Here is a 56,171-nt window from a genome sequence, read left to right on the forward strand (position 1 = left end):
GCCGTCGTTGGCCGCCCATTTCTGTCCGATTCGCTTCACGCGCTCGAGCCGCGGCGGCAGAAAGTCTCCAGCGGTCAGCAGCAACGGCGGGAGTTCCTCGTCGGCGATCCCGACGCGGCTCCAAAAAGGCATGATTTCGACGCCGTCGACCGGTTCCCACCGTGCAATCAGCGCAGCCGTGCGAAATTCGGCCGCACCGCCGGTGTGATTGCGGTCGGACACCAGTCCATAGCCCGCGCCGATCGACAGCCGGTCGGTGACCGGCACTTGCGCGTCGAGTTCGAGAACCTTCGATCCGAACGGCCCGAGGCGCCCGCTGACGCTGAGCAGCCTTTTCGCGCTGGGTTGGCGCAGCTCATATTCGGCGATTCCGGTGGGCGCCGGAAAGGGATACCCTTGCGCCGACAGGCCGACGCGCATCTGCAAGCCTCCGATCAGCCGATCGGAAAAGGCCGCTTGCTGGTCAATGTAGAGCCCGTCGAGGCGGATGTTTCCCGCCTCCGCGGCCGAAAAGCCCCGGACATAGTTCGGGTTATAGATGCCGATCTGCTCGCCGCCGATCGAGGTACCGAAAGCATCCTCGGCGCTGGTCGTCGCATTGTCGTCGGTGCGCTGGGCCAAGGACGTGGCCGGTGCGGCGGCAAGCGCGAGCCCGAGCGTCGTCAGGATCAAGCGGCTCATCAATTTGTCTCCTTCATGCGGCGTTGCACATCTACCCAATCGGTCATGAACATCGCCGCGGCGAGACGAGCGGCGGGGCGCTCGGGGCTCAGCCGGTCGCTGCGCAGGTCGTCATTTTCGTGCGAATAGCTCGACATGTGGGCGAGCAGCGGATGGACGCCCGCAGCGCCCGGCTGATACCAGCTTCGGTCGTGCTGCAGTTGCAGCGCAAGCGGCCGCGGACCCCAGGCATATTCCGAATTGGGATCATACTCGGGGAGCCGGTCGGCGACATACACACCGAAGGCGGACCCGGTTCGCACCTGAAAGCTTTGGTGCTGCACGCCCTCGGCTTGCACCTGTCGGCGCGCCATCATGTCATAGGGATTGAGGAAGACGCTAAGCACCGCGCCCTCTTCCGATGGAGTGAGATAACGTCCGTCGCGCTGGATCGTGTCAGGGTCGCCATCGATCACGCTTTTGGCCCGGATAGTGAAGGTCGCGCCGACCAACCGGACGCCATCGAGTGTCGGCACGACCGAGATGTTGATGTCGGCGTGCAGGCTGGTGCCGCGCACGTCGCGGAGCGAGGGTTGCTGCATCAGCGCATTGAAGGCGACCATCGCGCGCCGGCGCAGCAGGTCGATCTCGGCGATCGGTATCTTCGCGAGATTCCGGGGCTGATGGACGTGGACGTCGGGCGTCTTCGAATACCAGCCGGGCAGACCAGCCCCGGGATGCGGCGTTGCAGCCGCCCAACGCTCCATCAGTTTCTTCGGTGCCCGGCTGTCGCCCGCCGCGGCATGCGCTGCGGGAATGGCGGGCGCTACGGCGAGCAGCCCGAGAAGGGCCAGTTTCAGGAAGGAAGATTTCATCGATCGAACTTTCTTGATGTTTCGAGGCTTAGCCGGGCAGGCCCAGCGCGCCGCCGATGACGCCGCGCAACAGACCGCGTTTCTTTTTGGGTTTCCCTTCGCTCGCCGGGGCGTCGCTTTCGCCGTCGCCTCCGCTCATCAGCGACGCGAGATCGACGCCGAGCATGCCCATATGCGTGGCCTTGGTGCGCAGCTTGACGCCCCAGCCTAGCGGCGCTTCGCGCGGCGATCCGTAATTGGCCTCGGGTCCATAGGCGGTCATCATCAGCATCGCCGATTCCGACGCTTTGCCCACCGCCGAAGGGACGATGCATTCACTGGTCGCGGGCGCGAGGAGGATGCGTTGCTGGACGAGCCGCGCGATGTCGGATTGTTCGAGATAGTCGGGCAGCGCCATGCCGGGCATGCGCACCGCGCTCGACGTCCACATCACGATCGTGCCATCCTCGCGCGCGCCCGTCACAGTCATGATGTAGCCGCGGGCATTGGCGAGCGCGGGCCAGCTGACCTTGACCGCGCCCGACGCGAGGTTGGCACTTTGCGGCGCGAGCGGCGCAAGGAAGTCGTTGCCGCCGGCGACGGCGAAGCGCATCTCGGGCGAGTAATTGCCCTGCACGACATGATCGCCGACGAGCGAGGCGTCGCGTGGGACGCGAGTGCCATTCTTGCCCCCTGGCCACTCGCCATAGGTCGCATGGCGCCCCGCCGACGGCGGTACCATTGCCTTCACATTGGGAATCGCGCCAAAGGGTGATGCGGCGCCGGGTCTCATCGTCGCAAGGTCGATGACCACCGGCTGTCCCGAGGGAGCGGTTTCGCCGCAGCCCCAATATAGCTCGATCCGTCCTTTGGGCTTGTCCGGCGTTCCGGGCCGGTAATCGGGGTTGGCGTCGGTTTTGGGCACGCCCTTGCCCGGCGAGACCAGCGGAAGGCGCTCGCCGGCGCGCAGCCCCTGCGGCGGCAGATGCTCGGCGTTGGGAGCCGTGTTGCTCCGCCCCGAGCCGAGCTGGAGCGAGAGATTCTTCGCGACGCCCGCGGGCTGACCAGTTGCCATGCCCGAAACGGTTTCGGCCGACAGCCAATAGACGGCCTCGATCTTCGGTTTGGGCGCCTGCTGCGCGAAGGCAGCGGTCGCGGCGATGGCGAGCGCGCCGAGCGCGGCGCCGCGGGTCAGTGTCTTTTTCATGATGGCCTTCTCCCGATCGTCAGGGCTGTTAGGATGTCGGCAGAATCGGCGGCGAGACGTGGAGCCGCAGTCCCGGGTGATCGATGACGAAGCGCCGGTCGGCGAACATATCGATCCCGAGGATCACCGCGGGCTGTTCGGGGGCGAACCCCAGCACCTTGAAGATCGAAAGGTCGGCGACGCGCACCTTGCGGCCCGCAACCATCGCATCGCCGATCATGAGCGCGTCGATCGGCGCTTCGACGCTCGGCATGGCATGGTTGGTCGCGCCCTTGATGTCCGACGCCTTGGCGAGACCGGGGCTGTCGGGGGTGAGCCCGATCGCCTTCGCCGCCGCCCAATTGATGATCGTCCCGCGCGCGCCGGTGTCGAGAATGGCGGGGACTTCGACGCCGTTGAGACGGATCGTCAGGCGCGGTGCGCGCATATCGTCGAGGACGAAGGGCACCGACGCGGAAAGTCCCTCGAGCATCCCGGCTTCAAGTTTCGGCGTCATCCGCCAAAGGCCACCGGGCATATCCAGCTCGACCGTAAAGTCGGCGATGATATCCGCGCCCAATATCCCGTCGACGCCGAGATGGTCGGTCGGCCCGGGGGGTAGAAGCATGAGCTCGGGAGAGTTGAACACGTGCCCGGCGACTGCAACCTGCCTGACGACTGTCGTTTCGACATCGCTTCTTCCTGCGGCTCCATTGAGCGGAGTGTCCGAAAGCTTGGCGACGAGGCCGGGCATCTCTGCCCGCAGCTTCGGCATGATCGTCGTGCTGCTTGCGGCCGTGTCGATGACGAAGCGTTTAGGTTCCGCGCCATCGATACTTACCCGTACGACCGGATGCCCCGAGGGTAGGACTTCAAGCGGCTGCCGTGTGTTCGACGCAGCGGCGGCAGGCGCCGCCGCTGCGCGCATGCTCGTCGGCAGCTCGGAGGGAGCCGCGCGCGCCTGCTCGGCGATGATCAGGGCGCCGAGCAGGCCGAAGGCAATCAGGCTGTGACGGTAACGGGTGAGTGCCATGAAGGAATCTCCTGGCGGCCAAGTGCCGCGAACAGGGTCCGGCTATGGCGAAGAGGGCGGGTGTTCCACGCCTGTGCGACGAAGGCCGATACTGATTCGCCGGAGTCGATTGCCGCGCGACGAAGGCCGACGCCAGTGCGACGAGGCAGGACGCCAACCGCGCACCCTTCCTTTATGCTCGGCGCGAACTACACATTGGAATTGCCATGCCGCTGAAGCCCGAACACCGCCAGACCATCTCTCTGGTTGCCGCGACCTGGATCCTGTCCGGGGTACTCTACATCATCCCCTATCACCTGTTCAGCGGTGCAGGCATCTATGTCACCGTCTCGGTCATCAACATCTGCGTGATGGGCGCGCTGCTGTCGGGCGGCGTCTATTGGGCGGTCCGGGCCACGCGCCGCCGCAATACCGTCGTCCGCCTCGCCGCGATGGGCGCGGCGGTGATCCTCGCGTCGGGGTCGCTGGCGCTGATCGACGCTTCGACCGGCGAATGGATCGGGCGGCTCGTCGTATCACCGCAACAATCCGCGCCGTTCGCGCTGCGCGCGACGAACAATTTCATCGCGCTCGTCTGGCAGTTCGCCTTGCTCGGCGCCGCCTTCACCGTGATCGAGGCGAACAAGCTGACGCGTGAGCGCGAACTGGAGCTTGCCGTGGCTCGCGAAGCAGCGAGCCGCGCCGAGGCCGCCGCAAGCGCTGCCAGCCTCGCGGCGCTGCGTTACCAGCTCAACCCGCATTTCCTGTTCAACACGCTCAATGCGATCTCGTCGCTGATTGTCACGAAGGAATATCGCACCGCCGATGCGATGCTTGCCAAGCTGTCCGAGTTCCTGCGCGCGACCTTGTCGTCGCAGCCCGATGCCTTGCTACCGCTCGAGGACGAGCTCGCGACGCTGCAACATTATCTCGAGATCGAGAGCGTACGCTTCGGCGAGCGGCTCGCGGTCGAATTTGTCTGCCCGCCCGCGCTTAACAGCGCGCTGGTGCCAGGTTTCCTCCTCCAGCCGTTGATCGAGAATGCGATCAAATATGCGCTCGCACCATCCGCGGTGCCGGTGACGATCAAGGTCGAAGCGTCGAGCGACGCCGACATGCTGCTCGTCTCGGTCGAGGACGATGGCGCCGGACAGGAAAAGGATGCACGGCCCGGCACCGGCGTCGGTATCGCCAACGTCCGCCAGCGGCTCGAAACGCTCTATGGTGCGAAGGGCAGCCTCGAAACGCTGAAACGCGAACGCGGCTTTCTTGCGATCGCGCGACTGCCGCTCGAACGGCGCAACGAGTTAGCGGCATGAGCACGCTGCACGTCCTGCTCGTCGACGACGAGCCGCTTGCGCTGCGGCGTCTTGAAACGCTGTTCGGAGACATCGACGATGTCGAGGTCGTCGGCACGGCTTCGACCGGCGAAGAGGCAGAAGACCGGATTGCCAAGCTCAGGCCCGACCTCGTGATGCTCGACATCTCGATGCCCCAGAAAAGCGGCATCCGCGTTGCCGCCGATCTCGTCGCCGATCCGCGCCCCGAAATCATCTTCGTCACCGCCTTCGAACAATATGCGCCCGATGCGTTCGAGGTCGATGCCGCCGACTATCTGCTTAAACCCGTGCGATTCGACCGGCTCCGCCAGGCAGTCGAACGGGCGCGGCGGCGGCGGGCGATGCGCGACGCGGCCGACCGTATAGCGAACGCTTCGCCAGCGGACGCGCGGGAAGAGGCCATCTGGGTCCAGGTCGCGAGCGGCAACCTCCGCCTCCCCGTGGCGCAGATCGAATGGGTCGAGGCCGCCCGCGACTATGTGCTGCTCCACACTGCTACGCGCAGCTACATCCACCGTATTTCGATGACGGCGCTGGAGCAGTTGCTTGACCCCGCGCAGATCATGCGTGTCCATCGATCAACCTTCATCCGGCCCGCGCTCGTGAAAGCGGTGCAGCGGCTCGGCAAGGGGCTCATCGCACTCGAAATGGAAGATGGAGCGGTCGTTCAGGTCGGGCCGAGCTATGTCCGCGCCGTGCTCGAGAGGCTCGGCCTCGCCTGACATTTTCGTCGCGTCGGCGTCCGCTTTGGTCGATGCCACGGCGGTCATGTCGCACGATCATCCGGTTTCGAAGCAAGCCCAGGGCGTCGATATCGACGCTCCCGTAGCGTGCCAGTTGCGGCATCGAGCCGCGAGCAGAGATGGCCGGTTCGTCCCACGCCACCCCGGCAAGGGCCGGCCTCTCTGCTCAGCCTCACGATGATGGAGTCCAAGATGAGCAAACTCCCCTTCCTCGCCGCTGCGATCGCGCTCGGCATGCCGATGCCCGTATTGGCGAAGGCTGAAGCCAAGCCCGAAGCCCATGCCAAGGCCGAAGCCAAGCCGGAGGCCCGCGCGAAAGCCGAAGCAAAGCCCGAGGCGCGCGCCAAGGCCGAGGCCAAGCCCGAAGCCCGCGCAAAAGCCGAGGCAAAACCGGAAGGCTGATCGCGTCGGCAGCGGAGCGCCGACGAGCCCCCTCCCGGCACTCCGCCACGCCTGCCGCCGCGCAACCCCAGAAGAAATTTGATGCGAGCAGCTTCGCAGCTCCCTGCGGCCCGAAACGCGCAGCAGCATCCAGAGGATTTTCCCATGACGATCATGCGCACCTTGCCGGCCCTTGCGATCGGATTGACGCTGTCGGGTGCGGCCGCCCCGGTGGCAGCCGCAGCGGCCGCCCAATGCACGGCTGGCTGGGCGGGAACGGTGGAATATTCGCGTCACCAGGCGAGCAGCGACTCCAAAACAGTCAAGCGGGTTTCGGGCAAGGGCACCGAGACGACCAACAGCTCGATCAACGACGACTATGTCGCGCATGTCGCGGTCCGGCCGGCGCCCGATGGCGAATACAGCCTCGGCACGGCGAATATAAATCTCAACGCGACGGCGACCGAAACCATAAACTCCAACGACCAGATGATCTGTCCGCACGAGCGTACGATGCGCCAGATGTCGGGGCAGTTTGTGAGCAAGAGCGAGCGACGCGGTAACGCAAGCGGCCTCGAGGCGGGCGTGGACATCACGACCGATAGCGACGGCACCTATAGCGTCAGCGTCCGGCTGCCCGAGTTCCAAGGCACCGCCTCGGGATCGAATTCGGCAAGCTTCAGTGGCCAGTGCAAATCGAAGGAGGCCACGAACCAGAAGATTGCAGACATGCCCACCACGATCGACGCGATGCGCTTCTCGAGCAGCGGCGAAGACCGGATGCAGCCATCCGATCCCAACCGCCTGACAGGCGCGCACTCGGTTACCTCCTATGGTGTGACCGAGTCGCTGCGCTGGAACCTGCGTCGCTGCGGTGGCGATCTGCGCCTCGTCGATGTGAAGTTCGAGGACATGCGCTTTCCCACCTGGGACGCCTGGAAAGAGATCGTCGAGCAGGTTGGCACGATCGATGGCAATATCGTGCGCCTGACAGCAGTCGTCGCAAACGACAGCCCCGACGAGAAATCGGCGACGGTGAAGTTCCGTGACACCTACAAGGGCGACAAATGGGACGGCGCCAAGCCCGACGGCCTGCTCGGCGAAGTCTCGGTCACCGTGCCGGCAGGCCAGCAGCGCGAAGTGCAGTTCAAGTGGGACAGCTCGGGCTATGCCTGGTTCGACGACGGCCGGCCGCGGCTCATGCAGCGTATCAAGGCCGAGGTCGAGGACAAGGGGAAGAAGGTCGACGACATGACGCGCAATCTGAAAGTTTCGCCGAAACCGCTCGTGCTCGTTCACGGCCTCTGGTCCAACTGGCGCGCGTGGGAGCCTTGGCAGAATATCCTGACCACCAGCCACAGCTTTGACTGGAAGGCCTTTCCCGTCGGCGAGAAACCGGAACATGGGCGGATGAACACCGGCGATGAGATGGGCAACTTCGGTCCCACCAACACGATCGCCCAAAATGCCGTCGAGCTCGGCAATTATGTCCGCTACGCGCAAAAGGACCGCAATGCGTGGCATGTCGACCTTGTCGCGCACTCGATGGGCGGCCTGATCAGCCGGCGCTATATCCACGCGACGATGCCAACCTATCCCGACGGCAAGCCCCAGATATCGCACCTGGTGATGCTCGGAACACCCAACAGGGGGAGCAGCTGCGCCGACCTGATGAGCATCCCGCTGGAGCTCGCCGGGAGACCGATGGAGGCCCTGCGCGAACTGCGGCCGATCAATGTGATGAAGTTCAACGCGGAGACCGTCGATCGCAAGGGCGTCCTCTTCTCGGTTCTTGCCGGCAACCCCCTGCCCCCCGTGTGCCGGATGCTCACACGGAGCGATGGCGTGGTCGCCGAGCCATCGGCGAAGTGGATGATCGCGGACAATGAAACGCAGGCCGTTCTGCACACGAGCATGACCGAGACCGGCCCCTTCTCTACGTTCGTGATGCCGCGCATTGCGCTCGGCCCCGGCGAACAGTCGGGGAGCGCGTCGAAATCCGCAGCGACCGCTGGAAGCGCTCGGGCACCGGCGCGCCTCATGCTGCTCGGCGTCGAGGGGCCGGAAGATGAGAGCGGATCAACCACGCCCGACTTTTCGAAGATTCTCCTCATCGCGCCCGGTCAGACGCTGACCATCACGATCCCTGTCGAAGAAGCGAGCAATTTCGGCATGACTTTCCTAGCCGCGAACAGCGTGTCCGCGACGCTGATCGATGACAAAGGCCAAGTCGTCGCCAGCAACAGGAGCGACACTCCGGAGGCGAACCAGATCTTCCGTTCAATCTTCATCGACCGCGCAACCACTAAGGGAAGCTGGAAACTGACACTCGAAAGCAAGGACCGCGCCGATCGCGAGATCATCCTCTCCACCTGGTCGAACGCCATCCGATAGAGGCTCTAATGGCCGCTTTCAGACCGGCGGCTTTCGGGCGTGGATCCAAGATAGCTGACGATCGCCAGGCTCTCGTACGGACGGCATGAAACGTCCGCTTGCTTTCATATCAGTTGATCTCATGTCTCGATGGATATCTGTCCAGGGTCAGTCGATACGGTGGATTTGGTGGATTGAAGCAGTGCCACTTGGTCCTGTTTGGCAGCCGGTGTCCTCAACGAGAGGAACACGACTACCGCCGTAGCTAGCGTGACGGTGGCGAGGCACAGCGTGAGCGTGCCGAACGCATCACTGTAGCCGGCGAGCAATGTCGACGGCGACAGCTGTGGAGCGAGCGCGGAGGCACCCGTCAGATCGCCCGCCGCAAGCCGCTGTGCGATGGCAGAAGAACTCGTGCTCTGCGGTACGAGCTCTGAGACGTGCGATTGCGCCAGGGCGTTGAGAAGAGCCGTGACCAGCGCCAGCGCAATGCCCTCGCCGGCGACGCGAACGGTCCCGAAGATGCCTGCAGCCATACCAACTCGTTCCTTTGGCACTACGCTGACCGCGAGCCCGTCCATCAGTCCCCACGGGAAGCTGATGCCAACGCCGATGACAAGGAGGGCCGGTGCGATTGCGGCGATCCCGGCACGAATCGGAATTTGACCAAGCCAAAAGAGGCCCACACTGGCGATCAAGAGGCCGAAGCCGCAGAGTATCGCTGGTGACAGCCAGCGGGCCAGCGATCCCGCGAGCAGCGGCAGGACGAGCAGCGGCGCCGACATGGCGAGCATGGTCCGGCCTGCTTCCGGGGCGGACATTCCATCAATTCCGACGAGGCGGATCGGCAGCAGGATCAGAAGCACTACGAAGCCGTAGGCGGGAGCTGCCGCGAGAAGTTGAACACCAACAAACTGCCGATAGCGAAACAGGCCGAGGTCCAGCATCGGCCGGGCAACACGGGTCTCGATCACAGCGAACGCGATAAACAGCGCGAGAGCCAACCCCATCGATAGTCTCCTGGATTGGATCAGGTAGTTGGCGCCGCGGCGCGCGCGGTTGAAAGCGCGATGGCCCACCAGTGCAGCTCGTCCAGCATCAGTTCGGCGTTCGGCCCGATGTAGGGAAGGCTCGCAATATCGCGGCCGTTCTGGAGCGCGTCGAAGAAATCGCCGCCTTGGATGTGCACGCCGTTGCGGGTTGGCGCCATCTGCAGTTCAACCATGACCAGCCGCAACTGCTCGCACGCGCGCGCGCCGCCAACGCTGCCATATCCGAGGCAGGCGCCCGGCTTGCGCGCCCATTCGGGATAGGCGTAGTCGAGCGCGTTCTTCAGGACCCCGGAGATACCGTGGTTATATTCGGCGGTGACAAAGATGTAGCCGTCGAACCCGCCGACCTTTTCCTGCCAGCGCTGCGCCACCTCGTTCGCCGAGGGGACATAGGCGTTCGATGCCGGCTCGTCGAAAAAGGGCATCGGATAGTCGCGCAGATCGACCAATTCGACATCCATGTCACCGCGCGCCACCGCAAGATCGTGGATCCATTGGGCCGGCTTGTCGGCAAAGCGCGTAGCGCGCGTCGTGCTCATAATGATTGCAATCCGGGGCTTCCCCATGTCGCTCACTCCTTCCAGAATGTTCAGCCGAAGCTAAAATCGCTTAGGTCGATGGAAACCATCAGCGGGTCGAAGCGCACGCTGAGGTCGTCATTGCGCTGATAGGCCCGACGACGGGTCGGCAGCTTGATCCCGTCGACATCGACATAATCGGACAAGAGATGGGCACCGGCGAAGCCACCCGCGATGTCGACATGATAGTCGTGGCGGCGCAACAGGCCGTCGGCGCCGAAATAGAAGTCCTGAGCAATGCTATGGGTCGCGATCCGATCGGGAAAGATGGCCCGCAAGCCGCGCCAGGTTTCACCCTCGGACTCGATCGCCGCGATTTCCTCAATCGCGAAATCGGGATCGGCGAGAATGAACGGCGCGTTGAAATAGGTCCACAGCGCATAACCGTTGAAATAGGCGCGGTGGAGCGGATCCCATGGCGTCGTCATGCCATGCCCCGCGAATGCCGCGCGCGGCTCGAGCCGCTCAGCGATGACCGCTCCGCTGCGATCCTCGATCGCAATGCGATCGGGGGTAAAGACCGACGTCCAGTCGGAATTGCCGTAAGGATTGAGCGTCGCCCATTCGCGGCGGAGATCGACGGTACTGCGGCGCGGATCGGAATCCTGAACGACATCCTTCATCGCCCAGAATTCACCGCCGGTGATGATCGTCGCCGACAGCGAGTCGAAGCGCCGCCAGCGATCGACACCGCCATGCGCGTCGAGCGCCTCGGCGAGCTGCGGATGCACCGTCATTGTCCCGCATTCCGCTGAACATTCGCCTCGCCGGTATATTTGGCGAGATTGGTTTCGACGTCGGCGTTCGTCTGAAGCCCCGCCTTCAGCAAGCCACCGATCAGTTCCTGCGCCGCCGGGCGCTGGACCGATTCAAGAAAGGCCGCCCATTCGGCGCCAATCGCTTCGTCGGGCGGCAGGCTCGCCTCGTTCACCAGCGCCTTGATCTGCCCGATCGACTGTTTGTCGAACGAAGCAATGCGGCGCGCGAGCGTGTCAACGAAGCCGTCGAGCTCGGCGTCGGGGAGCGCGCGGTTCACATAGCCATAGCGTTCGGCGAGTTCGCCGCCGATGTCGTTGCCGCTGAGCAGTATTTCGAGCGCGCGGCCGCGGCCGACGAGACGCGGAAGCCGCGCCATCGGACCCCCGCCCGGCGCGAAGCCGGCGCCGATCTCGAACTGCGAGAGGATCGCTTTTTCCCGGCTGGCAAAACGCATGTCGCTCGCCAACGACAATTCGCTGCCGACTCCGGTGGCGCGCCCGCGGATCGACACGATCGATACGACGGGCGCCTTGCTAAGCCGGACGAGCATGTCGGGGAGCTGGGGCAGGCCGGTCGGTCCGGGCGGCATGCTCGTCGTCTGGTCGAGCGGAACCGTGAAATCATAATGCGTCAGGAAGAAGCCGGGGATCGCGCTGTCGAATACGACGACCTTTAGCGCGGGATCGGTTTCGATCGCGGTGATGACGCGGTTCAGCGGCGCCATCGAATCCGGGCCGTAGATGTTGAAGGGCGGCTTGTCGATCGTGACCCGCCAATAGGCCGGTGTAACCTTGGTGATCCGAAACTGCTCGCTCTCGGCTGCCGGCGCCGCTGCGGCGACTTTGGGTTTCGCTTCGGCCGCGCCCGTGACCGCGAGCGACGCCAGCGCGAAAGCCGCGGAAATTTTCCCTGCAATCATCATAATCCATCCTTCCCGAAACTGGTGGGTTCGGATGGATAGATGGACGGCCGCCGGACGCGCCAAATTGGACCTTGGTATCAAGGACCGGCGCCGGACAGCGATCCGATACCAAGGTCTATGAATACCATCGGACAATGGCCGCCCACGCCCCCCACGCCACATCCAAGCCGATCGGAAAACCGATCGGTGGACAGAGGGCTCGTTCGTGACATTTTCCGCCAGACAGATGGTTGCACCGCTTCTGATAGCATCGTCGATCACTGCAGCCGCACAGGCGCAGGAAATCGACGACGAAACGGCGGTTGCGCCCGCGATGGCAGGCGACATGCTGGGCCTTCGCCCTCGCCTCGCCGATGCGGGGGTCGAGCTTACCGGCCATTATGTTGCCGAGACCGCCTGGAATTTTCGCGGCGGTCAACGGCCGGATGTGACCGAGACCGGCGAGTTCGGCGTCCGGCTCCGGTTCGACATGCAGCGGATTGCGGGTACGGACGGCAGCTTTCAGGCGACGATTACCTACCGCCACGGTCCGCAGCTCGATGCGAAGGCGGGGCTCGGCACGCTTCAGGAAGTACAGGAGATCTACGGCCGTGGCCGGACCTGGCGCCTGACGCAATTCTGGTACGAGCAGCGCTTTGCGAACGGCGCCATCGCAGTGAAGGCCGGCCGAACGGCACCGAGCGAAGACTTCTCCGCCTTTTCCTGCTCTTTCCAGAACCTCAGCTTCTGCGGCTCACAGCCGGGCAATATCGTCACCGACTATTGGTACAACTGGCCCGTCAGCCAATGGGGGCTACGGCTGCGGGCGGCGCATCGCGGTGCCTACGCACAGATCGGCATCTATGAGGAAAATCCTCGCAACCTCGACAAGAGCTTCACCATCGGGCGTTTCAAAGGCGCAACCGGCGCACTGATCCCGATCGAGCTCGGACTGACACGCGGCGGCGATGGCGGGCCGGTGGGCAGCTACAAGATCGGCGGCTGGATCAGCACCGCCGATGCGCCCGACCTGTACCTCGACGTCGACCGCGAACCCGCAATCCTGACCGGCCGCCCGCCGATGCAACGAGGATCGGCGCATGGCGTCTGGTTGGCGGTCGAGCAGCAGCTCAGCGGTCGCTCGGCGCGCGGCGCCAGCACCTCGGGCATCAGTATCTTCTTCAACGCCCTTGCCGCCGATCGCCGCACGTCGCGCATCGACAACCAGATCGTCGCCGGGCTGTTCGTGCACGACCCGCTGCCGGGCGTCGCGGGCGATATGATCGGTTTCGGTGTCGCCCGAACGCACGTCAACAATTGGATCGAGCGAGCCGAACGCCTCGCCGGAAAGCCGCCGCGCGGCGCCGAATATGTATTCGAGCTTTTCTACGGCTTCAGGCCGGTCGGCTGGCTCGACCTCCGCCCCAATGTCCAGTGGATCCACCATCCCGGCGGCCGCCGCGATGCGCGCGCGGTCGGCGTCGCGGGGCTCAAGGCGGTGCTGCGCCTCTGATTTTTCAACGAAGGAGAAAATAGCATGTCCATTTTCCATAATTTGCTCGGGAGGCGAAATTTCCTTGCCTCCGCAGCGGTCGGATCGAGCCTGATCATGCCCGTCTGGGCGCAGGCTAGCGATGCAGTGGGCGAAGCCCTGTCGGGCGCATCCGGATCGGGCGGCGCCGGCATCCGCCCGTTTAAATTCCGTGCGACCGAGGCCGCCCTTGCCGACCTCAAACGCCGTATCGCGGCATCCAAATGGCCGAGCGAGGAACTCGTCCCCGACGCGTCGCAAGGCGTGAAGCTCGCGACGATGCGCAAGCTCGCATCCTATTGGGAGAAGGAGCATGACTGGCGCAAGGGCGAGGCAAAGCTGAACGCCCATCCGCAATTCATCACCAATATCGACGGCGTCGACATCCATTTCATCCACGTCCGTTCCAAACATGCGAACGCCCTGCCCGTCATCATCACCCACGGCTGGCCGGGATCGATCATCGAACAGACGAAGGTCATCGAACCGCTGACCAACCCCACCGCGTTCGGCGGCACCGCGGCCGACGCCTTCGATGTCGTCATTCCCTCGCTTCCGGGGCACGGCTTTTCGGGCAAGCCCACCGAACTCGGCTGGGATCCGATCCGCATCGCCAAGGCATGGATCGTGCTGATGAAGCGGCTCGGCTACAACCACTATGTCGCGCAGGGCGGCGACTGGGGCAATGCGGTGACCGAACAGATGGCACTGATCGCGCCGCCCGAACTCGTCGGCGTCCACACCAACATGCCGGCGACGGTTCCCGACGATATCGCCAAGGCGCTGGCGGCGGGCGGTGCGGCCCCGGAAGGGCTGACCGCCGACGAGAAATATGCCTACGACCAGCTCGACTTCTTCTACAAGCATGGCCTCGGCTATGCGCAGGAGATGGCGGGGCGGCCGCAGACGCTCTACGCACTCGAAGATTCGCCGATCGGGCTCGCCGCGTGGATGCTCGATCACGACGCGCGGAGCCAGGACCTGATCGCGCGCATTTTCGACGGCGCCGCCGAAGGGCTGTCGCGCGACGATATCCTCGACAATGTCACCCTCTATTGGCTGACCGGCACCGCCGTCTCCTCGGCGCGGCTCTACTGGGAGAGCAAGCTGCCCTTCTTCGCGCCGAAGGGCGTCAAGATTCCGATGGGCGTCAGCGCTTTTCCGGACGAGATTTACACCGCGCCGCAAAGCTGGGCGGAGAAAGCCTATCCGAAGCTGATCCACTATAACCGCTTGCCCAAGGGCGGACATTTCGCGGCATGGGAACAGCCGGCGGCGTTCACGTCGGAACTGCGCGCGACCTTCAAGTCGCTGCGCTGACCGAATTGGGAGGGACCGGATCGCCGGCCCCTCCCCTCACCTGTCCTCAGGGACGGGGGTTAGGTTCCCCGAGGTGGCGATCGAGGAAATCGAGAGTCAGGCCGGCGACTTCGCCGGCCTTTTCGTCGAGCGCAAAATGTCCTGCGTCGAGCAGGTGGATTTCGGCACCCGGAACGTCGCGTCGATACGCCTCGGCGCCCGGGACGATGAACGAGGGATCATAACGCCCCCACATCACGAGCAGCGGCGGGCGAAGCTCGCGCAGCCACGCCTGCCAGACCGGATAGGAGGCGACGTTGGTTCGATAGTCGTAAAGCAGATCGGCCTGGATCTGACGCTGTCCCGGGCGCGACAGAAAGGCATATTCGTCGGTCCAGCTGTCGGGATCATAGCGTTCCGGGTTGGGGCTGAGCCCTAAGTGTCGCTGCTTCGCTCCTTCGAGCGACATGAACTTGTCGACCTGCTCGGCGTGGGCGGCACGATCGGCCCAATAATCCGCAATCGCCGCCCATTTTACGCCGAGCCCCTCGGAATAGGCATTGGCGTTCTGGACGATGATCGCCTGCACCTTGCCGGGAGCCTTCATCGCGACGCGAAAGCCGACCGGACCGCCATAATCCTGAAGAAACAAGGTGTAGCGGTCGATCCTGAGCGCTTTCAGAAACTCCTCGGTCGTCTCGGCGAGATGATCGAAGGTGTAGGAATATCGATCGGGCGGCGGCGCATCGCTGTGACCGAACCCCGGATAGTCCGGCGCGATCAACCGGTAGCGCCCCGACAGGCGGCGAAGCAGCGGCTCGTACATCCGCGACGAGGAAGGATAGCCATGAAGAAGGACGATGACCGGCGCATCCTTCGGTCCGGCCTCGCGATAGAAGATGCCCGTGCCGTCGACCTCGACGCGCTGATAGGTCACCGGTGACGATGCGAGTGCCGCCGCCGTGAGCAAGGCTGCCGCGCTCATCGATCCACCCCGGCGGCGGCGATCGCCTCAAGCAGCTCTGCGGTGGTCAGTATCGCATGCGCATAGGTCGGTCCGTTGAGTTCGTGCGCCGCGTGCATCATCTCCTTCGAATAGGCGGCGGTCGCATCGCGAACCAGCGTGACATGATAGCCGATTTCCATCGCATAGCGCCCTGTCGATTCGACGCAGGTATTGGCGAGAAGACCGATCAGGATGACGTGCGTGATTCCGCGCTGGCGCAGCTGCTGATCGAGGTCGGTATTGGCGAAGCCGCTTTGTCCCCAATGTTCCTTGGCAACGATATCGCCGGATTCCGGGACGAAGTCGGGATGCCATTCGCCGCCCCACTCGCCGCGCGCGAAGCTGTGCCGGCTCATGATCCCGATCTGCGTCGGATTGGGATGATCCCAATCCTCGTAATCTCCGGGCTCCCAGCGGCGGTGCGGCGCGATGACGACCTGGATGCCGGCATTGCGAACGGCCGCGACGATCGCGCGCAGATTGTCGAGCAGTCCGATCTCCTCGGCGATCGGCCCGACGCGCGGCCAGGCCTTTCCACCTTCGGACAGGAAGTCGTTGTAAGGATCGATGAAAAGCAGCGCGGTCGACGCCCGCTTGTAGGTCGGCAATGCCATGACTCGTCTCCTCAGCCGCGCAGCGCGAAGCGTTCGATGCTCTCGGCAAAGAGCGGCGTTTCGCCGGCGTTGTGCGCGAGCGACATCGGCTTGCGCTGTGCCGCAAAGGCTTCGAACGGGATGCCCTGCCGATCGAGATAGGTCAGGAATTCGTCGGTCGCATGCGTCTGCACATGATTGGTGAATTCACAGCGGCCGTCGCCCATATCCTTGACGCTGAGCTCCCATTTCACATGGATCGTCGTACGGCCCGCGGGCGGGAAGATATCGGACACCGATTCCAGAACCAGATGGTCCATTTCGGCGAGCGTCTCGATATAATGCTGCACCATCAAGGTTCCGCCGATGATCTCGACGTTGATCGACATGCGCCGGCCGTCGGGCGCGGTGGTGGCGCCCGCTGCAACATGCGCGGGCGAACAGCCCTGATATTCATGTTCGGGGAGCGAAAAGGCCCAAGCGGGCAGGTCGATCTTGTCGATCGGGGCGTTGATGATCGCGGTGAAGCTGGAATCGACGATTTCGGGATTGGCCATATCTCTATCCTTTGCCGAGGGGAGCGGCATCGTCGCGCGGGCTGCCGAAGTGGTCCGCGCCGAGCCTGCAGGGCGAGATAGGGGCCGAGGCCCGGGTGCAGTATTGGACTTTGGTGTCGGCGGGCCGTCATTGCCAAGGACCGGCACGGGCGATCGATACGATGGTGTCACCAAGACAAACGTATAATCGATTTCCCGTCCCGACCGCTCAATATGGCCGGCGTCGGGTAGCCGGTAACGAGGCGCCCCGATCAAGCGAATATATAGTGAAATCCCGGCACCGCTCCCGCTGGCCGTGCCGGGCCGAGGACGCGGACGGACTCCACTCCCTCCCCCGCCCAGTCCGTCCGCGTCCCACTTCCGGCCCGACAGGCCCATACAAAGGGGTATGACGACGTGCAGCTTTCCACTTTCGAACAGGGCCTGTCGGACCGCCGGCAGTTTCTCGGCATCACCGGCGTTGCCGTGGCCGCGCAGATCGGACTGAGCCTTGCCAGCGCCGGTGCAGCGCCCGACCCGGCAAGTGCCCAGACCGCACCTTCGACCGGCCGGGGCTTCCCGCCGCTCAAATCGGTCGAGGCGGGTCTTCTCAACGTTTCCTACATCGACATGGGCCCTGCCAAGGGGCCGGTCGCGATCCTGCTCCACGGCTGGCCCTATGATATCCAAAGCTTTGCCAATGTCGCGCCACTGCTGGTTGCGAAGGGCTATCGCGTCCTCATCCCCTATCTGCGCGGCTATGGCCCGACGCGTTTCCTCTCGGGCGACAGCCTTCGCAACGGTCAGCCGGCGGCGCTCGCACAGGACCTGATCGATTTCATGGACGCGCTGAAGATCAAGCGCGCCGTTCTCGCAGGCTTCGACTGGGGCGCGCGCACCGCCGATATCGTCGCCGCCATCTGGCCCGAACGCACCAGCGGTCTTGTTGCGGTAAGCGGTTATCTCGTCGCCGGACAGGAAGCGGGCAAGGCGCCGCTGCCGCCCGAGGCCGAACTGCAATGGTGGTATCAATTTTATTTCGCGACCGAGCGCGGCCGTCTCGGCTACGACAAGAACCGCAAGGATTTCAACCGGCTGATCTGGAAGCTCGCCTCGCCCCAATGGAATTTCGACGAAGCCACCTACGCCCGTAGCGCCGCGTCGTTCGACAATCCCGACCATGTCGACATCGTGATCCACAATTATCGCTGGCGGCTGGGCCTCGCCGACGGCGAAGCGCGCTATGCCGACCTCGACCGTCAGATCGCGGCCGCGCCGACGATTGGCGTTCCGACGATCACGATGGAAGGCGACGCGAATGGCGCGCCACACCCGCCGCCCGCCGCCTATCGCGCCAAGTTCACGGGCCGCTATGAGCATCGCGATATCGGCGGCGGCATCGGCCACAACCTGCCGCAGGAAGCCCCACAGGCGTTCGCGCAGGCAGTGCTGGACGTAGCGCGTGGCTGAGGTCGGCAGCGACCTGTTCGACCTGGCGCCGCCGACGCGGCAGCAACGGCACGACCTCGCCGCCGCGTTGACCGACGAGGAGCGCAGCCTCCTCCTCGAGCATGCGGAGGAGGCACCCTTTTGCGGCCTCTTCCTCTATGAAAAGCGCGAGGGCGTCTATTGCTGCCGCCTTTGCGGCCTGCCGCTGTTCCGCGCGGGCGCCAAGTTCGAAAGCGGCACCGGCTGGCCGAGCTTCACGACGCCGTTCCGCGCCGACCATCTGCAGACGATCGAAGACAGGCGCTATGGCATGGTTCGCGCCGAGATCGTCTGCGCGCGCTGCGGATCTCATCAGGGGCATGTCTTCCCCGACGGGCCGCCGCCGACGGGGCTGCGCTATTGCATCAACAGCGGCTCGCTCGAGTTCGTCGCCGTCGGCGAGACGCTTCCCGACCGGCTCGGCCGCGGCGCGCCCGAAGGGCTGGTCTGGCCGGGATAGCCGCCTCCTTCAAACAATCTCAAAGATGCTGTAGACCGGCCCCCCGGGCAGCCGGTGACCGATGCCGACCGCCATAATGCGGTTCAGCCATTCGTATCTCGGATCTGACGTCGAAAAGCGCGGGGCGATGCGAAAATAATAGTCGGCCGGATCGACCGGCTCGCCGCGCCCCAGCCGCGCGATGACGTCGGCCGGCCCGGTACGGATGCCCGTATATTCCATTGCGATCTCGGCGCCGTCTTCGGTGCGCAGCACCACCCGCGCGTCGAGCAGCACGGCCCCGTCGGCGCGCACAATCTGCCAGTCGGCACCGCCGGTCAGGACATCGCCCGACAGGCGTTCGCCCGCGAAGCGCCCTGCGACCATCTCGCCGACGCGCCGGTCGATTCCGGCTGGTCCACCGATCAGATGGATATGGTCGACGCCGACCTTGATCACGAACAGCGGGCGCCCGCGCAGATCGCCGAGCGCGGCAAAGGCTTCGTCGAAATCGTCCATATTGTCAGCTCCTGTCACGAATTTCGGGCCGCTGCCATCTCGGCGGCCAGCGTCGCGATGAGGTCCGCGGCGGGCATGGCGCGTGCCATCGGCGCCCCCTGCCCTGCCCATTGCGCACCAAAGCCATATTCGCCGCGCGACTTGGCCGCTGCGTGCAGCGCTTTGCCAAGGTCATAGGCGATCGGATAGGCCGGGATATGCGTCGCCGGAACATTGCCGTCGAGCGCAGCAAACCGGTTCGCCAATATGCGCGCCGGGCGCCCCGAAACGGCGCGCACCATCTTCGTATGCAGCGCGGCTTCGCTCGTCAGCGCGGCGCGATAGCCGGCATCGGCCAGACTTTCGTCGCAGGCGATAAAGGCGGTGCCGAGCTGCGCCGCCGCGGCACCCAAATCCAACGCGGCGGCGATGCCCGCGCCGTCCATGATACCGCCCGCCGCGATGACCGGAAGGTCGATCGCATCGACGAGCAGGCGCGTCAGTGCCATAGTGCCGAGCCGATCGTCGGGCGCGTCGGGATCGAAAACCCCGCGATGCCCGCCAGCCTCCCATCCCTGCGCCACGACGGCATCGACGCCCGCGGCCGATGCAATCCGCGCTTCGTCAAGGTTGGTCGCGGATGCAAGCAACAGGATGCCGGCGTCGCGCAGCGCCCGGATCGCGGATTCGGAAGGCAGGCCGAAATGAAAGCTGACGACGGCCGGCCGCTCGCCCAGAAGCATTTGGAGCATCGCCTCGTCGGCGACGAAGCTGCGATAGATTTCGCCCAGCGCGTCCGGTGCATCCACGCCAAACTCGGCGAACAGCGGTGCGAGACGGGCGATCCACGCGGCTTCGATCGCCGCATCGGCAACGGCGGGCGCGTGGCAGAAGAGATTGACGTTGAATGGCTTCGCGGCGCCCTCGCGTACCGCGGCAATCATCCCGCGCGCGCCATCGGCATCGGTCGCGCCGACCCCGATCGAGCCGAGCGCGCCCGCGTTGCTGACCGCCGCCGCCATGGCGGGCGAAGATACACCCGCCATCGGCGCCTGGATGATCGGCAATTCGATGCCGAGCATGCTGGTAAGATGGCGGGCGTTCATCATCGTCTCCAAGATTGAACGGTTCAGCCGGAGGTGGCCGCGAGCTTCTTGCGATACTCCTCGACGGGCATACCGCCCCAGCCCCAATCTTCCATCTCGACCTCCTGAAAGATAACCCATGTCCAGTCGAGCGGCTTTCCGAGCACGTCGAGCAGAACCTGGCTCATTCCCTTGTAGATTTCGGCTTTCTGTTCGGGGGTTACATGATCGACACCGGGCTCGGTGCCTTCACGGGTCAGTTGAACGGTCACGATAGGCATGGCTCGTCTCCTTGACAGACCGGATTAATGCCCGGCCGACTGGCCGCCATCGACGTGCAGGATCTCGCCCGTCACGAAGGCCGCATTTTCGAGGAAGAGAACGGCATCGACGATGTCCGACGTCTCGCCCATATGACCGACCGGGTGCAGCGCCGAGAGGAATTCATGCGTTTCCGGGGCGTGCATGGGGGTCTTGATGATGCCCGGCGATACTGCGTTCACGCGGATACCACGCTTCGCATATTCGATTGCGAGGCTCCGGGTCGCCGCATTGATGCCGCCCTTCGACAGCGAGGCGAGGACCGACGGGACGTTCGAATTGGCATGATCGACAAGGCTGGTCGTGATGCTGACGACATGCCCGCGCCCGACCGCTTCCATCGCCGCAACCGCGGCCTGCGTGATGTAGAAAAAGCCGTTGAGGTTGGTCGATACGACGCCGGCATATTGATCGGCGCTATAGCCGGTGAAGGGGCTCGCGACGAAGATGCCGGCGTTGTTGACCAGCGTGTCGACGCGGCCAAAATGTTCGAGCGCGGCGGCGATCACGCGCGGGCCGGTTTCGGGGTCTCCGATATCGCCCGCGATCGCCAGCATGTCGGGATTGCTCGATGGCTGGATCGAACGCGAGGTCGCTACGACGCGATACCCACGGTCGAGATAGGCGTCGACGAGTGCGGCGCCGATACCCTGCGATGCGCCGGTAACGACGGCGACTTTCTGTGCATTGCTCATGACATTGAACCTTTGCTTATGGGAGGACGGGACGGGAAAGCTCGCCCGTGTGGCGCGCCATGCGCCGACGGGAGCAACGTAGGTCAGGCGCAATGCCGAGATAATTGATCTTCAGCGGAAGACATTCTCCCGCGTATCGGGATAATGATGTAACTAGAGCTCGCGCGCGTCGATCGCGAGTCTTGCGAAGGCGGCACGAAGCCGCGGGGTCGCGAAGTCGACGAAGGCGCGGACCTTGGGCACGGCCATCCGTCCGCCGGGCGCGAGCAGATGTACTGGCTGCGGTTCCGGCTCGGCTTCGGCCAGAACGATCGTGAGCAGCCCCTCCTTCACCTCGCGCGCGACATGATAGGAGTAGACGCGTGTCAGCCCGCGCCCACCCACCGCCGAGCCGACAGCCGCGCGCACCGTGTTCACGACCAGCCGCGGCGTAAAATGGACGGTACGCGCCGCCGGTCCGCTGCCGAAGCCCCACGCCTCGATCCCGAAATGCGTCAGCGAGACGATCTGGTGCCCCGCGATATCGGCAGGCTCTTCGATCGGCGGATGCTCGCTCAGATATCGCGGCGACGCGACGATCACGCGTCGTACCCCCTCGCCGACGCGCGTCGCGACGAGTGAAGAGTCCGGAAGCTGCCCGACGCGCAGCGCGACATCGACGCCTTCGTCGACCAGATTTACCGACCGGTCCACGAGCATCAGGCGCGCCGAAACCAGCGGATAGGCTCCCAGAAATTCGTCGAGGATCGGACGCAGCACCTCTTCGCCGCTGATCGGTGGCGCCGACAGCGTCAGCATCCCACGCGGCGCCGAACGTTCGCCGCCCGCGAGCAGGTCGGCTTCCTCGAGTTCGGCGAGGATGCGCCGACACGAGGCGGCATAACGTTGCCCCGCTTCGCTCAGCCGGATGCTTCGCGTCGTCCGGTGAAGCAGTTCGACGCCCAGATGCCCCTCGAGCGACGCGATCGCACGGCTGATCGCGGTTGGCGAACGACGCAAACGCCGCGCGGCGCCGACAAGGCTGCCCTCGTCGACCGCGGTGATAAAGATATTCATCAAGTCGATGCGATCCATGATCCGTCCGAAAATATGGTCCTGCGCTCATCATGTTAATGCAACCATCGAGAGCGATCGAGAATGGGCAAACGCGCGCCACCGATCGTCAGCCTTGAGACACCAAGTAGTTCCCCGATGTCATGCGTTGATGCGGCAATCGCCATTGCACGATAGTATCATTTGGCATTTTGAGGGCGTGCTGATCGACCAGAAATTATCTATGCAAACAAAAGCCCGCAGTTCGCCTTGCCGACGCGACTATTGCCGTTGGGATCGGCATCATCTGCTGCACCGATGGCCAACATTCTAAAGGCGACGATCCGCTGAACTCACCTCGCCGGATTGCAGAGCTCGAGCTTTCGGGGCTTATACGAAAGTATCGGTCGTCGACGAAGCGCTAGGCGCACGGCGGTGCGCGGAGTAGAAACTTGTGTGCGCCTGTCGAGGGAGCAATCATGAGCGACAAATCGCAGCAAGGCCTACTGAACCACCCGCAAGACGAAGAACATCCGCTCCCTAGCGGGCTGACGCCAAGTGCATTGATCGATCATATGCCCGGCTTGGCTGGTGTCTTGGCACCAGACGGCAGCGTTCTCCATCTCAATCGGGAATTGAGGGAGTATTTCGGCCGAACGCAAGAGGAGCTGGCAAACTGGGATTCCAATGGAATCATCCATCCTGACGACCTGCCCCATCTGACGGCGGCATTCGGCGCAGCCATAGTGGCCGGCAAACCCTATGATATCGAACAAAGGATGCGTCGTTTCGACGGCGAATATCGCTGGCTCAGCAACCGCGGACTGCCACTTCATGACGAGGGCGGACGGCTCGTGGGGTGGCAAGTCCTATTGACCGACATCCACGACCGCCGGGAAGCCGAAGCCGCGCTGGCAGACAGAGCCAAGAATCTGCGGCTCATCATCGACACGATCCCGGTTCTCGTATGGTCGGCGCGACCCGACGGAGCGGCCGAGTTTTTTAATCAACATTATCTCGACTATGTTGGTCGATCCCCTGCGGACCTCATCGAATGGCAGTGGATCGACCATGTTCATCCGGATGATTTCGAAGCTGTCTTGGCGACGTGGGAGGCATGCCGATCCTCCGGCCGAAGCGGCCAGATCGAAGCGCGCCTGATGCGTCACGACGGAATCTTCCGGTGGTTCCACTTCCAAAGCAGTCCATTGCATGATGAGCAAGGCAACGTCGTGCAATGGTACGGCGTCAAAACCGACATCGAAGATCGCAAGCGCGCGGAACAGGATCTCGCGCTGCGCGAGCACAAACTGCGAGAAGCGCATGATCACCTCAGCCAGGCTCAACGCCTCAGCCGCACCGGGAGTTTTACGACTGATGTAAAGGCGGATATCCACCGCTGGTCGGATGAACTCTATAACATTCTTGATCATCCGAGAGACGAGCCGCCAACATTTATCGCGTTTCGCGACCGAATACATCCCGATGATCTGGGAGTTTTCAACGCCGGTTTCGCGCGCTCGATGGCGAATAACAGCGAGTTTGACGAAGTTTTCAGGATCGTGACACCAAGCGGGGCCATTAAGCATCTTCATGCGATTGCCCATTTCATTCCGGATAATCCCGACAGTCCCGTGGTCGTCGGATCTATCCAGGACATCACCGAAAGGAAGCTCGTGGAGGAAGAGCTACGACGTAGCGAATATCTTCTCACGACCTCGGAACGAATCAGCCAAACCGGCTCGTTCGTCTGGGACGTTGATGCCGACGAAGTAATTTTCTCGGAACAGATGCGTCAGATATATGAATTTCCCAGCGATTTTGGGCTGGTCCGTCCCGATCTCCGTTCTTACTGTCATCCCGATGACCTCCCAATGGTCGACGAGAAAATTGCGCGGGTGTTCCGAGGCGAGGGGTATCCGGAAAATGAAGAGCGGCTGCTGATGCCCGACGGCCGGATCAAATTTCTCAGCACATCTTATCGCGTTGTAACGCATGAGGATGGACGCCGCGAATGTTACGGGGTCGCCCAAGATGTGACCCGCCGGCGGCTTGCCGAGAATTCGGTCGAGAGCCTGCGATCCGAGCTTGCGCACATCACCCGCGTATCGAGCCTTGGTGAACTGGCGGCCTCGATTGCACATGAGGTCAATCAGCCCTTGTCCGGGATCATAACCAATGCGAGCGCCTGTCTGCGTTTGCTCGCAGCTGACCCGCCGGACGTCGAGGGCGCCGCGAATACGGCAAATCGCACGATCCGCGACGGCAACAGGGCCGCCGAGGTATTGAAACGACTGCGAGGCCTGTTCGCGAGAAAGGACTTTACGGCCGAACCATTTAATCTCAACGACGCGACCGAGGAGGTAGTAGCCATCTGCCATCACGATTTGCAGCGACGCAGGATCGCACTCAGGATCAATTTGGACAGAAGTTTGCCAGAGGTGCTTGGCGACCGAATCCAGTTGCAGCAGGTTATCCTGAACCTGATCCTGAATGCAGCAGACGCAATCGACGTCGCCGACAACCTTCAGCGTCAAATTGTCATCGAGACCGTAAACTCTGATCGCGGTAACGCACAGCTCGCAGTTCGCGACACGGGGTGCGGCATTGCTGCAGAAGATCGATCCCGCGTCTTCGCATCCTTTTACACGACAAAGCCGCATGGCATGGGGATCGGTCTCTCCGTCAGCAAGTCCATTCTCGAGCGTCACGGTGGGAAGCTATGGGTCGACTTAAATGAGGGCCCTGGTGCTAGTTTTTGTTTTTCGGTTCCTTGCGCGCGTCCTGATGATGCCCCCTCGACGTTGGTCGAAACCGGGACCGACAGCGGATCGGAAGGACAACGTCCCCGATTGCAAGGCTAGCAACTGGTCGTGCGGCCTTCAGCGGGGATGTTCGTGCCTGGGACGAGCGACGCCTCCCCTGCAGCGAGGAACATCGCGGCGCCCACAATGTCCAGAAACAAGGCGACGGGGGCACTTCCCCCACATGATGGAGGGTTGGCCGGATCTCCGGCGTTTGCGCTCCCTGAAAGACGAGCGGGATCTTGGATGTCGCCTACGACCATGTAAAACATACATTTTCCTCTTCACTGACACCAAAGTATCAATAGACGCGCGGCCGAGATTGGCGCACCCTGCGGGACGGGAAGCAAGAGGCGCAAATGGAGAGCGCCATGCGGGCGTATCGCATTCAGATGCTTACCGGCTCGGTGACGGAAGCCGCCGGTGGATGGGCGAGTATGCGGGGCAATAACAAGGAACGTTCATGTCCGACGAAAAGATAATCGCGCTCGTGGACGATGATGAATCCGTTAGAGAATCCTTACCCGATCTACTCAGATCCTTCGGCTTTCGAGTGCAGGCGTTCGCTTCGGCCAACGCATTTCTGAGGGATGCCGAGATCGACTTGCTGGGATGCTTGGTCCTCGATGTGGCGATGCCCGGCATGACGGGGCCACAGCTTCAGCAGGAGTTGATCCGGCAAAAAAGAGCGGTTCCGATCGTGTTTATCACGGCGCACTCGGACGATGGCGCGTGGTCCGACCTGTTGAACAGCGGCGCGGTTGCCTGCCTCGTGAAGCCGTTCAGCGAGAGCGCGATCGTAGGGGCCATCCGTTCAGCTTTGGGGCGGGAGTCTTGATTTTCTGATGTAAGAGGAAGACCGCGATGTTAGTTTACAGCACTGCGACCAGATCTGGATGGAATCCGATGCAGGACATGGCGCCGACGGTGATCGTTGTGGACGATGATGTGTCGACCCGCGAGGGGCTCGAGGCACTGCTGAAGTCAGCGGGCTGGGCCGTTGAAAGCTTTGAGACCGCGGCGGCATTCCTTGCCCGGGGGTTTCCTTCCACGCCTTCGTGCCTCATCCTTGACATCGGATTACCCGATCTCAACGGACTCGATCTTCAGGAGCAGATTGCCGATGGTCAGTCCCAAATGCCCATAATTTTCATTACCGGATGTGGCGACATTCCCACCACCGTGCGGGCCATGAAAGCGGGCGCTACGGAATTTCTCACCAAGCCGCTCGGCGAGGAGGCGCTTTTGCCAGCGGTCGAGCGAGCTCTCGCTCAAAGTCAGGTCGCCCTTGAGGAAAGCGCCGGCCTGACAGCTTTGCAGGCTAGATATGACACACTCAGCCCTCGCGAGCGACAGGTTCTCGCGCTGGTCGTATCCGGCCTTCTCAACAAGCAGGTTGGCTGGGAACTGGGAATCAGTGAGATTACGGTGAAGGCCCACCGCGGGCGAGTGATGGAGAAGATGCAGGCAAAATCCTTCGCTGCGCTTGTCAAGATGAGCGAGCGTCTGGGTCTCGCAGCCGCATCGCTTCACTGAGCGCAACACCCGACGCGACACTTTGGTATACGCCACACCTAGGTTCAATTGCGGTCGGCCTCACCATCCAGTCCAATCGCCTCCGACCAAAGGAGGACCGCGATATGTTGGCTCATAGCCTGACTTCTGACGCAGCCGCCCCACCCTGCTCGCTGCATCTCGTCGAAGAGATCAATCACCGGGTGATCAACGAATATTCCGAAGCCATTTCGATGCTGTCGTTCGCCGCGGCCCGCGCTGAGGATGAGAGCAGCCGGAAAAGTCTCACGTGCGTCGCCGAACGCCTGCGCGATCATGCTGCTTCGCACCGCGCGCTGCTGCCACCTTTCGCGCACGGCAGGGCCAATCTCGCAGAATATCTGCGCCACATCTGCCAAAGTTTCGCGAAGGCCTCGCTCAACGAAAGAGGGGTGGGCCTTGTTCTCAAGGCCGACGACATTTTCCTGGCGTCGGAGAGATGCTGGCGCATCGGCCTGATCATTGCTGAACTGGTCCGGAACGCCGCGCGTCACGGGCTGAAGGGCCGCAGCGGCATGATCCTCGTTCGCATCCGTGAGTGCGGCGATCACATCGATGCCATGGTTTGTGAAGACGGTGTCGCCGCGACTTGCAGGGTGCCGGGCCGCGGGCAGAAATTGGTTCGCGCGCTGATCGCCGATCTCGAGGGTAGCGTAGAATGGATGTTCACGCCCGGAGGAAGCCATGCCCGGGTGCAAATCCCTTGCGCCGAGGAATTGCGGATTGCGCGGTCGGCCACTCGCGACGCGGAGCAGTGATACGAACGTATAGGCGATACGTTCGTCCAGTTTCGCCGGAGGCGCCGCCTCCACAATCTATATGGCGGGCGCCGTTGCCCGATCATGGAGCGAGACTAGGACATGGCCCAGCAAATCCGTATCGATGAAATTACACCCGGCTATTGGCGCGCGGCGATCTCGAACCCGCCCATCAATCTTGTCGATCTCGACACGATCGAGGAATTGTCGAACATCGTCGGACGCCTCGAGGCCGACCCCACGATCAAGGTGATCGTCTTCGCCAGCGAGGACCCGGATTTCTTCCTCGCGCATTATGACGTGCTCGTCGACAAGGCGAGAACGGCGGCAATGCCCAAGGGCCCCACGGGCATGCACCCCTGGCTCGACGTTCTCGCGCGCCTCGCCCGTGCGCCGGTCGTCTCGATTGCTTCCTTGCGCGGACGCGCGCGCGGTGCGGGGAGCGAATTTGCACTCGCGTGCGACCTCCGTTTTGCCAGCGCTGAAAAGGCCATCCTTGGCCAGTTCGAGGTCGGTGTCGGGGCGGTTCCGGGCGCCAACCCGATGGCGCGGCTCGGTGGATTGGCCGGCCGAGGAAGAGCACTTGAGATCGTGCTGGGCGCCGACGATTTTACCGGCGATCTCGCCGAGCGTTACGGGTACGTCAATCGCGCGCTGCCCAACGACGAGCTCGACGATTTTGTGGATCGTTTCGCTCGCCGGATTGCCGGTTTCGAGAAATATGCGATCGCGCAGACCAAAGGGCTCGTCGATCAGGTAACCTTGCCGGACGATGCGCTGTTTCCGCCAGCGCTCGACCAGTTCTTCATATCGACCGCGCGGCCCGAAACGCGCGCGCGCATGGCCCGACTTCTTGATCGCGGGCTTCAGATGCGCTCCGAGATCGAGTTCGAACTCGGGCGTCACGTGGCCGACCCGGCCCATTGAAGCGAAGCGATGCGTAAAGGCACTTGCAAGGAATGCGGCCCACAGCGGCCGGCCACGCAGCGATGGAGCTAGAGGCAATACCTTCGTATCAATAGCGCCGGCACCGCGCGGCAGGCATAAGGATCGCACGCTGAGGCCATTTCAGGGTGGGCGGGAGAAACATGCGGCCTGTATCGGGTAACCCCCCGTTTTCGATGCGTACCGCAATTTGCGGCGCCATGCTCGCGACCGGAATGTTTGGACAAGCGCTCCCGGCGGTGGCCCAAATTGTCGATCCGGACGAAATCATCGTCACTGCCCGCAAGCGTGAGGAGGCCGCCCTGCGGGTACCTGTCGTAGCCGCAGTGCTGCCGGCGGACGAACTGAGCAGCAGCCAAGCCACCGACCTTTATGACATCGCCGCCTTCACGCCGGGACTGGTACTTGGCGCAGCACCGCTGGAGGTGGGTACCGAAGTATCGCTCCGCGGCATCGGCTCGAGCCCACTCGATCCCGGGGTCGACCAATCGGTCGCGCTCAATCTCGACGGACTGGCACTGGGACAGGGCGCCGCCTATTCGATCGGTATTTTCGACATGGAACGGGTCGAAATTCTCAAGGGTCCCCAGCCCCTCTTCTTCGGTAAGAACAGCCCGGGCGGCGTCATAGCCATCCGAACGGCCGATCCAGGCGATCGCACCGAGATCGTCGGAAGCGCGGCGTACGAAGCCGAGGCGCGCGAATGGCAGGCGCGCCTCATTCTCTCGGGGCCGGTCACCGAGACTTTGGGACTGCGGCTTTCTTCACAATACGCCTCGAGCGATGGCTATTTCCGCAACACCGCTACCGCGATCCCCGAAAGTGGCGCGATGCAGCCCGACAATCGCTTTGGCAAGAGCCACGCACTTTATCTGCGCCTGACCGCTCTATTTGACCCGAGCCCCGATTTCACCGCGCGGCTCAAGCTGAACACCACCCACGACCGTCGCCTCGGCGGCTTGCAGGAGCAGCTCGTCCGTTGCCCAGACGGGACAATCAACTATCTGCCTTCGATAGGCATCGACCTGCCGTCGCAATATAGCGCGAACGAGGATTGCAGGGCCGATCGCAACCTCAATATCGTCGATGTCGATCCGAATGCCTTCCGCGTGCCCAATGAAGGCGTAAACTTCACCGAAACCGACCAGCACTTCGGCACGCTGGAAATGAACTGGGCTCTCTCGCCGCGATTCATGCTGACCTCGCTGACCGGCTATTACCGGATCAGGGTCGATGCGCTTCAGAATGGCTCGTGGGCAGGAGGGGCGATGGCGCCGCTTGCGATCACGAAAGAATTTCGGCGGCGCGAAGCGACCCAGGAGCTGCGTCTCGTCACCGATCTTGGGGGTGATATTGATTTTTCCGGGGGCGTCTTTTTTCAGGACGCCAATATCACGAACGATATCGGATTCTTCGGCAACGCTCGTTATGGTCTCCCACGCGTTGCGCTGCAAGGCTCGCACGATGTCGACATTCGCTCGCTCGCGCTGTTCGCGCAAGCCCGGTTCCGCCCGGCACCCGAGGTCGAGATTGCGGGCGGCATGCGCTGGACAGACGAGAAGCGTAGTGACGCTCCGGTCACCTATGACGTTCTTGGTGTCGTGACTGGCGTTGAAGGCGAACCGATCAGGCCGCAGCTTCCCCGCCTGCACTCGCGCAACTGGTCGCCCGAGCTGACGATCAGCTGGTATCCGAACCCCGAACTGACATTCTTCGGTGCGTTCAAGCAGGGATATAAATCGGGTTCCTACAACATCAATCAGGCGCTCAACCCGGGTGACGACAATTCATTTGGTGACGAACGGGCACGCGGAGGTGAAGTCGGCATCAAGGGTTATGCCGGCGCCCGGCAACTCTATTTTGATATTGCCGGCTACTATTACCGATATGATGGGTTGCAAGCAGGCATTATCCGGATCACCGACGCCGGCGTACCCGGGCTCGCGACCGTCAATGCAGGCGCGGCGAAAGTCTATGGCATCGACCTCACGCTGCGCTATCGCCCGCGCGGCGTTCCCGGCCTAAGTTTCACCAGCGCGCTGAACTGGAACCGGGGCATCTTTACGCGCTTCACCAACGCAGACTGTAAGCCCGGTCAGACGGTTAGCCAGGGCTGCAACCTGCTGCCGACCCCCGTAATTGATCCGGCCGAACTTGCGGCCGGCTACTTCAGCATAGACCCTGTGCTGGGCACGCCCGTCCGTTACAATGGGCAGGATTTGTCAGGCACGCCCCTCCACCGCGCACCGCGTTGGCAGGCCACCGTTCGCGCCGATTTTGTGCGACCCGTCGGCGGCAACCTCGAACTGGGAATGGGCGCGCGGCTCCAATATTCATCGCGCTACGTCGTTGATCTCGGCAACCGCGATAATGGCTTTCAAAGCGCATTCGCCAAGATCGGCGCCGATATCAGACTCAAAGCGCGAGACGATCGATGGGAGCTTGCGCTTATCGGTAACAACCTGACCGATCGTCTCACCACCGGCGGCTGTCTCAATATCAACTACCCAGGCGGCGGCGGTGTTTTCCCCGGCATTGTCACAGGGGCGCCCATCAAAGGGCCTGCTGGATCGGGAGAGACAGTCTGCGGCTTTGAGCGCGGGCGCGAGTTCTGGTTGCGGTTCACCGTTCGACCTTTCGGCCGGTGAGCAAAGCCGCCCACCTGACTGCGGAGCCTTAGCGCTATTCCGATACTATCGTCCGATTTCCTGGTGCCCCGCGACGTGACAGATTGACGCCATGCACTGAAGCCGAAGGAGGCACGACATGAAAATTCTGATGGTGTTCACCTCGCACGACATTTTGGGCAACACGGGCCGTAAGACGGGATTCTGGCTCGAGGAGGGCGCGGCGCCTTATTACGTATTCCGCGACGCCGGCGTTGAACTCACGCTGGCCTCGCCCAAGGGCGGCCAGCCTCCGGTCGATCCGAAAAGCGACCTCCCCGAAAATCAGACCGAAGCAATGGCACGCTTCAAGCAGGATCTCAAGGCGCAGAAGGTTTTCGCCACCACGCAAAAGCTCTCGGATATGCGCGCGGAAGATTTCGACGCAATTTTCTATCCCGGTGGCCACGGCCCTATGTGGGACCTTGTCGACAACCCCGACTCGATCGCGCTCATCGAGGCATTTTACAACAGCGGAAAACCGGTTGCGGCGGTCTGTCATGCGCCTGCGGTTCTTCACCGAGCGACATACAAGGGCGACCCCATCGTGAAGGGAAAGCGCGTCACCGGCTTCACAAATGCCGAAGAGGAGGAAGTGCAGCTCACCGACGTCGTGCCCTTCCTTGTCGAGGACGAGCTCAAGCGGCTTGGCGGTCTCTTCGAGAAAGTTCCAAACTGGGGGAGCTTCGCAATTACCGACGGTCTTCTGATCACCGGGCAGAATCCCGCTTCATCGACTGCGGGAGCCGAAGCGCTTCTAGCGTTGCTGGCGGCACCGAAGCCGGCAGAGAAGCAGAGCGCTGCCTGAGTCCGATCCTTCCGCCCCTGCAGCATGCGGTGTCGCAGTGCCGCGGGTCACCCCTCACGAGCTTGAGACATGGCTCCGCCAAGTCTCGGGCCTGAAGCCCCGGAGTTTTCCTCATGGAAATGAAGCTCGAAGTCGTCGTGATTCCTGTTTCGGATGTCGATCGTGCGAAGCAATTCTATACCCGCATGGGATGGAGTCTCGACATCGACTATTCTTCAGACGAAGATTACCGCATCGTTCAGTTCACCCCGCCCGGATCGGGATGCTCGATCATCTTTGGCAAGGGAATTACAACGGCCGAGCCGGGTTCGGTGCAGGGGCTGCACCTAATCGTTTCGGATCTCGTCGCGGTCCGCGACCGATTGATTGCGGACGGAATCGGCGTCGGCGAACTTTTTCATGACGAGGGCGGCGTTTTCCATCATATCGATGCGGACAAGCTCGCCCGCGGCCCCAATCCCGAGCGCAAAAGCTATGCAAGCTACGCTTCCTTCAACGATCCTGATGGCAATCGCTGGGTATTTCAGGAAGTCACGGCGCGGCTATCGGCTGACTTGCAAGGGGGAGACACGAGGTTTACGAAGCCGCTTGTCGACTGGCTGACGGCCACCTGAAGTATTTCATGCTCTTAGCGAATGACAGCTTTTGGGTGCATGTTTCCGAGAGCTGAGCGGCGGGCATGAGGCGCATTGCCGCCGAGACACGGTACTGTCATTTTAGGTCCAAACCGCCACGCCGATGAGCGTCAAGAACGCACCAAACATCAATCCGCCCGTGCCCGCCCATGTCACCCACCAGTTCTGTTGGTCGTTCGAGCGCTTCTGCTTGATCATGCCCTCGACCCGGCCGAGCGAGCGCGCCAGCGCGTCGCACGCCTCCACGAGGATCTTGCGGTCATCAGCTCGGTAGGTGATCAATCCTTCGTGCATTTCCGTAGCAATCGTCAGCGGCGTGAGCAGCATCGCCGGGTGTTCGTTGATGCTTTCTACGTGCTTTTCCAACTGGCCGAGCCGCGTTTCCATGTCGCGCAGCGTTGGCGAGTAATCGGGGAGCTTGTCCTTGGCCGAGGTCAGGCCTTCGATCGCGGTGCGCTGAAGAGATATCTCGCGGCGCAGATCCTCGAAGGCGGTGGCGGCATCGGCGGGCTGCCGGGCTGTGCGAGCTGGTTTCTGGGTCATGGATGCAGCCTACATCCCTATGCCCATGCCGCGTCCACGGCCTAGACTTAGCTGGAGATCCTGAGACAGTGTTTTCGTGCTCATAACGTCCAGCCCGAGCTGCGCACGCCGGTTCTGAAGCAGCGACTCGAGCTGCGGGTCGCGGTGAAGGCTCTTCGCCATGTCGCTCAGATTGGCACGCGCCGCGTCGCGCGCCGCATAGGTCGGGGCGTCCTTCACGCGCGCGCTCTCCTTCTTCCAGGTCGCAACGAACAGATCGGCCTGCTTCTCGGTATCGGCGGCAAGCCTGACGCGATCGCGCGTAGTGCGTTCGGCCGCTGCTCGCTCGGCAGCGCGTGCCGCGTCCTGGCGATCCATCGCCGCCATCGCGCCATCAGTCCGACCCTCCGCCGCGTCCTTCGTCAGCTGGTAGCTCTTTCCGAAAGCCTCACGCAGATCGTTCGCGGCGCCGGGACGCAGCGCATCGAGTTCCCGCCGGGCCGTGCGATAGGCATCGAGTTCGTGCGGCAGTTCCTTCCCGCCAGCGCGCCGGACATCGACGATCTGCTTCGTGATGCCCGCGAATCGCTCAACGGCCTTGTCGAGCGGCGAACGCGACGGCTCGGCATCGAGCAACCGGGCGCTCACGCGGACCTCCGCAAGCTTGACTGGGCGCCGCCGTTCGGTTGTCACCGCGGCGGGCGTCTCGCGCGCGATGGAAAGTTTCAGCCCGTGGAACATGCCGCGCTTGGGCTCGGTCGACTTCGCGGGTGTCGGTGCCCGATAGTCGCTCGCCATGTCCTTGCCGCGCTCGCGCGAGGCAGCGCGCACGAGCCTGTTCCGGGTCGCAAAATCGTCGCGGCCGTAATATAGATCGACCTGCTCGCGATGCCTGGACAGCGCGACGTAAGTCGAGTGGCTGTCTACCCCCGGCGTCGCGAGCACCTGCACGCGGTCGACGGTCATGCCCTGCGCCTTGTGGATCGTCGCGGCATAACCATGATCGACATGGGCATAGTCCTTCAGGTCGAAGGCGATGCTACGTCCGTCGTCGAGCATCACCGCCATGCGCATGCGGTCGACATTCTGCACCGTGCCGAGCGAGCCATTCTTCACGCCGATGCTCCGCTCGTTCCTGAGGAACATGACGCGGTCGTTCTCGGCGAACATCCGCTCGCCGCGTTCGACGGTGATAGCAACCTCGGCCCCGAGCGCGCCGTTCGCCTTCAGCCGGTCGCGCACTTCCTCATTGAGCGCCCGCACCTCGTCATTGGTGTGGGTCAGGATGATCCGGCTAGCATCCGGATAGTGCCGGCGATCACGATCCCAGGCATCGACCAGCCCGGCGCGCGCCGCCTCGCGGGTTTCGGCCGTATGCACAAATCCAGCCTCCGCATAGCGACCGATCGCCTGGCCCGTGCGCCCGTTCGCAAGCTCACGCGTTGCTTCGCGCTGCCAGTCCTCCTGCTGGCGGCGGATGTCCATGATCTCGACAGCGCCGTGACGTTCGGCTGCAGCGCGGAACGCGGCACCCGCTTCGATCGCCTGAAGCTGCTGCGGATCGCCGACCAGGACGACCTTGGCGCCCTGACGCTCCGCTTCGGACACGACGCGTTCGAGCTGGCGCGTCCCCACCATCCCCGCCTCGTCGATGACGAGGACATGCTTGTCGGTTAGACGCTCCCGATCATTGGCCCATTGATGTTCAAGGCTCGCGAGCGTGCGCGATGCGATACCGGAGCCATGCTCGAGACCCTCCGCCGCAATGCCCGACAGCGCGGCACCCTGTACCTGATAGCCAGCCGCTTCCCATGCCTCGCGGGCAACGCCGAGCATCGCGCTCTTGCCGGTCCCAGCATAGCCGATGACATTGCTGACTCCGCGCGCGCTGGTGACATGCTCGAGCGCGCCGCGTTGCTCGGCGGAAAGGTCAAGGCCGCGCGCTGACGCGCCGGCCAGCGCCCGTTCGCGGTGACGGTCGGCGACAGCGTGATTACGACGCGCGTCGAGCGTGGCGGTGGCGTGCTTGAGCCGCTGCTCGGTCTCGATCATTGATTTGGACGTGAACCGATCGTCGCCGCGTCCATCCCTGCCAAGCGCGATGAGATCGGGCGACGATTTGACTGCCGACATGACGGCGTCGAACTGCTCCTTGCCGTCGCTGTGGCGGTGCACGAACATCGCAAGATCGCGGTTGGTGAACGTTGCCTGGCGATGCGTGATCGCGTCGAACGCGATGCCGGGATTGGCGATGATCTTCTCACCATTTGTGCGCGCGATCTCGATATGCTCGGCGAGCCGATCAGCCTCCAGCCCTTCGGCCGCCATGCGCGAGGCCGCCGGGCCTATCTTGTGCTGTGGCTCGAGGTCGATGCCCTGCGCTTCCAAGGTCCGATGATCGACGCGCGCATCAATGTCGATCGCGGCAAGCCGCTCGTTGACATGCTCTGCCCAGGCTTCGCGCCAATGCGTCAAAAGCTCGGTGCGGTTCCAGTCGCGCACCTTGGCGCCGAACTCGGCGCTTCCATCCTCACCGATCTTGATCTCGCGCATCGTCAGCATGACATGGGCGTGCGGCTTGGCGAGCACGTCGGCGCCGATGTCCCAATGCACATTTAGATCGGCGACCATCCCGCGATCGACGAACTCGGCTTGCACGAAATCACGGGCGAGCGCGATGCCCTGTTCTTGGGTCATCTCTCTGGGAATCGCAAACTCGATCTCGCGGGAAAGCTGCGCGTCCCTGCGAAGCTCGGCCGCCTCGACATCGTTCCAGAGCCGTTCCCTATCGCGCCACTGCTCGTCAGCGCCCTCGGGCAGCAGCACCTCGCTGTGGACGACACCCGCCTTGTTCGAGAAGTCATGGCTGCGACCGAGCCGCTCATCGTGCAGCCGGTCGGCCGAGCGATAGGCGGCGGCGGCGACCGCGCTGCTGCCGCCGGCGCGGGAAATCACTTTTGCCGAGAAATGATAGATCGCCATGAGGGCTATTCATTTAGGGCAAAACGAGCACGTCGGCACGACGTATAAGCGCGCCCTCACACGATTTCATCGCGCTCGGGATCAGGTCATCTCACGGAATTCCAGGACCTTGCGGGGCCGTGAGACTCGGCATAGCTGGTTCGTCCGATCCCATGAACATGGAAGGACAAACGATGCGTAAACCCCGCGATTTTGATGCCGAACTCCAGGCACTGACCGACAAGGCGAAGGCGCTCAAGACGAGGAAGCAGGGCCAGTTCGGCGAGTTGGTCATAGCAACGGGTGCCGACGCCCTGTCTATCGAGCAGTTGGCAGGTGCGCTGCTCGATGCCGTGGGCACCGACGCGGCGCAGAAGGAGGCGTGGCGCAAGAGCGGCGCGGCCTTCTTTCGCGGAGACGGCGCCCGCGCTCGCAAAGGCCCTGGCCGGAACGCGGGCAGCGCATCGGCGAGCGGTGCAGGCCCGCAACCGCCTGCAGGCGAAGCGGGCACGGCATGACACGCGCGAGTGGCAGGTGAAACGACGCGAACGCACCCGCCAGCTGATCGAGCTTGGCGGCCTGATCGCCAAGGCGGATCTGATCGAGCTCACCGGCGACGATCGCGCCGTCATTCTCGGACTGCTCGTCGCTGCCGCCGCGACGCTGCGCGGCGAAGCGCGCGAACAGCACATGCTACTCTGGCGCCGCCGGGGGCGGCGCGCGTTCGCGGCCGCTCCGTTGGACAATGCAATCAGTGCCGGGTGAAGTGAATCATCGACCAATTATAGCCAAGCGCGCGAACGCGCGCTTCGAGCTCGTTCAGAAGCGCCGCGCCAGGCTTGGCGTTGCGCGTGAGAACCCAAAGATAGCGCCCCGACGGCTCGCCGACGATCGACCATTCATAATTGTCGCCATGGTCGAGCACCCAGTAGTTGCCGTAGAAGGGACGGAAGAAGGACACCTTCAACTTGGCGTTCGTCGCCTTGTCCTCGATCCTGGCCTTACCGACGGATTTGCGCAGCTTGCCATTGGGGCCACGCTTGCGACCCTGGTTGACGACGCAAACAGTGCCGTCGCGGTTCAGCGAATAATCCGCAGTTACGGCTTCCAGGCCCTCCTCGAACGATGCGTCGTAACGATATTGCTCGTACCAGCGACCCATATATCGGTGGAGGTCGACCGCCTTCGCGGGGTCGGGGACCGAGTAGTTCCCGACCGGTCCGGGGCGCGGATAATATTTCCAGAGGAGGTAGGCGAACGGCGCGGCGACGGCTGCCGCCGCACCGGCGGCAAGAACGGGCTTCTTCATGGATACTCCGTGGAAAATTGGTCCACGGTCTTACGCGCGAAACCGAGGTTCGTTGCCACGCCGACGGCGCGACTACGGAGGACTATTTCGCTTTTGCGCGTCCGCGCGGGGCAGGCTTGCGGCCGCTGCCGCGGCCCTTGGTGCCAAGGCCGATCTGCTTGGCAAGTTCGCGGCGCTTCTCGGCATAATTGGGCGCGACCATCGGATAATCCTTCGGCAGGTTCCACTTCGCGCGATAGTCATCGGGCGTCATGCCGAACTTCGTCATCAGATAGCGGCGCATCATGGTGAGCTTCTTGCCGTCTTCAAGACAGACGATGTAATCCGGCTTCACCGACGAACGAACTGACACGGCGGGCTGCTGCGGTTCGGGTTCCGGCTCGGCGTTCGCGGAAAGACCAGCGAGCGCTTCGTGCACCGACCGGATGACCAACGGAATGTCGGAAATCGCCACGCTGTTGTTGCTGACGTGGGCTGCGACAATATCAGCGGTCAGCGTGACTAGCGTTTCATGATCTTCCAAATCGATATCCTTCTCTATTCGGCGGCGCGGTTCGCGCTGCCGAGCGCCGCGATATGATCGCGGCAAATTTTTCCGACGAGGCCTTCGAGCACGGCGACGCGCTCACCGATCCAAGCCAATTCCTCGGCGCTGATCTTGTAGTGCGGCGAGTAGCGTGCGTTGACATAGGCGAGCCGCAAAAGCTCGAAGCAACGGCGACTGAACTTGTCGTCGCGCGGCCATGCTTCAACCAATTCAGGCGCAATCTGCTCGCATTGCGACCGAAGGAAATTAAGCCGGTGCGATTTGGGACTGTAGAGAGACAGCACGAGGAGCGCGCAATGATAGAAGCGCTCCGTGGCCTGATGGAATAGAAACGCCGCTTCCTTGTTTCGGGCCTTCGATAGAGCGTAGGCTGCCGTGTCGCGAAATCCCGACGCAGTACCGAACCATTCTTCAAAGTGCTTTTCTGCTTCAACCAGCGCTTCGTCGGCAGGCAGATTGCGCGGTTGTGCAAACTCATATCCCTCGGCCTCGTAGAGCGCGATGCCCTGCTCGACGATATCGACAAAGAAGGGACGCCCGCGCTCAAGCTGCGCGTTCACATCTTTCAGAGAGTGAACGATGAAGCTGACCGGCGCGGTCAGCGTGTGGTTGATCGTGACCTCGCGCATGAGGCGGTCTTCGGCCGCCGACCAATGTTCGAACTCGGTCAGCCGTTCGTTGTTCACGACGACGAGGATGTCATAGTCCGACTGGTAGCCGCCGACGGGATCATCGACCCAGTCGCCGCGCGCATAGCTGCCGTAGATAACGATCTTGAAAATGCGGCCCTTGCGGTTCCAGTCCGAGTTGCCGCGCGCATGCGCGATTTCGAATTCCTCGAACAGGATGCGCACGACATCGGCAAGCTCGCGCTGCTTGGATTGCGGGAGATGATCGAGACCTGTTCGCATCCTTTTCACCCTGTAAGGCGGCGGGCCGGATGGCAAGCGCCATCCGGCCCGCCGCCGATCAAAGCCATGGCCAAACCAGATGCGGGAAGCGCGCATGGAGGCAGCGCGACCACATGCCAAGCGCGCAGGCGAAGTCGTGGGTGACCTCATCAACGGTGATACCGTGGCGCGACGCCAGCTCCTCGTAAGGCGTTTCATCGAAGCGGATCGACAGGAAGATATCCCCCTGACGCGCGGTCATCTTGCCGAGCGCGATCACCATGCGGCGTTCGGCGTCCTCGATGGTGACGGTCGAAAGATCGCGGCGCCTCATTGTCCCGCTCCTGCGAAGGCAAGCAGATAATCGCTAGCCTTGCTCGCCTGACTGGCGGCGCGGAAGATCGCCTTTTCGTCGCCGCGCAATACCGACAGCCACGACGCGATATAATCGGAATGACGAACGGTCGGCGCGATGCCGAGCGACGCACAGGTGAACGCCGACGCCATCTCGGCGACAAGTTCCTCCTTCGCGTAGCTGTCCGATCCGAACCCGCCCTTCTGGTCGCGGTCCAGACGGCTGCCGTGACCGGTCCAATGACCAAGCTCATGCAGCGCCGTCCGATACCAGTTGATCGGCTCATGAAACGCTGCCTGCGGCGGCACAGCCACAAAATCATGGCTCGGGCTGTAAAAGGCGTCACCGCCGCCAATCTGGAAGCGCGCGCCGGTCGCGGCGATCAGCGCATCGGCCGCGCCGACGGCAATCACCGGATCGGGACTGACCATCGGCGTGATATAGGCCTCGGGCAGTCCCTCACATTGATCAACATTGAACACGACGAAGCGCTTGAGGAACGCCACCTGCCGCGCCTCGCGTTCGTCGCCGCGCGCGGCTTCGGCTTCCGCCTTGGGCGTGAAGCGATCGGCATAGCAGATGACCGTGCCCTTCTCGCCGCGCCGGACATTGCCGCCTGCGGCTTCGGCCTGCCGGTAAGTTAGCCAGCGCTGCGACGCATAGCCCTTGGCGACAACCTCGGCCCACAGGATCAGGACATTAATGCCGGTATAGCGCCGCGCGGTTCCGGCATTTTGCGGCATGGTGCATCCACATGCCGCGCTGTCCCAAGGCTGCACCCATGGCAGCCGCCCTTCTTCGAGCTCCACGATGATCCGGTTGGTGACCTCCGAATAGAGGCTCGCCCGTTCGATTCTTTCCTTGCGCATATCCTTGCTCCTTCCAGCCACCGCACCCCGGCCCGGAAGGGGGCGGAGGTGGGCGGCAGGAAGGAGCCGGCAGACCCGCATCATCGGGCGGGCTGCATCCGAAGGACCGGAACGAAGAGGAGGACCCGCAGGGTTGCGGCCCGACCGGGCGGGGCTAAGGCGAGTGACGCCCACCTCCGTCCCCGCAGCGCCGGGACATCTACGCCGCCGCAACGCGGCGACCGAATGCGCGCCAGCGGCGCCCTCGTCCCACGCGAATCAGATCATCCCCGCGCCGGTTACGGCGCGACATTTTGAGCGCGGCCGTCGCCGACGGCCTCATTTCCCTTCGGGCGGCGTCATCCGCGAGACGCTGTGAGAAAAAAAGTTCGAGCTACGCCAATACAGCCCGCGAACCTCCACGGACGCCCATGGATGCCCACGGCTCTACGCCATCTTGCGATAACAAAAAGGGCGGGTTTCTGCGGCGTTGACGAACGAAGCCCCGATCCCCTTCTATGATCTCCCGTCGCAATATGATCCCCCGACATATGGAGAATAATCGCATGGCATATCAATCTCCCCTCCGTCTCATGCGGCTTACCGAAGTCCTCGATCTCACCGGGCTCAGCCGCGCCACCCTCTATCGCAAGATCTCCGCCGGGACCTTTCCGCCGCAGCATAAGCTCGCCGAGCGCTGCTGCGGCTGGCGCGCGGGCGAAGTCGAGCTCTGGCTCCGTGATCCCGTCTCGTTCACGCTCGCCGACCTCGAGCGCTATCGCAACGCTGCCTGAAGGCCAAGCATGGCAAAGCCCCGCGCCGCATATTTTCGGCGCGGGGTGGAAGCCTGCCTCAGTCGGCGGGGTTCCAGATCAGCGCGTAACCGTCCTCGCCGTCCTGCCCGGCCGCGCGGCCGAGGTTCGCATAGAGGCGGCGCGGTCCGAACTCGGGCGCCGCGAGGCTCAGCGAAACATAGGGTTCGCCCGAAACTTGTCCGACGCGGATCCAGCCGGCACCGATCTCGACGCCTTCGGACCAGACCCGGTAGTCGGGCTGGACGTCGCCGCTCTTCGAGCGGTTGGTCCGGATTTCGATCGCTGCGCGGATCGAGAGGGTCTTGAGTTGGCCCACGAAACCCGTTTCGATGGTGCCGTTCACAAAGCCGATAGCTGCCATTGGTCGTCTCCTTGAAGTACCGCGGGACCATCCCTGCGGCATGGGGCGGACCAGGAACCGGCGCGTAAGGCGTGCCGGGAACCCGAAGGGCCGAAGCGAAGCGGAGGAGTGCGGCGGCGCGATTATTTGAAGCGAAGCGGCCGCGAGGAGCGTGCGCAGCACGCGGGGAAATAATCGCGCCGCCGCGCTTTCGCGGGACGCCGCGCCGGTTCAGGTCACATCGCCCGTCGCCGGGATGGTTCTGCAGAACAGGTGGAGCGTGCCCGCGCTATCCGCGTGAACGATCAAACGAAACTTGAGTGAGAAATGCGATCTAACCGCGAACTGTGGCTACGATCAGAGCGGCCGCGCCCGAGTGGCAGTCCGTCTTCCTATCGGCTTATACCGCGCGGCAAGAAAACCATGTCCAAGGCATGCGATTTGGCGTTTTCGTACAATCCCTGGGTCAGAAACGATATTATCGGGCTCGCCAACTTCCGTCCGGGCTTGGCGATTAGCGACCCCGGCAAGTCAGGATGGAGGGGCGAAGGATGCAGCATCCTCGTATGGGCGGCGCGAAGGCAACTTCGCGTCGCCTCTTTCTTTGGCTGAACCGCGGGCCGTCGCCGCTTGCGGCGGCGGCGCGCCCAAGTCATGAGCGCCGCGCCGGCCAACAAGGCCGGCGCGTCATTTTGCGCCCGCAGAAAAATAAGGCGGGCGACCAAAGCCGCCCGCCGTCTTCTCATGCTGCCAAAGGCTGTCCGTCTTCTGCATCGGGTTCGGACGCTGCCGGAGCCGCAAGCTCGTGCGCGACTCGCCGCGCCGATTTGACGCTGCCGACCCCGCCCCGCGTCGTATAGGCCGAAGGCGGAAACGCCATCCATTGCGGCACCCACGGTTGAGCCTTCGTCCGACCGTTTGACCCTTCAAGGCAATCGGAGACGATGGCCTTCAACGCCTTGCCCTTCTCACCGGCGTTCGCTGCGGCGACCTCCGGTCCCGCAACCTCGCCGACGATGGCGAGCAGAACTTCGCGGTCGCGAAGCTGGTCGAAGAAGGCCCCGTCCGCCGACCAGTGCTGGCGCATGTCCGTGCCGAGATGGAGCCCGATCATCTCCACCGCCTCGCTTCCTGCCTGCAACGTCTCCCCCATGACGATCGCCACAATCTCCAGCACCACCGGATCGGGAAGGTCCAGCAGCCGCGCGAACAGCGGGGCAAAAGGGGGACGGTTCATTGGCCTTCCCGTGACGGTCGGTGCGTCCTCGTCGAACCCGAGCACCGCGAGCACAGCACGGCGCTTGAGGTCGAATGCAGTTTCTGCGGAAGACGTCTCGACGCTCTCGGCAATATCCTCCTTTGGCGCCCGTTGGCCCTCGACATCGACGCGCCAGAGGTCGGCCCCCGCGATGACATGCGCGAGCATCGCCCGCAGCGCGACGCCGCCATGCCCTGCCAGATCGGCGCGCACCGCCGCATGGCGGTGGAGGTCGATATAGGCATTGAGCGGACCCGACACTTCGGCACGAACGGGCTTGGCGGTAAGGGCATCCCCGTCCTCGCTCCCACCTCCGCCCGAAAGCCGCTTCGCTTCTTTGGTGGTGACAAACCCCTCGTGGAAAGTCACCTCGCCGCTCTCGCGAACCTCGACATAGATGCGGCCGCCCTTGCGCTTGCCCGCATGAGTGTAATCCCACGAGCGGAACCAGTCGCCCCGCGCCATGACGGAAACATCTGACCATCCGGCTTCGAGATACTCCGCCTTGCGCGCCTCGATGGCGGCGGTCTGCGCCGACCAGAAGCCATCGGCGTCGGCAAAGAAGCTGTCCTCGCCGAACAGGTCAGACACGACTGCAAGCTTTGCTTCCTCGGCATCGAACAGGGCATGCTTGACCGCGATAGCCGTGCCGCCGAACAGCCATGCTTTCAGTTGATGGCCGGTCGGACAATAGGCGCCTTCATCGTCGAACAGCGCGAGCCATGACTTCTGCTGGCTCTTCGATGCAAGGGTCAGATGCCGGACGGTGCCCGCATCAATCTCGCCGCCGCGATAGAGGGTGCGGATGCGCGGGAGCAGATTGCCAAGCGCAAGGATGCGCTTCACCGCGCCCGGCTCGAACCCGAAGCTGTCCGCGACCTCTTCGACCGACCGCCCCGCCTTGACCAACGCGACGAACGCTTCCCACTGGCTGACCTCGTCGGGCTGCACCCGCGCGAGATTTTCGAGCATCGACGCTTCGAGCGCATCGGCATCATCACCCTCGTCGAGAATGGCGCAAGGGATAGGCTTCACCGCCCCGCCCTCGCGCGCGACGGCACCAACGGCGGTAAAACGCCGACGCCCCGCCACGATCTCGTAATGGCCTTCCGAGCAGTTCGGACGGACAAGCAGCGGAACGAGCACGCCCCGCGCGCGGATGCTCGGCATAAGGTCTGCGACGTCGGGGTCTTTCCCCTTCCCGCGCATGTTGGCGGCAGCGATGGACAGGTTGCCCAGTTCAATGAAATCCAGCTTCATGACTTTCTTCCTTCTCTCTTCAACCACACCCGGCCCCGGACGGCGGGGCGGGCGGCGAGAAAAGGCGACGGGACCGCGCCAAAGGACGGGGCGCACCCGAAGGGCCGTAACGAAGTGTAGGAGCCGATGCGCAGCATCGGCTTGCGGACCGGCCGAGCGATCCCATAGCCGTGCGCCGAACGACCCGTTGTCCGTGGCCGGCCCAACGACAACGCCGCCGTGCGGTCAGCGCGGCGTCCTCACCGGATAACAAATGCGCCCTTGGCGAAGCCGCAGGCGGGGCGGCGTGCGCGCGCAGATGTGCTTCGCGGCCGCCCCGTCAAGACCAGCGAGCCAAGAGCGCCGCGCGGCCCACCGTGCAAACGCGCGACCTCTGGCGGCAGCCTGCCGCCGCCAGTGCGCGCTCATTCCAGGCCGCGCTCATTTAGAGCTCGGCGTTCGCCGTGATGTTTCGAAGATGCGGCGAAATTCGCTTTCGCTACCGGTGTCGGCAGGTCAGCTGGTGAGTCCGGATTGAGCGAGGCGACGGATCGACTCCGTGGTCAGCAAAGTTCGGGTCCCGATCTTGATCGCATCGAGCGATCCCGATTTGATGAGAGCATAGACAGACGACCGGCCAATGCCGAGCGCCTTGGCAGTTTCGTTGATCGAAAGGACGAGGGGTTCCATGAGGGTCTCCGTGTGTGACGATTGTTGGCGGGAGACAGCTCAGGTTGCACATGATTGTGCATGGGTCGTCCGGTAACGCGAACACCAAACAAATCTGCGAGCGGTGGGAGATTTCGGCAACCGTGCGCTACCGATTTTGGCGCTTTTCGGTCAGTTTTCGCTATCTCCTGAAGCGTCCCGTCTAGCCGGCGCCCCGATTTATTTTTACCGCCGCGACGATGTTTTTCGCAAATGCCCGCAGGCGGGTGTTCTCCGGAACGCGAATATCATTGTCATGGTCCTCGCTCGGTTCGCAGCGATCTCTAATAAGGTCCATGACCGCGCTTTCAGCACGATATTCATCTGGATCGATCGCGCGGAGCGCGGGGTGCTCGATCAAGGCCAGCAGCATCGCCTCATAATCGTATTCCTTCGGGCGCCCTCCGCTGTTGGGCCGCACTTTGAGCGCCCGGATGATCTCTTCCGGTTCGGCATCGACGAAGATCTGAGCGCTGAACCAGAAGCCGCGTGGCGGAAGCACGATCGCCCGGTCGCTGGCGACTTCCGACAACAGCAAGCCTCGCAGCCGCCCGTAAAAGTGGCGGCGATGGACCGGACGCCGCATGCCTTTCCGGTCGTAGTAATAGGTAGCCGGGGCAGTTCGGCGGCCTAGATAGTCGAAAAGCTTCTCGAGCGTTTCGACGGTCGAACGGCGGCTGCTGCCATAGACGGGGGTTCGCTTCTTTTCGGCAATCCCCAATCCATATTGGAAATGCCGCCAAGACGCCGCGATGCAAGCAGCCATCGCGAGCAGGGCGATCATTGCCACCGAAGCCGCCTGACCGATGTCATCCCCGTTCAATACCGCCGCGCCCCAAACGACCAGGACGAGCAACAAAAGAAGAATACAGAGCAGGAATGACGTAGCTAGGACAAGGAACCGGCGCCTGACCGCGCGCTCGATGGCGACGGCGACGCGATCGACCTCGTCTAACCCCAGCTCCTCCTTGTCCTTGGCGTATAAGAGGCGAGCGGCAATCCGCGCGAGACTCCGATGTGCATCGGTCGGCCGATGCCATATCCCGGTCGGGGCTGTGGTCTCGGCGACGGGCATCGATTTCCTCCTTCACGCAGATCGTCGAGATAGTCGCTCCACCATTGGGCCATTTCGACGCGTTCGGCCCAATAGGCCGACTGATTGTAAATGCGGCGGACAGTGCCCCCGACCGCATGCGCCAGCGCACGCTCGATCGCGTCGGGATTCCAATATCCCGATTCGTTGAGGAGCGATGATGCCGACGTGCGAAAACCATGCGCCGTCATCTGATCCTTGGGATATCCCATGCGCCGCAGCGACGCGTTCAGCGTATTGTCGCTAATCGGGCGCGAACGGGTGCGCACCGATGGAAAGACAAATTGGCCCGATCCCGACAGAATCCGCATGTCGGAGAGAATCGCCAAGGCCTGTCGCGAAAGAGGCACCGCATGCGGCTGGCGCATCTTCATCTTGCCCTCGGGGATCGTCCACACCGCCTTGTCGAAATCGATCTCACTCCATTCCATCTGGCGCATCTCGCCGGGGCGCTGGAAAAGATGGGGCGTGAGCTTCAAGGCCGCCATGACGGCGGGATCACCTTGATAGTCGTCGATCGCGCGCAGCAACCCGCCGAACGCAACCGGATCGGTGATTGCCGGAAAATGCTTCACCTTCGGAATAGTCAGCGCACCAATCAACAACTGTGCGGGATCGCGATCAGCGCGCGCAGTTGCAACAGCATATCGGAACACGCGACTGACGAATGATCGGAGGAGGTTGGCGGTTTCAAGCCGGCCCCGACGCTCATGCTTACGAAGCTCATGCAAAATCTCATGCGGAGTGATGTCGGCTATCGGGCGCCTGCCGAACTCTGGCCCGAGCAGCTTCACGAACCAATGCATCTTTTTCAGCGTCGGCGCGGCCAAACCTTCGCGCGTCTTTTTCTGAATAAGATCGTCTGCAACATGCGCGAAGCTGTTGCGAGCGCGCACGGTCGCCTCAATTCGCGCTTCGCGCTTCGCGAAGTTCGGATCGATAGAATGCGCCACTTGCTTGCGAGCAGCATCGCGCGCCTCGCGAGCTTCGGCCAAACTGATTTCGGGATAAGATCCGAGCGCCAGCTTCCGCTCCACGCCGTTGATTCGATATTTCAGCCGCCAGAGCTTGCTGCCAGCAGGGTTGATCTGCAGATATAGTCCTTTGGAATCTGCAACCTTATAAGGCTTTTCTCTGGGTTTAGCATTGCGGATTGCGGCATCTGTCAGAGCCATTTGGGGGCCTCGCGCAAATGGGGGCCTCGGCTGCCCCGAAAAAGGCCCCCAACGACCACAATTACGGGCAATCAGAGACCATCACCGGCAATCAGTGAATGCCCCATAACTAGCAGAAAACGGGGAGTTTTTCAACCATCAGCAACCGTCCGCTGACAGGATATTGGAGGCCCGAGCCGGAATCGAACCGGCGTGCGCGGATTTGCAGTCCGCTGCGTCACCACTCCGCCATCGGGCCTCATGCCAAAATCACACCATCCTTAGGGGATGGGCCGGGTGTTGGACGGCGCCGCTAGTGAGGGGCTTTCGCTGCCTTGTCAAGGATTCGCCGGAACAGCCTCGTCCCGCCCGCCAGTCGGCGTGCGATGAGGCTTGGCGGCTCCCCCGTTGAGGGCTATGCGCGGCGACGATGCGGCTGCGGGGCTGTATTACTATTGCAATACAGCATTGCTTCGGCTAAAGCTGCCCCGCAAAGGTTGATGTTCCAGGGAATCGGAAAAGGCTGATGGCGACGAAGTTTAGCGAAATCACGACGGCAGAGATGCGCGCTGCCATGGTCGACAGCCAGCTGAGGACCAACGACGTCATCGATCCCGCGGTGGTCGGCGCGATGGCAGCCGCACCACGCGAAGCGCATGTGCCCCCCGCGCTTGCCAGCGTTGCCTATATGGACCGCGCGATCGCGCTGGGTGACGGCCGGGCGCTCAACGCGCCGCTGGTTACTGGTAGAATGCTTGTCGCAGCGGCGGTTCGCCCCGGCCAGCGCGTACTGCTCATCGGCAGCGCGACGGGTTATACGGCCCGACTGCTCGCGCTGCTCGGTGCCGAAGTCCATGCCGTCGAAGAACAGGACGCGTTGATGGCTGCCGCACAGGCCGCAGTTGCCAGCGACGGCATCCACTGGGTCGCAGGGCCGCTGGCTGCCGGCGCCCCCGATGCGGCGCCGTTCGACCGCATCATTGTCGAGGGCGCGATCGAAACGCTCCCCGACGCGCTTGTCGCGCAGCTCGCCGATGGTGGCCGGTTGATCGCGGCGCGGCGCGAGGGCGCGGTGACGCGGCTCGTCGAGGGTGTGAAGGCCGGGGGCACGGTCGCGCTGCGCAGCTTTGCCGACATGGACGTCGTACCGTTGCCCGGCTTTGCCGCGCCGACAGGTTTCCAGTTCTAAAAGCCCCATCCCTCCTTGTTTCAGGCGCGCGTCTCTATGCACGATAACAAAAGAAAACAGCTCTTGAGCCGTGCCAGTTGGCTTGCCGGTCTGGCGGCAGTTTCGGTCATGCTGCCCGCCGCGGCGCATGCCGAAACGTTGCAAGGCGCATTGGCCAAGGCCTATGAAAACAACCCGACGCTGACCGGCGCGCGTGCGGGACAGCGCGCGAACGACGAAAATGTGCCAATCCAGAAGGCCAGCGGCTTGCCGGAGGTCGGCGCTCGCGTCGATTATCAGGAAAACCTCGTACTTCCCGGCAACGCCTTTTTCTCGCCCAAGCGTAACGTGAACGTCGGCGGGCAAGTGACGGTCCCCATCTATCAGGGCGGCGCAGTGCGCAACGCGGTCAAAGCGGCCAAGTTTCGCGTCGAGGCGGGGCAAGCCGATCTTCGCGCGACCGAGGCGAGCGTTTTTTCGCAGACCGTCGGCGCCTATATGGACGTCATCCGCGATCAGGCGATCGTCCAGCTCAACCAGAAGAATGTTTCGGTCCTCCGCACCAATTTGCAGGCGACGAGCGACCGTTTCGAGATCGGCGACCTGACGCGCACCGATGTCGCGCAGTCGGAGGCGCGGCTCGCGCTCGCTGAAGGCGATCTTCGCACCGCCGAATCGAACCTGATCGCCAGCCGCGAATCCTATATCCGCCTCGTCGGCGACGCGCCGGTCGACCTGCAGGCACCGCCTGCATTGCCGAACCTGCCCGGCACCGCCGAAGAAGCGGTCGCGATGGCGCTGAACAGCAATCCCGACATCGACGCAGCAAACCAGCTCGTCAGCGCCAGCCGCGCCGACATCGGCGTCGCACGCGCGAGTCGCCTGCCCAAATTGTCGGCGACGACCAATGGCGGCTACACCAACAATCTGAACTCGATTCCTCCCGAGAACACCACGTCGGAAAATGTCACGAAGAGCGCGCAGGCCGGGCTGTCGCTGACGATCCCGATCTTTCAGGGCGGGCGCCCCTCGGCACAGGTGCGCCAGGCGCAGTCACGCAGCAGCCAGGCGATCGAAAATTACGTCGAGGTCGAACGCGGCGTGATCGCGCAGACGCGAGGCGCTTACGCGGCTTGGCAGGCGAATGAGCGGATCATCGCCGCAACGCAACAGGCGGTAAGCGCCAACGCGCTCTCACTCGAGGGTGTACGCGCCGAAAACAGCGTCGGCACCCGGTCGATTCTCGACATATTGAACGCCGAGCAGGAATATCTGAACACGCAGGTGCAGCTCGTGTCGGCGCAGCGCAACTCCTATGTCGCCGCCTTCTCGGTCCTGGCCGCGATGGGCAAGGCCGAAGCGCGCGACCTCGGTATCGAGGGCGGTGCGCTTTACGATCCCGAGGTCAATTACAAGCGGGTAAAGGGCCAGATCTGGGATTGGGCCGACGACCCGGCGCCCCAGCAGGTCGCGACCGACACCCGCTCCATTCCTGCCGCAAACGCTGGCGTTCCGGTCGGGCCGCCCTCGCTCTCGCCACAATAAGGCTTGGCAAAACGCGCCCCAAATCGGTAAGAGGATCGTTAACCATCCGGTAATCGTGATGGTTTAGGGGGGTTGGTTATGGGCGATATGTCGCGGGAACCGTCGATGGAAGATATCTTGTCGTCGATTCGGCGCGTGATAGCACGCGACGAAGCACCGGGTTCGATACGCGAGATTCGCGTCCCCGAAGCCGACGATATTCTCGACCTTCAGGACGAAGAAGATGCTGCGGCAGCCGAAGTCGCATCTGAAGCTGAAACCCCTGCCGAAGCCGAAGAAATGCCCGCACCCGAATCGAAACTCCCCGCCGAAGACCTCGTGTCCGAAGAAAGCGCCGATGCCGCCCGCCAGTCTCTCGAAGCACTGACGGCGGCCGTTGCTCCCGCAGTGGCCGTTGCCACCGCCGCGGCGCCGACCGTTGCGGGCCGCACGATGGAGGACGTCGTCCTCGACGCACTGCGTCCGATGCTCAAGGAATGGCTCGACGCCAACCTGCCTGCACTCGTCGAAGCGATGGTGGCCAAGGAAATCCGCAGGATTACGGACAAGCGGGCCTGATTAGCCCGCCCAGTCCTCCAACAGATAGCGCGCGATCGCCAGCGGCGGCGGCGCCATGAAGGGCGCCCCCATGTCGCCCGCGAGCGCTGCGCGCACCTCCGCCTTGTCGACCCACATCGCGGCCTCGATCTCGGTCGTATCGAGCGTCAGCGCGGGGTCTTTCGCGACCGCGCGGCACCCGATCATCAGCGACGACGGGAACGGCCAGGGCTGGCTCGCCACATAGGAAACGTCGCTGACGTGGATTCCCGCCTCCTCGAACAATTCACGCGCCACGGCTTCCTCTAGCGATTCGCCCGGTTCGACGAAGCCCGCGAGCGCCGAGAAAAAGCCCGGCGGAAAACCGCCCTGCCGCCCAACGAGCACGCGATCGTCATATTCGGCGAGCATGATCACCACCGGGTCGACGCGCGGAAAATGCTCGGCATTGCAGCTGCCGCAGCGCCGGCCCCAGCCGCCGCGAAACAGGTCGGTCGGCGACCCGCACACGGCGCAGAAACGATGCCGGGCATGCCAGTCGACGAGGCTGCGGGCGCCGCCGTACAGCGCCGCCTCTTCGGTGGAGAGCAAGGGCAACAGCCGCATCACGGTCCGCGAGCGCGCATCGACGCGAGCGCCTGGCGCCGCCTCGCGTACGAAACGCGGCGCACCCGCATCGTCGATCCCGAGCAGCATCAGGGCCCGGTCGTCGGATAGGTCGAGCGGCTCCCAAAGCAGCCCCCCACCCTCGCCCGGCACGAAATCGATTCCGTCGAGCGCAAGACAGGTCGCGCGCGGGTCCACCATCGCGGCGGCAAAGGCCTCCGCATTTGTGCGAAGCTGATCGGCGCGGTCTAGCCCCGCGCCGGTGAAGCCGAGGGGCAATGGCATCAGCGTGTCACGTCCTGGAAAAAGGTCTCGCCGAACTTGCCCTGGAACGAAACCGCATCGGGCGGCATAATCTGCGTATAACCCGCCGCGCGATAGCCGAGCCCCCGATGGACAAAGCCGATCGTCCCCGCGGCGCCTGCCCAGCCGAAAATCCCTTCGCCGCCGGGCGAAGTCGGCAGCGACACGCGCCCGCCGGCGCCAAAGCCCTGCCCGTCGATGAATGTTCCCTTGCGGTCGACGCTGTCGGCGAGAAGGTTCGACATCGCGAGCCGTGCGGTCTCGCGCTTCATAATGCGCTTCCCGCCCGTTTCGCCCTCACCGAGCAGCATCGCAAGGAAACGGTCGTAATCGCGCGCGCTCGATACCAGCCCGCCGCCGCCGAACGGATAAGGCGGCGGGTCGAGGTAGATCGAGCTTGCCGCGGGATCGAAGGGGATCAGCGCCCCGCCGAACGGCGCATAATTGCTCGTGAAACGCCCAACATCCTTTACAGCCACCATGAAACTCGTGCTCGTCATGCCGAGCGGGTCGAACAGCCGCGCCTTCAGGAAGGCGTCGAACGCCTGCCCCGATACGACCTCGATCAACCGTCCCATCAGGTCGAGACTGATCGAATAGCTCCACTTGGTGCCAGGCTCATAGACGAGCGGCAGCGCTGCGAGCCGGTCGGCCATGACGGCCAGGCTCGGCGCGGGCGTTACGGGCGCAAAGCCTGGGATCGGCAGGCGACTCGCCTGTCCGCCGACGATGCCATTGTCGTCATAGGCCTTTTTGATCGGCCCCTTCTGGATGATATTATAGCCGAGCCCCGCGGTGTGCGTGAGCAACTGGCGCACCGTGATCGGCCCCTTCGCCGGGCGCACGTCGGTGATCGACCCGTCGGGGACATTCTGCACCTTCATATTTGCAAAGGCAGGCAGGAAGTCGGCGATCGGCTGGTCGAGTTTCATCTTGCCGTCTTCGATCAGCAGCATCGCGGCGATGCCGGTAACGGGCTTGGTCATCGAATAGAGACGCCACAGCGTGTCGGGGCCCACCGGCGTCGACGAATCGTTCGACTGCACGCCGGCGCCGAAAAAGACCGCCGCTTCCTGCCCCTTACCGACCGCGGCGAGCGTCCCCGCCAATTCACGGCGGTCGACAAAGCCTTTGATAAACGCGTTGGTCGCCGGATAGAGCGCCGGACCGTCGACCTTCCAAGCAAGCGCGGCGCGCGGCAGCAGCGCCCCCGCCCCGGCCAGCGCCATCCCGCCCATCAGCGCGCGGCGCGACACCATCATGTTCATGCGTCTCTCTCCAGCATCTTGTCGGTTAGTTTGCGATAGAGCGTCGGCAGCCCTGCGGCGTCAAGGCCCGCAATAGGCCACCATTCGCCTTCCGCTGCGGCATCGGGGCCTTCGAGCGGAGCTTCGCGCCGCACCAACGTCAGCGTCAGGTCGAAATGGGTGAAGCCATGGTCGACACTGACGATGCCCGACTCGGACGGCCGCGCGTCGCTCCAGTCGCCGCCGGGCAGCGCCCGCATCCCGCCGAGCATGCCCTTGTCGGGCCGGCGGACGAGCCAAATCGCCCCTTCCCGCTCGATCCAGTGCGCGACCCCGTGGCGATGGGGCTTCGCCTTCTTCGGCGGCTTCACCGGCAGGCGCTCGATGTCGCTCCGCCCGCGCGCGCGGCAATCGGCCATCAGCGGACAGATCGCGCAAGCGGGCGAGCGCGGCGTACAGGTCGTCGCACCAAGGTCCATCAGCGCCTGCGCGAAATCGCCCGGTCGATCGTTCGGCACCAACGGTTCCAAAGCGGCGCGAATCTCGCGCTTCGCCAGCGGCAGCGGGGTTTCGATCAGGCGGTGGCGCGCGATCACGCGCTCGATGTTGGCGTCGATGACTACCGCCGGGCGACCAAAGGCAATCGCGGCGACCGACGCCGCGGTATAATCGCCGATACCGGGCAGCGTGCGCAGCGCGGCTTCGCTGTCGGGGAAATGTCCGCCATGATCGGCCACCACGGCGCGCGCGCACGCCAGCAGATTGCGCGCGCGGGCATAATAGCCAAGCCCCGCCCACGCCGCCATGACGTCGGCATCGTCCGCCGCCGCCAGATCGGCGACGGTCGGCCAATGCTCAGTAAAGCGAGAAAAATAGGCCGAGACCGCGGCAACAGTCGTTTGCTGCAACATGACCTCGGAGAGCCAGATACGATAAGGATCGGGGACGCCGCCGCTGTTCGGCGCGATCCGCCAGGGCAGCAACCGCGCCGACCGATCGTACCAGCCGAGCAGCCGGCCCGCGAAATCGCCGACAATGGAACCGGGAATGTCGGAAGTCTGGACGCTCACCCCCCGCCTATGGCATGGCGCCGGGCATGGCGAAAGACGCGGGACAGGATGAAAAGGCGAAAGCCAAAAAAGCCAAGCCGGCGACCAAAGCCGCCAAGAAGGCCTCGGCGCGTCCCTATGAACGCCCGCGCGGCGGTGAAGCGCGCGCGATTTCCGATCTTGTGCCCGAAATCGGCCGCACTGCCTTTCGCAAATTCGGTTTCATCCAAAGCTCCGTCGTCAGCCGCTGGCGCGAGATCGTGGGGGACAAGCTCGCCGACGTCACTCAGCCCGCGATGATCCGCTTTCCCGCCGGGCAAAAGGCGGGCGGGACGCTGCACCTGACGATCAGCGGCGCGCACGCCCCGATGCTCCAGCATGTCGCGCCCGACATCATTGGATCGGTCAACCGCTTCTTCGGCTACGCCGCGATCGCCCATGTCCGCATGACGCACGGCCAGGTCACTCCAGCCGCACCCGTTCAGCCGCCGGCAATGCTGAAACCCGTACCCGCCGAACTGGGGGACAGCCTTCGCGACATCGGCGACCCGGAACTGCGCACCGTGCTCGAACGCATGGCCGCGGGGCTGGCGACGCCGCCCAAGCTTCCCCGTATCAGTTGAAGGAAAGACGGCCGACGATGTCCGCTTTTGACGAACCACTTCTCGATCGCCGCACCGCATTGCTTGCCCTCTCGGGCGCGGCGCTGACGCTGATCGCCGCGACGCCTGCCAAGCCCGCGCTATGGTCGCAGACCGTCTCGACCACGCCGATCGGCGCCTTTCTGGTCGGCAACCCCGACGCGAAAGTGCGGCTCGTCGAATATTTCAGCTACACCTGCCATGTCTGCGCCGACTTCGCAAAGGCGGGCACGGTGCCGCTGAAGACCGGATATGTCGATCGCGGGCTCGTCCTGTTCGAATATCGCAACCTCGTCCGCGACCCCGTCGACATGACCGCGGCGCTGCTCGCGCGCTGCGGCGGTCCCAAGGCGTTCGCGGGCAATCATCAGGCGATTTTCGCCAACTTTCCTGCGATGATCGCCAAAATCCAGAAAGCGACCGAGGCGCAGAAAAAGAACTGGTTCGAAGGAACGACCGGCGAACGCGCGCGCAAGATCGCCGTGGGCACGGGACTCTCCGCTCTGATGCGCGCGCGCGGCTACACACAGGCACAGATCGACGCCGCGCTCGACAGCGAAGTCGCACAGGCCGAACTCACCGGCATGACCAATATCGGCCTCAACGCCGACAATGTCGAAGGCACGCCCAGCTTTTTCGTCAACGGCCGTAACGCCGGGGTCACGGCATGGCCCGCGCTCAAATCGAAACTCGACCTCGCCTTAAAGGGCTCGTAAAAGCCCCGCATTCCCGTTTTCGTGGAGAAAGAAAAAGATGAACGCATCGCTTCGTATCGCCCTTTTGTCTTCGCTTGGCGCGCTCGCACTTGCCGGTTGTGGCGGCGGTGCCGATGATCCCGCCAAGGAAAAGGATGTGGTCGCCAAGGTCGCGCCGCCGGCCGGCAAGACCTGGTCGCAGGTCGTGCGCGTCGACGGCGACGGCGTCGTGATGGGCAACCCCGATGCGCCGATCAAACTCGAGGAATATGGCGCCTTCACCTGCGGCCATTGCGCGAAATTCGCACAGGATTCGCACGAAGAGCTGAAGCGCGACTTCGTCGACACGGGCCGCGTGTCCTACAAGCTGACGCCGTTCATGCTTCACCCGGTCGACGCGATTGCGGGTGCGATCGTCAAATGCACGACCCCCGATCGCTTCTTCCCGCTCGCCGACGCGACCTTCCTCGAACATGAGGCGTTTATCGCGGGTCCGTCGAAGCCGCAGCCGGGGATCGAGGAAGCGATGAAGCTGCCGCCCGCACAGCGCTTCGTCGCGCTCGCCAAGGGCTGGGGCATCGATCAATTCTATCAGCAGCGTGGCGTTCCCGCCGCGACGATTCAGCAGTGCCTCGCCAAGGTCGAAAATGTCGAGGCGATCGAAAAGGGCACCAACGCCGGGGTCGAGAAATATCAGATCACCGGTACGCCCACTTTCATCATCAACGGTCAGGTCGTCGAAGGCGTCGCGGCATGGAGCCTGCTCCGCGACCGCCTGCGCACGATGGGCGCGCGCTGACCGGCTCACTTCAATTTGTCACCCCGGCGAAGGCTGGGGTGACGAGTTGAGAGAGCCCTTGCTACTCCCCCCGCTGCGCGGCATGACGGATGCATGGGGGACATGTGACGACAAAGTTGCACCAGCTCCGATTCGATGAGCTGCACGGGGGCGTTCCGTGCAGATAAAACGGCTGCGCCTGACCGGTTTCAAAAGCTTCGTCGAACCCACTGAACTGCGCATCGAACCCGGACTGACCGGAGTCGTCGGCCCCAATGGCTGCGGCAAGTCGAACCTGCTCGAAGCGATCCGCTGGGTCATGGGCGAATCCAGCGCCAAGTCGATGCGCGGCGGCGGGATGGAGGATGTGATCTTCGCCGGCACTTCGACGCGTCCGGCACGCGACTTTGCCGAAGTCGCGCTACACTGCGACACCGAAGGCACGCTTGTCGCCGGCCTGTCGGATTCGAGCGACGGCGACGACCTTGAGGTGATCCGCCGCATCGAACGCGGCGCAGGATCGGCGTATCGCGCCAATGGCCGCGATGTGCGCGCCAAGGATGTCGCGCTGATCTTTGCCGACGCCGCGACCGGCGCGCACAGTCCCGCGCTGGTCAGTCAGGGCAAGATCGCCAACGTCATCGCTGCCAAGCCGACCGATCGCCGCGCGATGCTCGAAGAAGCCGCCGGCATCGCGGGACTCCACGTGCGCCGCAAGGATGCCGAGCAGAAGCTGCGCGCGACCGAAACCAACCTCACACGCCTATCCGAAATCGTTGCCGACTTGGAAGTGCGCGCCAACGCACTGCGCCGGCAGGCGCGTGCGGCGGAGAAGTACAAGAAGCTCAGCGACGATATCCGCATCGCCGAAGCGCGGCTTATCTACGCTCGCTGGCGCGATGCCGCCGCCGCCGCCGATCAGGCGCGCCGCGACGCCGACGCCGCGGAAGCCGCGGTAAAGACCGCGCAGGACGAACTCGAAACGATATCGAAGGCGCAGACCGAGGTTGCAACGCGCGTCGCCGAAGCAC

At 63.5% G+C, this 56,171-nt stretch carries 56 protein-coding genes, 1 tRNA gene and 1 pseudogene (2 of these 58 cut by a window edge); 26 read left to right on the forward strand and 32 right to left on the reverse strand.

What is annotated here, in order from left to right; translation table 11 throughout:
* The 4 genes in view from SC1_RS17780 to SC1_RS17795 are tightly spaced (at most 28 nt apart) and all read right to left on the reverse strand, a layout consistent with a single transcriptional unit that may run on beyond the window.
* On the reverse strand, positions 1–681 hold the start of the coding sequence (locus SC1_RS17780) for a TonB-dependent receptor domain-containing protein (protein WP_062185600.1). Its footprint begins 1,239 nt before the window's first position; the window shows 681 of its 1,920 coding nt (coding positions 1–681); it begins with the start codon at positions 679–681; its stop codon lies beyond the left edge, outside the window.
* Positions 681–1,535, reverse strand: coding sequence for a hypothetical protein (locus SC1_RS17785; protein ID WP_062185602.1), 855 nt, complete (start codon positions 1,533–1,535; stop codon positions 681–683). Before SC1_RS17785 ends, SC1_RS17780 begins: the two co-directional genes overlap by 1 nt.
* A gap of 28 nt (positions 1,536–1,563) precedes the next feature.
* On the reverse strand, positions 1,564–2,721 hold the full coding sequence (locus SC1_RS17790; RefSeq protein WP_062185604.1) for a hypothetical protein: 1,158 nt from the start codon (positions 2,719–2,721) through the stop codon (positions 1,564–1,566).
* Between the two features lie 28 nt (positions 2,722–2,749).
* A complete protein-coding gene (locus tag SC1_RS17795; protein ID WP_062185606.1) occupies positions 2,750–3,733 on the reverse strand; it encodes an aspartyl protease family protein in 984 nt (327 codons plus the stop codon).
* 206 nt (positions 3,734–3,939) lie between these two features.
* Between SC1_RS17795 and SC1_RS17800 the strand changes: the two genes are divergently transcribed.
* From SC1_RS17800 to SC1_RS17815, 4 genes are all read left to right on the forward strand, one after another.
* On the forward strand, positions 3,940–5,031 hold the full coding sequence (locus SC1_RS17800; protein ID WP_062185608.1) for a sensor histidine kinase: 1,092 nt from the start codon (positions 3,940–3,942) through the stop codon (positions 5,029–5,031).
* Positions 5,028–5,774, forward strand: coding sequence for a LytTR family DNA-binding domain-containing protein (locus SC1_RS17805; protein WP_238586769.1), 747 nt, complete (start codon positions 5,028–5,030; stop codon positions 5,772–5,774). The genes SC1_RS17800 and SC1_RS17805 overlap by 4 nt, the downstream gene beginning before the upstream one ends.
* 213 nt (positions 5,775–5,987) lie before the next feature.
* On the forward strand, positions 5,988–6,197 hold the full coding sequence (locus SC1_RS22590; RefSeq protein WP_168707824.1) for a hypothetical protein: 210 nt from the start codon (positions 5,988–5,990) through the stop codon (positions 6,195–6,197).
* A gap of 144 nt (positions 6,198–6,341) precedes the next feature.
* Complete coding sequence (locus SC1_RS17815; RefSeq protein ID WP_062185612.1) at positions 6,342–8,570, forward strand: triacylglycerol lipase; 2,229 nt, start codon at positions 6,342–6,344, stop codon at positions 8,568–8,570.
* A 119-nt stretch (positions 8,571–8,689) separates the two neighbouring features.
* Here SC1_RS17815 and SC1_RS17820 read toward each other — a convergent pair whose 3' ends face one another.
* From SC1_RS17820 to SC1_RS17835, 4 genes are read right to left on the reverse strand one after another with little or no spacing between them, the layout of a single operon-like run.
* Positions 8,690–9,559 carry an MFS transporter gene (locus SC1_RS17820; RefSeq protein ID WP_062185614.1) on the reverse strand — a complete coding sequence of 290 codons (870 nt, stop codon included), beginning with the start codon at positions 9,557–9,559 and terminating at the stop codon, positions 8,690–8,692.
* 20 nt (positions 9,560–9,579) lie between these two features.
* Positions 9,580–10,167, reverse strand: coding sequence for an NADPH-dependent FMN reductase (locus SC1_RS17825; protein WP_062186933.1), 588 nt, complete (start codon positions 10,165–10,167; stop codon positions 9,580–9,582).
* Between the two features lie 23 nt (positions 10,168–10,190).
* Positions 10,191–10,916: a hypothetical protein gene (locus tag SC1_RS17830; RefSeq protein ID WP_202966828.1), complete on the reverse strand. Its 726-nt coding sequence runs from the start codon at positions 10,914–10,916 to the stop codon at positions 10,191–10,193.
* On the reverse strand, positions 10,913–11,857 hold the full coding sequence (locus tag SC1_RS17835; protein WP_083435979.1) for an enoyl-CoA hydratase/isomerase family protein: 945 nt from the start codon (positions 11,855–11,857) through the stop codon (positions 10,913–10,915). The genes SC1_RS17830 and SC1_RS17835 overlap by 4 nt, the downstream gene beginning before the upstream one ends.
* A 229-nt stretch (positions 11,858–12,086) precedes the next feature.
* Here SC1_RS17835 and SC1_RS17840 point away from each other — a divergent pair, with 229 nt between their 5' ends.
* Together SC1_RS17840 and SC1_RS17845 are read left to right on the forward strand one after the other, a co-directional pair.
* On the forward strand, positions 12,087–13,352 hold the full coding sequence (locus SC1_RS17840) for a carbohydrate porin (protein WP_062185616.1): 1,266 nt from the start codon (positions 12,087–12,089) through the stop codon (positions 13,350–13,352).
* A gap of 24 nt (positions 13,353–13,376) precedes the next feature.
* A complete protein-coding gene (locus tag SC1_RS17845; protein WP_062185618.1) occupies positions 13,377–14,690 on the forward strand; it encodes an epoxide hydrolase family protein in 1,314 nt (437 codons plus the stop codon).
* 46 nt (positions 14,691–14,736) lie between these two features.
* Here SC1_RS17845 and SC1_RS17850 read toward each other — a convergent pair whose 3' ends face one another.
* From SC1_RS17850 to SC1_RS17860, 3 genes are read right to left on the reverse strand one after another with little or no spacing between them, the layout of a single operon-like run.
* Positions 14,737–15,654, reverse strand: a complete 918-nt coding sequence (locus SC1_RS17850) for an alpha/beta fold hydrolase (RefSeq protein ID WP_062185620.1) — start codon at positions 15,652–15,654, stop codon at positions 14,737–14,739.
* Positions 15,651–16,289, reverse strand: a complete 639-nt coding sequence (locus SC1_RS17855) for an isochorismatase family cysteine hydrolase (protein WP_062185622.1) — start codon at positions 16,287–16,289, stop codon at positions 15,651–15,653. The genes SC1_RS17850 and SC1_RS17855 overlap by 4 nt, the downstream gene beginning before the upstream one ends.
* 11 nt (positions 16,290–16,300) lie before the next feature.
* The gene (locus tag SC1_RS17860; RefSeq protein ID WP_062185624.1) at positions 16,301–16,825 is read right to left on the reverse strand and encodes a hypothetical protein; all 525 of its coding nucleotides are present in this window, start codon (positions 16,823–16,825) and stop codon (positions 16,301–16,303) included.
* A 396-nt stretch (positions 16,826–17,221) separates the two neighbouring features.
* Between SC1_RS17860 and SC1_RS17865 the strand changes: the two genes are divergently transcribed.
* Positions 17,222–18,274 (forward strand): alpha/beta fold hydrolase, encoded by a 1,053-nt coding sequence (locus tag SC1_RS17865; protein ID WP_238586770.1) that lies wholly within the window; start codon positions 17,222–17,224, stop codon positions 18,272–18,274.
* Positions 18,267–18,752, forward strand: a complete 486-nt coding sequence (gene msrB / locus SC1_RS17870; RefSeq protein ID WP_062185626.1) for a peptide-methionine (R)-S-oxide reductase MsrB — start codon at positions 18,267–18,269, stop codon at positions 18,750–18,752. Before SC1_RS17865 ends, msrB begins: the two co-directional genes overlap by 8 nt.
* 9 nt (positions 18,753–18,761) lie before the next feature.
* Here the strand turns inward: msrB and SC1_RS17875 are convergent, their stop codons facing one another.
* From SC1_RS17875 to SC1_RS17895, 5 genes are all read right to left on the reverse strand, one after another.
* On the reverse strand, positions 18,762–19,250 hold the full coding sequence (locus SC1_RS17875) for a DUF3237 domain-containing protein (RefSeq protein WP_062185628.1): 489 nt from the start codon (positions 19,248–19,250) through the stop codon (positions 18,762–18,764).
* A 14-nt stretch (positions 19,251–19,264) separates the two neighbouring features.
* Positions 19,265–20,335, reverse strand: a complete 1,071-nt coding sequence (locus tag SC1_RS17880; RefSeq protein ID WP_062186941.1) for a nitronate monooxygenase family protein — start codon at positions 20,333–20,335, stop codon at positions 19,265–19,267.
* Positions 20,336–20,358: 23 nt separating this feature from the next.
* Positions 20,359–20,595 carry a 4-oxalocrotonate tautomerase family protein gene (locus SC1_RS17885; RefSeq protein WP_062185630.1) on the reverse strand — a complete coding sequence of 79 codons (237 nt, stop codon included), beginning with the start codon at positions 20,593–20,595 and terminating at the stop codon, positions 20,359–20,361.
* Positions 20,596–20,619: 24 nt separating this feature from the next.
* The gene (locus SC1_RS17890; protein ID WP_062185632.1) at positions 20,620–21,330 is read right to left on the reverse strand and encodes an SDR family NAD(P)-dependent oxidoreductase; all 711 of its coding nucleotides are present in this window, start codon (positions 21,328–21,330) and stop codon (positions 20,620–20,622) included.
* A 153-nt stretch (positions 21,331–21,483) separates the two neighbouring features.
* Positions 21,484–22,404 carry a LysR family transcriptional regulator gene (locus tag SC1_RS17895; protein WP_062185634.1) on the reverse strand — a complete coding sequence of 307 codons (921 nt, stop codon included), beginning with the start codon at positions 22,402–22,404 and terminating at the stop codon, positions 21,484–21,486.
* Positions 22,405–22,841: 437 nt separating this feature from the next.
* Here SC1_RS17895 and SC1_RS17905 point away from each other — a divergent pair, with 437 nt between their 5' ends.
* The 8 genes from SC1_RS17905 (at position 22,842) to SC1_RS17945 (ending at position 32,511) form a co-directional block, all read left to right on the forward strand.
* Positions 22,842–25,226, forward strand: coding sequence for a PAS domain-containing sensor histidine kinase (locus SC1_RS17905; protein WP_083435980.1), 2,385 nt, complete (start codon positions 22,842–22,844; stop codon positions 25,224–25,226).
* A gap of 403 nt (positions 25,227–25,629) precedes the next feature.
* Positions 25,630–26,004: a response regulator transcription factor gene (locus SC1_RS17915; protein ID WP_062185642.1), complete on the forward strand. Its 375-nt coding sequence runs from the start codon at positions 25,630–25,632 to the stop codon at positions 26,002–26,004.
* A gap of 26 nt (positions 26,005–26,030) precedes the next feature.
* Entirely contained in the window at positions 26,031–26,702 is a 672-nt protein-coding gene (locus SC1_RS17920; protein ID WP_152682489.1) for a response regulator transcription factor, read from the forward strand.
* Between the two features lie 104 nt (positions 26,703–26,806).
* Entirely contained in the window at positions 26,807–27,478 is a 672-nt protein-coding gene (locus tag SC1_RS17925; protein ID WP_083435981.1) for a histidine kinase dimerization/phosphoacceptor domain -containing protein, read from the forward strand.
* A 102-nt stretch (positions 27,479–27,580) separates the two neighbouring features.
* The gene (locus tag SC1_RS17930) at positions 27,581–28,405 is read left to right on the forward strand and encodes an enoyl-CoA hydratase/isomerase family protein (RefSeq protein ID WP_062185646.1); all 825 of its coding nucleotides are present in this window, start codon (positions 27,581–27,583) and stop codon (positions 28,403–28,405) included.
* A 257-nt stretch (positions 28,406–28,662) separates the two neighbouring features.
* Positions 28,663–31,071, forward strand: a complete 2,409-nt coding sequence (locus tag SC1_RS17935; protein ID WP_193749218.1) for a TonB-dependent receptor — start codon at positions 28,663–28,665, stop codon at positions 31,069–31,071.
* 118 nt (positions 31,072–31,189) lie between these two features.
* Positions 31,190–31,897 carry a type 1 glutamine amidotransferase domain-containing protein gene (locus SC1_RS17940; RefSeq protein WP_062185650.1) on the forward strand — a complete coding sequence of 236 codons (708 nt, stop codon included), beginning with the start codon at positions 31,190–31,192 and terminating at the stop codon, positions 31,895–31,897.
* 113 nt (positions 31,898–32,010) lie between these two features.
* A complete protein-coding gene (locus SC1_RS17945; RefSeq protein WP_062185652.1) occupies positions 32,011–32,511 on the forward strand; it encodes a VOC family protein in 501 nt (166 codons plus the stop codon).
* 102 nt (positions 32,512–32,613) lie between these two features.
* Here SC1_RS17945 and SC1_RS17950 read toward each other — a convergent pair whose 3' ends face one another.
* Both SC1_RS17950 and traA read right to left on the reverse strand, forming a co-directional pair.
* Positions 32,614–33,075: a hypothetical protein gene (locus SC1_RS17950; protein WP_062185654.1), complete on the reverse strand. Its 462-nt coding sequence runs from the start codon at positions 33,073–33,075 to the stop codon at positions 32,614–32,616.
* Positions 33,076–33,084: 9 nt separating this feature from the next.
* Positions 33,085–36,036 carry a Ti-type conjugative transfer relaxase TraA gene (gene traA / locus SC1_RS17955; protein ID WP_062185656.1) on the reverse strand — a complete coding sequence of 984 codons (2,952 nt, stop codon included), beginning with the start codon at positions 36,034–36,036 and terminating at the stop codon, positions 33,085–33,087.
* A 173-nt stretch (positions 36,037–36,209) separates the two neighbouring features.
* On the opposite strand from traA, the gene SC1_RS17960 reads away from it, so the two are divergent.
* Positions 36,210–36,533 (forward strand): conjugal transfer protein TraD, encoded by a 324-nt coding sequence (locus tag SC1_RS17960; protein WP_152682490.1) that lies wholly within the window; start codon positions 36,210–36,212, stop codon positions 36,531–36,533.
* 16 nt (positions 36,534–36,549) lie between these two features.
* On the forward strand, positions 36,550–36,780 hold the full coding sequence (locus tag SC1_RS17965) for a conjugal transfer protein TraD (protein WP_062185658.1): 231 nt from the start codon (positions 36,550–36,552) through the stop codon (positions 36,778–36,780).
* On the opposite strand, the gene SC1_RS17970 is transcribed toward SC1_RS17965, so the two are convergent.
* The 5 genes from SC1_RS17970 to SC1_RS17990 all read right to left on the reverse strand — a co-directional run bounded on the left by SC1_RS17970 (position 36,767) and on the right by SC1_RS17990 (position 39,985).
* A complete protein-coding gene (locus SC1_RS17970) occupies positions 36,767–37,324 on the reverse strand; it encodes a lipocalin family protein (RefSeq protein WP_062185659.1) in 558 nt (185 codons plus the stop codon). The genes SC1_RS17965 and SC1_RS17970 overlap by 14 nt on opposite strands.
* A gap of 82 nt (positions 37,325–37,406) precedes the next feature.
* A complete protein-coding gene (locus tag SC1_RS17975) occupies positions 37,407–37,847 on the reverse strand; it encodes a MucR family transcriptional regulator (protein WP_370568755.1) in 441 nt (146 codons plus the stop codon).
* A gap of 14 nt (positions 37,848–37,861) precedes the next feature.
* Positions 37,862–38,782 (reverse strand): nucleotidyltransferase and HEPN domain-containing protein, encoded by a 921-nt coding sequence (locus SC1_RS17980; protein ID WP_062185661.1) that lies wholly within the window; start codon positions 38,780–38,782, stop codon positions 37,862–37,864.
* Positions 38,783–38,840: 58 nt separating this feature from the next.
* Complete coding sequence (locus tag SC1_RS17985; protein WP_062185663.1) at positions 38,841–39,095, reverse strand: hypothetical protein; 255 nt, start codon at positions 39,093–39,095, stop codon at positions 38,841–38,843.
* The gene (locus tag SC1_RS17990; RefSeq protein WP_062185666.1) at positions 39,092–39,985 is read right to left on the reverse strand and encodes an ArdC family protein; all 894 of its coding nucleotides are present in this window, start codon (positions 39,983–39,985) and stop codon (positions 39,092–39,094) included. The genes SC1_RS17985 and SC1_RS17990 overlap by 4 nt, the downstream gene beginning before the upstream one ends.
* Before the next feature lie 545 nt (positions 39,986–40,530).
* Between SC1_RS17990 and SC1_RS17995 the strand changes: the two genes are divergently transcribed.
* Positions 40,531–40,758 (forward strand): AlpA family transcriptional regulator, encoded by a 228-nt coding sequence (locus SC1_RS17995; RefSeq protein ID WP_062186950.1) that lies wholly within the window; start codon positions 40,531–40,533, stop codon positions 40,756–40,758.
* Positions 40,759–40,816: 58 nt separating this feature from the next.
* Here SC1_RS17995 and SC1_RS18000 read toward each other — a convergent pair whose 3' ends face one another.
* From SC1_RS18000 to SC1_RS18025, 6 genes and pseudogenes are all read right to left on the reverse strand, one after another.
* Positions 40,817–41,140 (reverse strand): DUF736 family protein, encoded by a 324-nt coding sequence (locus tag SC1_RS18000; RefSeq protein ID WP_062185668.1) that lies wholly within the window; start codon positions 41,138–41,140, stop codon positions 40,817–40,819.
* Positions 41,141–41,861: 721 nt separating this feature from the next.
* Positions 41,862–43,637, reverse strand: a complete 1,776-nt coding sequence (locus SC1_RS18005) for a ParB/RepB/Spo0J family partition protein (RefSeq protein ID WP_062185670.1) — start codon at positions 43,635–43,637, stop codon at positions 41,862–41,864.
* A gap of 495 nt (positions 43,638–44,132) precedes the next feature.
* Complete coding sequence (locus tag SC1_RS18010) at positions 44,133–44,306, reverse strand: helix-turn-helix domain-containing protein (RefSeq protein ID WP_062185672.1); 174 nt, start codon at positions 44,304–44,306, stop codon at positions 44,133–44,135.
* Between the two features lie 181 nt (positions 44,307–44,487).
* Positions 44,488–45,399: a hypothetical protein gene (locus SC1_RS22485; protein ID WP_238586771.1), complete on the reverse strand. Its 912-nt coding sequence runs from the start codon at positions 45,397–45,399 to the stop codon at positions 44,488–44,490.
* A gap of 86 nt (positions 45,400–45,485) precedes the next feature.
* Positions 45,486–46,592 (reverse strand): annotated as a pseudogene (locus SC1_RS18020) (tyrosine-type recombinase/integrase); the annotation flags it as partial.
* Between the two features lie 164 nt (positions 46,593–46,756).
* A tRNA-Cys gene (locus SC1_RS18025) sits at positions 46,757–46,830 on the reverse strand.
* Positions 46,831–47,097: 267 nt separating this feature from the next.
* Between SC1_RS18025 and SC1_RS18030 the strand changes: the two genes are divergently transcribed.
* The 3 genes from SC1_RS18030 to SC1_RS18040 all read left to right on the forward strand — a co-directional run bounded on the left by SC1_RS18030 (position 47,098) and on the right by SC1_RS18040 (position 49,842).
* Positions 47,098–47,760, forward strand: coding sequence for a protein-L-isoaspartate O-methyltransferase (locus SC1_RS18030; RefSeq protein WP_062185676.1), 663 nt, complete (start codon positions 47,098–47,100; stop codon positions 47,758–47,760).
* Positions 47,761–47,868: 108 nt separating this feature from the next.
* Positions 47,869–49,284, forward strand: coding sequence for a TolC family outer membrane protein (locus tag SC1_RS18035; protein ID WP_238586807.1), 1,416 nt, complete (start codon positions 47,869–47,871; stop codon positions 49,282–49,284).
* A 105-nt stretch (positions 49,285–49,389) separates the two neighbouring features.
* A complete protein-coding gene (locus SC1_RS18040) occupies positions 49,390–49,842 on the forward strand; it encodes a DUF2497 domain-containing protein (RefSeq protein ID WP_062185680.1) in 453 nt (150 codons plus the stop codon).
* Here SC1_RS18040 and nudC read toward each other — a convergent pair whose 3' ends face one another.
* Genes nudC through SC1_RS18055 form a run of 3 tightly spaced genes read right to left on the reverse strand, consistent with a single transcriptional unit; the run spans position 49,843 to position 53,047 of the window.
* Entirely contained in the window at positions 49,843–50,712 is an 870-nt protein-coding gene (gene nudC, locus SC1_RS18045) for an NAD(+) diphosphatase (RefSeq protein WP_062185682.1), read from the reverse strand.
* A complete protein-coding gene (locus SC1_RS18050; RefSeq protein WP_062185684.1) occupies positions 50,712–51,998 on the reverse strand; it encodes a serine hydrolase in 1,287 nt (428 codons plus the stop codon). The genes nudC and SC1_RS18050 overlap by 1 nt, the downstream gene beginning before the upstream one ends.
* Positions 51,995–53,047, reverse strand: coding sequence for an A/G-specific adenine glycosylase (locus SC1_RS18055; protein ID WP_062185687.1), 1,053 nt, complete (start codon positions 53,045–53,047; stop codon positions 51,995–51,997). The genes SC1_RS18050 and SC1_RS18055 overlap by 4 nt, the downstream gene beginning before the upstream one ends.
* A gap of 26 nt (positions 53,048–53,073) precedes the next feature.
* Between SC1_RS18055 and SC1_RS18060 the strand changes: the two genes are divergently transcribed.
* The 4 genes from SC1_RS18060 to smc form a co-directional block, all read left to right on the forward strand.
* A complete protein-coding gene (locus tag SC1_RS18060) occupies positions 53,074–53,649 on the forward strand; it encodes a DUF721 domain-containing protein (RefSeq protein ID WP_083436068.1) in 576 nt (191 codons plus the stop codon).
* Positions 53,650–53,666: 17 nt separating this feature from the next.
* Positions 53,667–54,383, forward strand: coding sequence for a thioredoxin domain-containing protein (locus SC1_RS18065; protein ID WP_062185691.1), 717 nt, complete (start codon positions 53,667–53,669; stop codon positions 54,381–54,383).
* Between the two features lie 37 nt (positions 54,384–54,420).
* Positions 54,421–55,161, forward strand: coding sequence for a thioredoxin domain-containing protein (locus SC1_RS18070; protein WP_062185693.1), 741 nt, complete (start codon positions 54,421–54,423; stop codon positions 55,159–55,161).
* Positions 55,162–55,318: 157 nt separating this feature from the next.
* A protein-coding gene (smc, locus tag SC1_RS18075; protein WP_062185695.1) for a chromosome segregation protein SMC crosses the window boundary here: on the forward strand, positions 55,319–56,171 show its 5' portion. 2,594 nt of this gene lie beyond the right edge of the window; 853 of the gene's 3,447 nt are visible here — the first part of the coding sequence; it begins with the start codon at positions 55,319–55,321; the stop codon falls past the right edge of the window.

The sequence above is a fragment of the Sphingopyxis sp. C-1 genome (assembly GCF_001047015.1).
GTDB lineage: Bacteria > Pseudomonadota > Alphaproteobacteria > Sphingomonadales > Sphingomonadaceae > Sphingopyxis.

Bases quoted from the DNA above. Each gene is read 5' to 3' on its own strand.
- SC1_RS18010 (WP_062185672.1), bottom strand. From the start codon at position 44,306: ATGGAACCCCTCGTCCTTTCGATCAACGAAACTGCCAAGGCGCTCGGC.
- SC1_RS17970 (WP_062185659.1), bottom strand. From the start codon at position 37,324: ATGAAGAAGCCCGTTCTTGCCGCCGGTGCGGCGGCAGCCGTCGCCGCG.
- SC1_RS17945 (WP_062185652.1), top strand. From the start codon at position 32,011: ATGGAAATGAAGCTCGAAGTCGTCGTGATTCCTGTTTCGGATGTCGAT.
- SC1_RS17855 (WP_062185622.1), bottom strand. From the start codon at position 16,289: ATGGCATTGCCGACCTACAAGCGGGCGTCGACCGCGCTGCTTTTCATC.
- SC1_RS17840 (WP_062185616.1), top strand. From the start codon at position 12,087: ATGGTTGCACCGCTTCTGATAGCATCGTCGATCACTGCAGCCGCACAG.
- SC1_RS17880 (WP_062186941.1), bottom strand. From the start codon at position 20,335: ATGAACGCCCGCCATCTTACCAGCATGCTCGGCATCGAATTGCCGATC.
- SC1_RS17845 (WP_062185618.1), top strand. From the start codon at position 13,377: ATGTCCATTTTCCATAATTTGCTCGGGAGGCGAAATTTCCTTGCCTCC.
- SC1_RS17950 (WP_062185654.1), bottom strand. From the start codon at position 33,075: ATGACCCAGAAACCAGCTCGCACAGCCCGGCAGCCCGCCGATGCCGCC.
- SC1_RS22485 (WP_238586771.1), bottom strand. From the start codon at position 45,399: ATGCCCGTCGCCGAGACCACAGCCCCGACCGGGATATGGCATCGGCCG.
- SC1_RS17850 (WP_062185620.1), bottom strand. From the start codon at position 15,654: ATGAGCGCGGCAGCCTTGCTCACGGCGGCGGCACTCGCATCGTCACCG.
- SC1_RS17795 (WP_062185606.1), bottom strand. From the start codon at position 3,733: ATGGCACTCACCCGTTACCGTCACAGCCTGATTGCCTTCGGCCTGCTC.
- SC1_RS17925 (WP_083435981.1), top strand. From the start codon at position 26,807: ATGTTGGCTCATAGCCTGACTTCTGACGCAGCCGCCCCACCCTGCTCG.
- SC1_RS18060 (WP_083436068.1), top strand. From the start codon at position 53,074: ATGGCGAAAGACGCGGGACAGGATGAAAAGGCGAAAGCCAAAAAAGCC.
- SC1_RS17830 (WP_202966828.1), bottom strand. From the start codon at position 10,916: ATGACGGTGCATCCGCAGCTCGCCGAGGCGCTCGACGCGCATGGCGGT.
- SC1_RS17995 (WP_062186950.1), top strand. From the start codon at position 40,531: ATGGCATATCAATCTCCCCTCCGTCTCATGCGGCTTACCGAAGTCCTC.
- SC1_RS17940 (WP_062185650.1), top strand. From the start codon at position 31,190: ATGAAAATTCTGATGGTGTTCACCTCGCACGACATTTTGGGCAACACG.
- SC1_RS22590 (WP_168707824.1), top strand. From the start codon at position 5,988: ATGAGCAAACTCCCCTTCCTCGCCGCTGCGATCGCGCTCGGCATGCCG.
- SC1_RS17875 (WP_062185628.1), bottom strand. From the start codon at position 19,250: ATGGACGATTTCGACGAAGCCTTTGCCGCGCTCGGCGATCTGCGCGGG.
- SC1_RS17960 (WP_152682490.1), top strand. From the start codon at position 36,210: ATGCGTAAACCCCGCGATTTTGATGCCGAACTCCAGGCACTGACCGAC.
- SC1_RS17825 (WP_062186933.1), bottom strand. From the start codon at position 10,167: ATGGGGAAGCCCCGGATTGCAATCATTATGAGCACGACGCGCGCTACG.
- SC1_RS18035 (WP_238586807.1), top strand. From the start codon at position 47,869: ATGCTGCCCGCCGCGGCGCATGCCGAAACGTTGCAAGGCGCATTGGCC.
- SC1_RS18005 (WP_062185670.1), bottom strand. From the start codon at position 43,637: ATGAAGCTGGATTTCATTGAACTGGGCAACCTGTCCATCGCTGCCGCC.
- SC1_RS17885 (WP_062185630.1), bottom strand. From the start codon at position 20,595: ATGCCTATCGTGACCGTTCAACTGACCCGTGAAGGCACCGAGCCCGGT.
- SC1_RS17990 (WP_062185666.1), bottom strand. From the start codon at position 39,985: ATGCGCAAGGAAAGAATCGAACGGGCGAGCCTCTATTCGGAGGTCACC.
- SC1_RS17930 (WP_062185646.1), top strand. From the start codon at position 27,581: ATGGCCCAGCAAATCCGTATCGATGAAATTACACCCGGCTATTGGCGC.
- SC1_RS18070 (WP_062185693.1), top strand. From the start codon at position 54,421: ATGAACGCATCGCTTCGTATCGCCCTTTTGTCTTCGCTTGGCGCGCTC.
- SC1_RS17895 (WP_062185634.1), bottom strand. From the start codon at position 22,404: ATGGATCGCATCGACTTGATGAATATCTTTATCACCGCGGTCGACGAG.
- SC1_RS17920 (WP_152682489.1), top strand. From the start codon at position 26,031: ATGTTAGTTTACAGCACTGCGACCAGATCTGGATGGAATCCGATGCAG.
- SC1_RS18000 (WP_062185668.1), bottom strand. From the start codon at position 41,140: ATGGCAGCTATCGGCTTTGTGAACGGCACCATCGAAACGGGTTTCGTG.
- SC1_RS17815 (WP_062185612.1), top strand. From the start codon at position 6,342: ATGACGATCATGCGCACCTTGCCGGCCCTTGCGATCGGATTGACGCTG.
- SC1_RS17835 (WP_083435979.1), bottom strand. From the start codon at position 11,857: ATGATTGCAGGGAAAATTTCCGCGGCTTTCGCGCTGGCGTCGCTCGCG.
- SC1_RS17790 (WP_062185604.1), bottom strand. From the start codon at position 2,721: ATGAAAAAGACACTGACCCGCGGCGCCGCGCTCGGCGCGCTCGCCATC.
- SC1_RS17980 (WP_062185661.1), bottom strand. From the start codon at position 38,782: ATGCGAACAGGTCTCGATCATCTCCCGCAATCCAAGCAGCGCGAGCTT.
- SC1_RS17890 (WP_062185632.1), bottom strand. From the start codon at position 21,330: ATGAGCAATGCACAGAAAGTCGCCGTCGTTACCGGCGCATCGCAGGGT.
- SC1_RS17985 (WP_062185663.1), bottom strand. From the start codon at position 39,095: ATGAGGCGCCGCGATCTTTCGACCGTCACCATCGAGGACGCCGAACGC.
- traA (WP_062185656.1), bottom strand. From the start codon at position 36,036: ATGGCGATCTATCATTTCTCGGCAAAAGTGATTTCCCGCGCCGGCGGC.
- SC1_RS17860 (WP_062185624.1), bottom strand. From the start codon at position 16,825: ATGGCCAATCCCGAAATCGTCGATTCCAGCTTCACCGCGATCATCAAC.
- SC1_RS17915 (WP_062185642.1), top strand. From the start codon at position 25,630: ATGTCCGACGAAAAGATAATCGCGCTCGTGGACGATGATGAATCCGTT.
- SC1_RS18065 (WP_062185691.1), top strand. From the start codon at position 53,667: ATGTCCGCTTTTGACGAACCACTTCTCGATCGCCGCACCGCATTGCTT.
- SC1_RS17905 (WP_083435980.1), top strand. From the start codon at position 22,842: ATGAGCGACAAATCGCAGCAAGGCCTACTGAACCACCCGCAAGACGAA.
- nudC (WP_062185682.1), bottom strand. From the start codon at position 50,712: ATGCCATTGCCCCTCGGCTTCACCGGCGCGGGGCTAGACCGCGCCGAT.
- SC1_RS18050 (WP_062185684.1), bottom strand. From the start codon at position 51,998: ATGAACATGATGGTGTCGCGCCGCGCGCTGATGGGCGGGATGGCGCTG.
- SC1_RS17820 (WP_062185614.1), bottom strand. From the start codon at position 9,559: ATGGGGTTGGCTCTCGCGCTGTTTATCGCGTTCGCTGTGATCGAGACC.
- SC1_RS18040 (WP_062185680.1), top strand. From the start codon at position 49,390: ATGGAAGATATCTTGTCGTCGATTCGGCGCGTGATAGCACGCGACGAA.
- SC1_RS17785 (WP_062185602.1), bottom strand. From the start codon at position 1,535: ATGAAATCTTCCTTCCTGAAACTGGCCCTTCTCGGGCTGCTCGCCGTA.
- SC1_RS17805 (WP_238586769.1), top strand. From the start codon at position 5,028: ATGAGCACGCTGCACGTCCTGCTCGTCGACGACGAGCCGCTTGCGCTG.
- SC1_RS18030 (WP_062185676.1), top strand. From the start codon at position 47,098: ATGGCGACGAAGTTTAGCGAAATCACGACGGCAGAGATGCGCGCTGCC.
- SC1_RS17800 (WP_062185608.1), top strand. From the start codon at position 3,940: ATGCCGCTGAAGCCCGAACACCGCCAGACCATCTCTCTGGTTGCCGCG.